Genomic DNA, 56,753 nt, shown 5'->3' with positions numbered 1-56,753 from the left:
ACGTTCAGGGTCCATTTCATTGACGGCCTGCTGGAACTCGATCGCCGCCGACAACGCATCGCATGCGCTTGCAAATTCCACGAGCGCCCCATCGCCCATCAGCTTGATCAGCCGGCCCCCGTATCGCGCGAGCGTTGGTTCGAGGCGCTTCTTTCGATGCTCGCGCAGCCGCACCAATGTTCCGCTCTCGTCACGCCCCATCAGCCGGGAGTAGCCGACAACGTCGGCCGCGAGAACCGCCGCTAGTTTGCGCTGCATTGCGGGCCCCCTCACCAAAAGGTCGAATTCGTTCGCCTCACTTCGCCAATGGGATCGTCAGTTCGGTCTCGTTCGTCTCCACGACGAACACCGCGAGGACCTTGGCGGGCTGCGTCTCGCTGGCATTGGCGCTGATGCCGTGGCGGTCACCGGGCATCTCGGAGAAGCTCTGTCCGGCCTTGTAAACGGTCACCGGCCCGTCGTTCACCTGACTGCGGATCGCCCCCTCGAGCACGGTCGCGTAAATGAAGGCGGACTTGGCATGCGTGTGACCGGGCGAGTAGCCGCCCGGGCCGTACTCGACGAGCACGCCCTTGATGCTCTCGCCGGGGACGTTCGGCAGGTCGTGCTTATAGACGAGCGTCACCTTGGCATTCTTCTGCTTTGGAGAATCCGCCAGAGCACCGCCGAACGGCAGGGTGGCGACAACAGCGAACAGAAAATGCACCTCATGGTACCCTCGATGTACCGTCAATCGGCTGCGGGATGCGGATCAGGCTGCTGCCCGTGAGCGGCGAATCCATTCGTCGAAACCGATGCCGCCAAGGCGTGCTTCGCCCAACGGCACGAGCGAACGCTCCTCGACACGGCCGCCCCAGTATCGGGCCTCAGGGTCGCGCACGACCTCTCGGGGATCGCCGATCGCCTTCAGATAGCGGGCGATGATCTCATTGAACGGCGCTCGTTCCGGGCCGGCGATCTCAACGATGCCGTTTTGCGGGGCGCCGAGCGCCACATCGGCAACAATGGCGGCAACGTCGTCCGCGGCGATGGGCTGGAACAGGCCGGGCGAAAGCCTGACCAGATTTCCGTCCGCACTTGAAGCGGCGATCGTGCCAAGGAATTCCAGAAACTGGGTCGCGCGGATGATGGTATAGGGTATGCCCGAAGCTTTGATCAGTTTCTCCTGGGCGACCTTGGCGCGAAAGTAGCCGTTATCGACGGTTCGATCGATTCCGACAATCGAGAGTGCGACATGGTGGGGGACGCCCGCGGCGGTCTCGGCCGGCAGGAGGTTGCGGCCGGACGTCTCGAAGAATTGCAGCACCGCCTTGTCTTCAAATGAGGGCGAATTGGCGAGGTCGATCACCACCTGCGCACCCGCCACAGCCTCTTTGAGGCCCTCGCCGGTGATGGTGTTGACGCCGCTATTGGGCGAGGCCGCCACGACCTCGTGGCCACCCTGGCGCAGAATGGCGACGGTCTTCGACCCGATCAGGCCCGTGCCACCGATGACGACGATCTTCATGATCCACCCTCCCTTGTCAAAGCCACAAGCCCGACGCGTCGGTTCTTCGCGCGCCTGCAGCGTTGCTGTGATCGGCCCTTGCCGCCCCGGGATGTAGAGAATGCAGAATATCGTGGACCAGAGACCGCCACCTTGAGCCGCGATTGTTATCAAGAAACCAAGTGGCGCGCCGGTTTGGATACCTGAGATCCGCTGCTTGGCGAGAGTCGCAGGAACAGCCAGCCGTCGTGTGGAGTGGAATCATCCCCCACACTCCTCGGTCTGCTGGATCACGATGCTTCCCGGTTGCGCTGAAAAGTAGACGCCCGGGAATGCCATCGAACCATGCGATGCGGTGCCGCAGGCCGAAGAGCTGCGGGCGTCGACAAGATCAAGACGCCCCATACTCAGCACAGTTTGGACGGTAGGACTCGCCCCAGTCGGCCGGATGCAAGATATGCAGAACCTTGGCAGTCCACCTGAGCGCACGATCCGCGAGAAGGCCACACGCGTTCGCCTCGGTTCCTACGAATTCAAGAAGAAGGGTGTCCCGCGTTTCGATTTTCGCGACCCTTATCATTTTGCCGTCGCGCTGAGTTGGCCCCAATTCCTGTGGGCCCTGCTTGCACTCTATCTTGCCGTCAATCTTCTGTTTGCCGCTCTGTTCTGGCTCGCCCCTGGTTCGGTCGCGAATGCGCAACCCAACAGCTTCGCCGATGCTCTCTTCTTCAGCATCGAAACGCTGGGAACCGTGGGATATGGCGAGATGTATCCAGCGACGGCGTACGCGCGAGTTGTTGCGGCGGCCGAGATCCTCTCCGGGCTGGCAGTCACGGCCATCCTGACCGGACTGACTTTTGTCCGGTTCTCCCGCCCGCGGGCCAGGCTCGTTTTTGCGCCCCATCCGGTGGTGGCGATGCATCTCGCCAAGCCGACGCTGATGCTGCGAGTCGGCAACGGGCGAACCTCCATCCTGATGGATGCGACAGCCAAGCTGAACGTCCTCCTCACGGAAGAGAATGCTATGGGCAAGCCGATTCGCCGCGCCCGGGAGCTACGGCTTGAAAGGGCGCATCTGCCTCTCTTTCCTCTCACCTGGACGCTGATGCATGTGCTGGACGAGCGAAGCCCGTTGCGCGGCTATGACACAGCGCGCGCGATCGAGGCGCAGATGCACATTTTTGTGACGCTCGAGGCAAGGGACCCGACGCTCTCCACGATGGTACATGACATCCGCAGCTACGGACCGCAGGATTTTCGATTCGGCATGCGATATGCGAACGTGATCGCGGTGGAGGGGAGCACGGTGGCTGCGGACCTGGGCAGGATCGGCGAGATTGAGCCGGATGTCGGCGACAGTCAGGAGTCGGGCTGGTCCGAGCATGAGGAAAAGCCGCAATAGGCCGTTCCGCCATTGTCCGCGATCGACAGAGACCGATCGGCGGCGTGGAACTGACGGGCGTCTTGCAGCCGACGGCTTGTAGAGGCGATCGCTTCCAGCAACCCGGAGGTCACGGGCCGATCCCGGTGTCGAAACCACACTCTTTCCGAGCCGAAACTAATCGCGGTGTTAGGAAATTGTATGCTGGGCAAAATTGACAAGTGTTGAAAATACACTGACTTTGTTCCCGCAGGAGGAACGATGGCATCCAGACACGCGACGGCGGCAGTGATCGGCGCGGGCGATTTCATCGGCGCCGCGATCGCCAGGAAATTCGCGGCCGAGGGCTTCACGGTCTTCGCCGGCCGGCGCAACGGTGACAGGCTCGCGCCGCTGGTGGCCGACATCGAGAAGGCCGGCGGCAAGGTCTCGGCTCGAGGGCTCGATGCGCGCAAGGAAGAGGACATCTCGTCCTTCCTGCGGGAGGCGGACCGGCACGCCCCGCTCGAGGTCTGCATCTTCAATGTCGGCGCCAACGTGAATTTCCCCCTCCTCGACACGACCGAGCGCGTGTTCCGCAAGGTTTGGGAGATGGCCTGCTATTCCGGTTTCCTCGCCGGTCGTGAAGCCGCCCGCCTGATGCTGCCGCGCGGCAAGGGCAGCATCTTCTTCACCGGAGCGACCGCAAGCCTGCGCGGCGGTATCGGCTACGCCGCCTTCGCGTCGGCGAAGGCGGGCCTGCGCGCGGTGGCACAAGCCGCGGCACGCGAGCTCGGGCCACAAAACATCCATGTCGCCCATCTCGTGATCGACTCGGGCGTCGACACCGCGTGGGTGCGCGAGCGCATCAAGGAGCGCGAGGGCGCCGAGGCGCTGGCGAAGCTTCCCGCGGACCGGCTGATGCGTCCGGAGGCCGTGGCCGACGCCTACTGGTCGCTCCATCAGCAGCCGCGCGACGCATGGAGCTCGGAGCTCGAGATCCGTCCCTTCGGAGAGAAATGGTGAGCCCCCATGTCCAACGTGCCCCAGGTTGAATTCCAGTTCGATTTCGGCAGCCCGAATGCCTATCTCAGTCATCTCGTGATCCCGGAAATCGAGAAGCGGCAGAGCGTGAAGTTCGATTACGTGCCGGTGTTGCTGGGCGGCGTCTTCAAGCTCACCAACAACCGCTCGCCGGTCGAGAGCAATGCCGGCATCAGGAACAAGCCGGAGTACCAGCAGCTCGAAACCGAGCGCTTCATCCGCCAGCACAAGATCACGCGGTTCAAAATGAACCCGCACTTTCCCGTCAACACGCTGGCGATCATGCGCGGTGCCGTCGCCGCGAGAAAGCTCGACCTCTTCGAACGCTACGTCGACGAGGTCTATCGCCATATGTGGGCCGAGCCGAAGAAGCTCGACGATCCTGCCGTCCTGCGCGCGGCACTGATCGAATCGAAGCTGCCGGCGGATCACCTGTTCGAGCTGGTGCAGACGCAGGAGGTGAAGGACGAGTTGATGGCCGGAACGCAGCGCGCGGTCGAGCGCGGCACCTTCGGCTCGCCTACCTTCTTCGTCGACGGCGAGATCTATTTCGGCAAGGACCGGCTGCGCGACGTCGAGGAAGCCATCGCCGCCGCGAAGTGAAAGACGGTCGATGCGCTGGAGCAACCTCGAGGACGAAGCCTGCTCGGTGGCCCGCACGGTATCCGTGATCGGCGATCGCTGGACCCTGTTGATCCTGCGCGACTGCTTCCTGCGGGTACGGCGCTTCGAGGACTTCCAGGCGCGGCTCGGCATCACGCGACCGATCCTGGCGAGCCGCCTGCGCAAGCTCGTGAAGGATTTCGTGCTCACCAGGGTGCCCTACCAGCAGCGACCGCTGCGCTATGAGTATCGCCTGACCCAGAAGGGCCGCGATCTCTATCCCATCGTCATGGCGATCGTTCACTGGGGCGACGTCCACATGGCCGGCAGGAAAGGTCGCCCCCTGCTCCACCGGCACCTGAGCTGCGGCAAGACCTTCGATCCCGTGATGGTCTGCTCGGGCTGCGGCGAGCCGCTCGACCCGCGACAGGTCCACGTCCATCGCGGCCCCGGCGCGGCCGGCACGCGCAATCTGCCGCCCGACCTGCCGGCCGATGACAAGAAGCGACCGCGCCTGCCCCATCAACGCTAAAGGAGAATGACCGTGCCCGACGCAGCGTCCACCGGTTCGGTCCGGACGGAGATCGACGGCCGCATCTTCAAGATCACTGTCGACAATGTCGCGAAAAAGAACGCCTTCACCCCCGACATGATGCAGCAACTGTCGGAGGCCCTTACCGCCTTCGACGACAACGACGAGCAGTGGGTCGCCGTCCTCTGCTTTGCGGGAGACCACACGACGGCAGGCCTCGACATGCCGAAATTCTTCGGCCCCAACCGCGAGCGTCGCGACAGCCCGGCCGGCAATATCGATCCCTTTGCGCTCCGGCACCGGACGTTGAAGCCGGTTGTCGCGGCCGTGCAAGGCCTCTGTCTCACGGTCGGCATCGAGATGATGCTCGCGGCCGACATCGTGATCGCAGCGGACAGCTCGCGCTTCTGCCAGATGGAGTCCAGGCGCGGGATCGCGCCGCTGGGCGGCGCGCATTTCCGCTTCCTCACGCGCACCGGCTGGGGCAATGCGATGTATCACCTGATGCTGTGCGACGAGTTCGACGCCGCCCGCGCGCTGCAAATCGGGCTCGTGCAGGAAGTCGTGCCGGCGGGTCAGCAGATCGAGCGCGCGGTCGAGATCGCCCGGCGCATCGCGCGCAATGCACCTCTCGGCCTCCGCGCCATGAAGGAGGCGGCGCTGAAATACATCGAGTCAGGGGAAAGCATGGCGATTGCCGCAATCCCTGCCATCCACGCCAAGGTCATGGGTACGGAAGACGCAAAGGAAGGAATCCGGTCGTTTGTCGAGCGCCGGGAAGCACGGTTCCAGGGTCGCTGAGGCTGCCCTATAACGGAGATCAACGGAGGGGTGGCAGATGAAGACCAGGATCACGGAGCTGCTGGGGATCGAGCATCCGATCATCCAGGGCGGCATGCACTATGTCGGCTTTGCGGAGCTGGCGGCGGCGGTTTCCGATGCCGGCGGACTCGGCATCATCACGGGGCTCACGCAGCGTACGCCGGAGGCGCTGGCCAACGAGATCCGGCGATGCCGCGAGATGACTTCCAGGCCGTTCGGCGTGAACCTCACCTTCCTGCCGGCGGTCACGCCGCCCGACTACCCCGGCTACATCCGCGCCATCGTCGAAGGCGGCGTGAAGATCGTCGAGACCGCGGGCAACAATCCACAGAAGTGGCTGCCGGCGCTGAAGGAGGCCGGCATCAAGATCATCCACAAATGCACCTCGGTGCGGCACTCGCTAAAGGCCGAATCGATCGGCTGCGATGCGGTGAGCGTCGACGGCTTCGAATGCGGCGGCCATCCGGGCGAGGACGACGTGCCGAACTTCATTCTCCTGCCTCGGGCGGCGGAGGAGCTCAAGATCCCCTTCGTCGCCTCCGGGGGCATGGCCGACGGCCGCTCGCTGGTCGCGGCACTGTCGCTGGGCGCGGACGGCATGAACATGGGCACGCGATTCATGGCTACGAAGGAAGCGCCGATCCACGAACATGTGAAGCAGGCCCTCGTCGCGGCCAGCGAACTCGATACCCGTCTCGTCATGCGGCCATTGCGCAACACCGAGCGCGTGCTCAGGAACGCCGCCGTCGATCGGCTTCTCGAGAAGGAGAAGGCGCTGGGGCTCAAGATCAAGTTCGAGGACATCCTGCCGGAGGTCGCGGGCGTCTACCCCCGCATCATGAAGGAGGGCGACATGGACGCGGGTGCCTGGTCGTGCGGTATGGTCGCGGGCCTCATCCGCGACATCCCGACGGTCAAGGAACTGGTCGACCGCACGATGCGCGAGGCGGATGCCATCATCAATCAGCGGCTCGCCACATATTCCGGCCGCAAAGCCGCCTGACTCGTTCGCCGATGGGAAAAATCGCTCGATTGCGCCCGGGACGACACCGGTAAGGGTGTCGTCCCGAGGTGAGGCCGGGGGATTTTTTCCTCTGGACACAGCGCGGTGGCAATGATGGACAGATCAGACCACTGACCTTCAAGGCGCGCCAACGAAAGGGCGAGAAGCATGAAAATCGGATCGCAGGAACATCGCGATACCTTCTGCGGGCATTTCGTACAGACCTACACCGACTACGATCCGCACAGCCTGCCGTGGCCCGAGCTCGATGACGCGGCGCTGCATCGCCTGCGCTCCGTGCCCTTCTGGGAAGAGGTCTTCTACACCGAGCGGCGTGCCGGGGCGATCGTCGCCGCCTTCACGCAGACCGTCTCCGATCCGGTCCTGCGCGACGCACTCGCCTTGCAGGGCGAGGAGGAGACGCGGCATGCCAAGCTGATCCGCGTCATGATCGACAAGTACGGCCTCGATGCGCCGGAGCGTCCGCTCGAGGATGTCAGCGACAACATCGAGCGGCGCTTCAAGGATTTCGGCTTTGGCGAATGTCTCGATTCGTTTCTGGGCTTCGGCCTGTTCAAGATCGCCTCGCAGGCGGAATTCCTGCCCAAGGAGATGCTGCGGATCTTCGAAACCCTGATGTACGAGGAAACCCGCCACATCGTCTTCTTCGTCAACTGGATGGCTTATGCGGAGGCGCAGCGGGGGTGGTTCGCACGCAGGATGCTGCCGCTGACGAGCCTGCACTACTATCTGCGTGCTCTCGTGCGCATGCTCAGTCTGGCCAAGCGCGGCAAGGAACTGAACGACGGCCAGAATTTCGCCGCCACCCAGGTCAGCATGTTCCTCGACGGTTTCAATTTCCGGAAATTTCTCGAGGACTGCTATTCCGAGAACAGCCGGCGCATGGGCAGTTTCGAGCCGGAGCTGTTGCGGCCCGGCTTTCTGCCGCAACTGGCCGAAATGGCGTTGAGGGCGCTGAGGCTCTGGAATGCGCGGTCGAAGCTCGAGCCCAACCAGGCGCTCTCGCGCTAGCAGCGGTCACTCAGAACCAGAGCTTGCTGTACGGCGAGCGTGCCAGCAGGGCCGGCCGGAACAGCAGGGTGACGAGAAGCTCCCAGCCCAGCGAGATCATCAGCAGCCGGCCCATGCTCGCGGTCCCGGGATGGGTCGACAGCCAGAGCGCGCCGAATGCATTGGCGGTGGTCAAGGCGCTGAAGACGACGGCGCGCATCAGGCTCGATTTCAGCATCGCCGTTTCACCGGCGCGCCATGCCGCGACGAAGTAGATGTTGAAGGCAACACCCACGCCGAAAAGCAACGGCAGGGCGATGATGTTGGTAAAATTGAGCGGCAGATCGAGCGCGCCGCAGGTCGCGAACGTCAGCAGTCCGCTCAGCAGCACCGGCAGCATGGTGAGCACCACGTCACGGGCCCGCCGCAGCACCACGGCGAGCAGCAGGACGATGGCGACGATGGAATAGAGACCGGCCTGCATGAACGCTTCGACAACGCTGTCGCCCGAAGCGCTGGTCGAGATCGGTCGGCCGGTCGCATCCGGCGCAACGGTCTGGATCACCGTCGCGAAGCGTCTGAGCGACTCGTTGTCGTCGCGATCACCCTGCGGCAGCACTTGTATGCGGGCGCGCCCATCCTTCGTGATCCAGTCGGCGACGAGGTCGGACGGCAGGCTCTCGATCGTCACCGGTCTTGCCTTCAGCTCGGTGCTGACGTGCCCGAGCATGATGTGGAGTGGCACGGTGACGGCGGCAGCGGCCCTGGCGCGAACCTCCGGCGTCGCCGCCACCAGCCGGTCGATGGCCTCTGCCAGTCGCCGCGCCGAGGCCGATGCTGAATCGCCTTTCGCATCGGCCGCGGCGGTCCGCAATGCCGCCGCGGTGCTCGTCAGCTCCTGGATCAGCTCCGCGTCGGACGGCGGGGAGCGCGGGGTGGCTCCTTCGAGCGCCGGTTCGACGAGCGCCGCTGCCCCGCGAATGAGCGCGAGCTTCTCGTCCTGCTGCGCGGGAACGAAGCTTTGCAAGGTGACCGTGCGCGAAACTTCGGGCAGCGCTTCGAGAAGTTGCGCAAGTCCCTGCGATCTCGCCAGCGATGGCGCCAGCACGTTGATCGCGTTCGGCGTCCAATCGGGATCGGAGGCGAGGGCCTGCAGAGTTGTCATCGACTCGGCCTTCGGGCTCTTGAGGTTCAACGGATTGAAATCGAAGCGCACCAGCGGCAGCAGCGCCGCCGAGGCGACGGCCGCCACGAGCGCCAGGACAAGCACGCCGCGACGATGCCGGGTTACGAAGCCGTCCACGGGGGCCAGCATGGTGAAGCCGACCTCGGCCATTCGCGCGGGCGGAAACCGCAGCAGGGCCAGGAGCGCGGGCAGCAAGACGATGCTGAGGCCAAACGCCACGATCATGCCGAGGCCGGCAATGGTTCCGAGTTCGGCAACGCCGATATAGCTGGTCGGCAGGAAGGCGAAGAAGCCGACGCCGATCGCCGCGGCCGACAGCGCCAGTGCTCGTCCGATGCTCTCGCCCGCCTCGATCAATGCGGTCACGATGTCAGGTTGAACGAGCCGCTCGGCCAGGCTGCGCACGCTGAACTGGATGCTGAAATCGACGCCGAGGCCGACGAAGAGCGGAATGAAGGCGACTGAGATGAGATTGAAGCGGCCGGTAGCGAGCAGTCCGATGGCCGCCGTCATGACGAGGCCGACGATCGTGGTCACCACGATCGCGATGACGACGCGCACCGAGCGAACCGCCAGCCACAGGATGCCCAGCAAGGCCGCGACCATCGCTCCGAGGACGAGATGTGCATCCTCCGCCAGCGAGGCAAACTCCTCGTCTGCCAGCGGCACCGGGCCGGTCAGCCGGAGGGTCACGCCATGCGTGCCGTCGAGGCCGAGGGATTCGGCGGTCCGGCGGATGGCATCGCTTGCGGCCGCGCCCGGCTCCAGGGCGGTGTAATCCATTACCGGCTGCACCAGCACGATATGGCGTGTCTCCCGGGGCTCCGCCGGCGATCCGCGGATCACCGTTTGCCAGGAGAAGAAGGCGGGCTGTCCGGCCGCCGTCTTCTCGAACGTTTCGGCGAGTGCACTCGTCATCGGCTCGATGCCACGCAGCGAGCCCTGGCCATGTCTGATGCCCTCGAGCAAATTGGACAAAGTGGCGAGGACGCCGCGCAAACTCGGATCGGTTGCCAACGCGCCCAGAAGAGGCCTCGCCTGCACCAGCCCGGTCGTGACCGCCCGCACGTCGTCCAGCGGCAGGAGCAGCAGTCCGTTGTGGTCGAAGAAGGGTCCACCGTCGGGACGGCGCACGGTTCGGAAAAGGTCCGGCCTTTCGCGCAGGGCTGCCGCAAGACGCTTGGCTGCATCGTCGGCGAGTTCCGGCGTCGCTCCATCGACCACGACCATGGTCAGCTTGTCGAGTTGAGGAAATGCTGCCTCGAAGGCCAGCTCCCTTTGCCGCCACTTTAGCTTGGTCGAAATCAGTTGAGCGGTGTCGGCGGTCATGGCGAAGTGCTGGGCGGTGAAGACCAGCGCCGCCAGAGTGAGGCCGGCGGCAAGCAGCAGAACAAGCAACGGATATCGAGTGCTGATCGCGACGATGCGGCCGGTCAACGAAGGCCGAGTCGACATGGCGCCTCTCGATGCCAACAATGGTGCAAAGTCAAGCTCGGGCGCCCTTGTTCCCTATCGCGAATGAGGTTATTCGCGATTGCGGGCAGTAAATCGACACCTGGTCCCAGACTGTCAAGTTGTGTCGGTCGGCGCGCATCGACACGCTGCTTCCGGTCAAAGTGCGCGACATGTTGACGCCACGATGTCGGATAACGCACATTGCAAACCGCTTGAGCAGCGCTCGCCCCGCAGCTGAACGGCGATTCATGCGGTTGCGATTCTGGCAAAGCAGCCAGCAATTGCCAATTTATGGTTGCAGCAAGCCCCGCGATGGAGGAGTTGATCTGAATGCGCGTTCTACTCGCTCAACCACGGGGTTTTTGCGCAGGCGTCGTGCGCGCGATCGAGATCGTCGAACGGTCGCTCAAGAGGTTCGGCGCACCGGTCTATGTCCGCCATGAAATCGTGCACAACCGGCATGTGGTCGAGAAGCTCGAACGCATGGGAGCGGTTTTCGTCGAGACATTGGACGAGATTCCCGACGGCGCGATGACGATCTTCAGTGCCCACGGTGTCGCCCAGTCGATCATCGACGAGGCGAAGGCGCGCGGCCTTCCGGTTCTGGATGCGACCTGCCCGCTGGTCTCCAAGGTCCATCTCCAGGGCAAGCGATACGTCGCACGCGGCCGGGCCCTGGTCCTGATCGGCCATGCGGGGCATCCCGAGGTCGAGGGAACCATGGGTCAGGTCGACGCCCCGGTGCATCTCGTCTCGACGATCGAGGATGTCACGCGACTCGACCTGCCCGACGATTCGCCCGTCGCCTATGTCACCCAGACCACGCTCAGCGTCGACGATACCCGTGGAGTGATCTCGGCGCTGCGGGCCCGGTTCAGCGACCTCGAAGGGCCGGACGTGGCGGACATCTGCTACGCGACCCAGCACCGCCAGTCGGCGGTGCGCGAGTTGTGCGAGCTGGTCGATCTCCTGCTGGTGGTGGGCAGCCGCAACAGCTCCAACTCGAACCGGCTGCGCGAGATCGGAGTCGAAAAGGGTCTGCCGAGCTACCTGATCGCCGATGGCAGCGAGCTGGACCCGGCATGGCTGGCCGGCGTCAAGGCCGTCGGCCTGACAGCGGGGGCGTCGGCCCCGGAGGAGCTCGTCCTCGACGTCATCGAAGCCCTGCGCCGGCACGGCGATGTCGCGGTCGAGCAGATGACCGGGGTCCAGGAAGACATCGAGTTCCGCCTGCCCAATGAGCTGAGGGCGACACCGTCCGGCGGAACGACAGCCTCGTCGGTCGCATAGAGGAGCGCGTTTTGGGAATTCCCTTGCAGCAGGCGGCCCGGATCGGGACCTACATCCTCCGTCAGCATCTCGCCGGGCGCGAACGCTACCCGCTCGTGCTGATGCTGGAGCCTCTGTTCCGCTGCAACCTCGCCTGCGCGGGCTGCGGCAAGATCGATTATCCGGGCGAAATCCTCGACCAGCGGCTGTCGTACGACGACTGCATGACGGCGATCGACGAGTGCGGCGCGCCGGTCGTCTCGATCGCCGGCGGCGAGCCGCTCCTGCACCGCGCGATGCCGCGGATCGTCCAGGGCTTCCTGGCCAGGCGGAAGTTCGTGATCCTGTGCACCAACGCGCTACTGCTGGCCAAGAAGATCGACGACTACGAGCCGCATCCTTCCTTCACCTGGTCGATCCATCTCGATGGCAACCGTGCGATGCACGACAAGTCGGTATGCCAGCGCGGCACTTACGACAAAGCCGTCGACGCGATCAAGCTCGCCAAGGCAAAAGGCTTCCGGGTCAGCATCAACTGCACGCTGTTCAACGACGCCGATCCCGCCGCGGTCGCCGACTTTTTCGACGAGATGAAGGCACTGGGACTGGACGGCATCACCGTATCACCAGGCTACGCCTACGAACGTGCCCCCGACCAGCAGCACTTCCTCAACCGCACCAAGACGAAGGAGCTGTTCCGCGGGATCCTGTCGCGCGGCAACGGCGGCAAGAAATGGCCGTTCAGCCAATCGATCAACTTTCTCAACTTCCTTGCCGGTAACGAGAGCTATCGCTGCACGCCGTGGGGCAACCCGACGCGCACCGTGTTCGGCTGGCAGAAGCCCTGCTACCTGCTGGGCGAAGGCTACGCCAAGACGTTCCAGGAATTGATGGATGACACCGAATGGGACAAGTACGGCGTCGGCAACTACGAAAAGTGCGCCAACTGCATGGTCCATTCGGGCTTCGAGGCGTCGGCGGTCAAGGACATGATCCGTCGGCCCCTGAAGGCCGCGACGGTCGCGATGCGCGGCGTGCGTACCGACGGCCCGATGGCCGAGGATATTCCGCTCGATAAGCAGCGTCGTGCCGAGTACGTCTTCTCGGACCACGTCCAGCAGAAGCTAGGCGAGATCCGGACCGGCAAGACCGGCCAGAATCCGGTGCCCGCGGAGTAGCTTAAGGGCACGCTCCGCATCGAAGGCGGTGCGGATCAAGTCCGGCACTTGCCCCGGCGCCGAAACCAACGAACGCAACACGGCCGCCACGTCGACGCGGCCATCGGCACGCATGCCGACGCGCGCAGCCGGTGGCAGGGTGCGATGCGCCGGATCGCAGATCACGCGGGCGGCGGCGAAGGGTAGTCGATGGCGGGCCGCAACTCGCGCCGCCACATGCGATTCCATATCGACCGCGATCGCCTTGGTGGCGCGATGCAGGGCCGCCTTTTCGGCCGTCTCCGCGATCATCGCATCGGTGCCCAGGAACACACCTTCGATCGCGCCAGGGAGCTGTGCCTTCAGGCGCTGCATCCAGGCCGCGTCCGTCGGCAACGCATCGCCATGATCGAGGACAGCGTTCGCCACCACCCACTGGCCGGCTCGGAGACTGGGCGCGAGGCCGCCTGCGATACCCATGCTGATGATACCGGTCACGTCCGCGACACGTTCCTCGATCATCGCCTCGAGGTGCCGATGATCGCCGCCGCCGACAACGACCTCGATGCCGGGCCCGGCGAGCAGGCGCGCCTCGCGCCGCAGTCCGGTGACCGTGAGCGTCGTCACATGCCGTACGCCACGTGCCGGTCGTTGGCGCGTCGCAAGTTGCGGTAACGCGCCAGCGCCCAGAGCGGGAAGAACTTCGGGTAGCCGTGGTAGCGAAGGTAGAAGACGCGCGGGAAGCCGCCGCCGACATAGGCATCCTGCCGCCACAGTCCGGTCTCGTCCTGCGTTCGGCGCAAATAGGCGATCCCTCGCGCCACTGCCGGATGATCGACCTCGCCGGCGGCCATCAGGCCGAGCAGCGCCCACGCTGTCTGCGACGCGTTGGACGGCGCGGGATCGTGGCCGCGATAGTCGAGCCTGTAGCTCGTGCAATCCTCGCCCCATCCGCCATCCTTGTTCTGGATCGAAACCAGCCAGTCTGCCGCCTTTCGCACGCTCACTCGCGTCGCATCGAAGCCGGCTGCGTTCAGAGCGCAAAGGACCGACCAGGTGCCGTAGATGTAATTCACACCCCAGCGGCCGAACCAGCTTCCATCCGCCATCTGCTCGCGCTCGAGAAAGTCGAGCGCCCTGCGCACGGCCGCCGTTTCCGGGCCGTGCCCAAGCTGGGCGAGCATGCTGATGCAGCGCGCGCCGACGTCGGCGGTCGGCGGATCGAGCAGGGCGCCGTGGTCGGCGAAGGGAATGTTGTTGAGATAGTGATCGACATTGTCGGCATCGAAAGCGGCCCAGCCGCCGTTGCGGCTCTGCAGGCCGACGGTCCATTCGACGGCGCGCGCGATCGCCTGGTCGAAGGCATCGCCCGCCCCAAGCTCGCGCCGCGCGCGATGCATCGCCATCACGACGACGGCCGTGTCGTCGAGATCGGGATAGTGCGCGTTGCGATACTGGAAGGCCCAGCCGCCGGGCCGCACATCCGGCCGTCGCTCGGCCCAGTCGCCCTTCACCTCGAGTTCCTGCAGCGGCTGGAGCCATCCGAGCCCGAGTCGCGCTGCAGCGGCGGCCTCCTCGCCACCCGCCTCGATCATGGCGTGAACCGCAAGAGCCGTGTCCCAGATCGGTGATACGCAGGGCTGGCAGTAGGCCTCGTCCTCGCGGATCACCAGCAGCTTCTCGATCGAGCGCCGCGCGACCATCCGATCCGGGTGATCCGGCGGATAGCCCAGGGCATCGAACATCATCAGGCTGTTGGCCATGGCCGGATAGATCGCGCCCAGGCCATCCTCGCCATTCAGCCGCTCGGTCACGAAGGCGAGGCAGCGCTCGATGGCGCGTCGCCGCAGCGGCTCGGGCCACAGCGGCTCGACTGCCTTCAGTACCAGGTCGAGACCATTGAAGAACAACGCCCAGCCCGGATGCCGATGCGTCGGCGCCCGTTGCTTCCTTGTCTGCTTCGCGCGGAACAATTCCCGGATTCGCACTCCGCGCGGATTGCGCGCCCGACGGCGCAGAACGCCCAGCACCAGCAACGGCACGATCACCGTGCGCGCCCAGTAGGACATGCGTGAGAGATGAATCGGGAACCAGCGCGGCAGCAGGATCAACTCCACCGGCATGGTCGGCACACGGTGCCACGGCAGTTCGCCAAATTGGGCAAGCAGGATGCGCGTGAACACATTGGCCTGGCGCGCACCGCCGTGCGCCAGGATGGCCTCTCGTGCCCGTGTCATGTGAGGCGCCTCGCGATCGTCGCCGATCATCTTCAGGCAGAAATACGCCTTCACGGATGCGCTGATATCGAAGGTGCCACCGTGGAACAGCGGCCAGCCGCCATGGTCGCCCTGGATGCGGCGGAGATAGACACCGATCTTGCGCTCCAGCTCGAGATCGTCCGGCTCGCCGAGATAGTGACGCAGCAGGATGTACTCGGCCGGAATCGTCGCATCGGCCTCGAGCTCGAAGATCCAGTGCCCGTCGCTTCTCTGCAGACGTCGCAAAGCAACCGAGGCGCGCCCGATATCGGCGTCCAGCCCGGCCATGTCGCCCGCACCGACGTCGTTCATGACGATTCCGCCATCGCGAGCGCTGCCGCCTTTTCTCCCGACCGCAGCGCCCCCTCGATCGTCGCGGGCAGTCCAGTGTCGGTCCAGTCGCCCGCGAGAAAGGCATTGGTGAGACGCGTGCGCGCCGCAGGGCGGCGAGCATCCTGCGCCGGCGTAGCGGCGAAAGTGGCGCGCTTCTCCTTCACGATGCGGCAAGGAGGAACGGGAGCCGCAAGATCGTGAACCACAGCCACGTCATGCCACAGTATGTCGGTCAAGGTCGCGGTATCCATGTCGAGCAACCGGTCGGCAGCGCTGACGGTGACGGAGAGACGATCGCGAAAGGCGAACACCCATTCCGCCGTACCGCCGATCAGCCCGACCATCAATGGTGCGCCGGCCGGCGGCGCGACTCGAAAATGCGCGTTGACGATCGCGCGAAAATCGTCGGGCACCTTCAGGTCGGGAAGCAGGCTCGTGGCCGTCCAGGGCGGCACGGCAAGAATTACCTGGTCCAGCGGGCCCAGCCGCTGCTCGCCGTCGTCGAAAAGCAGGGCGCTCAGCCGGTCGCGCTCGGTCGTCACCGCGCGCAGCGGACGGCCGAGCCTGATCTGCGCTCCGTCCCGGCGCAGCCGGTCGAGCGCGGGATCGACGAGGGCCGCGGCCAGACTGGGCGTCGCAATGCGCGGCCAGCTCCGGCGCCCGCCCCTCGCCAGCGTCTCGCGAAAGACCGCGCCCGCGAGGTCGGCGGAGGCTTCTTCGGGTATGGTGTTGAGAATGGAGACCAGCAGAGGCCGCAGGAGCCTCTCCCAGGCGACGCCATGGCAGGAGACGACTTCATCGATGCGCCGTCCGGGATGCGGCCTCATCAAGGTGATCAGTGCAAGGTAGTCCGCGACGCGCGTTTCCGGCACGCGACGCCGGGACGACATGATCCACCATGGAACGGGGCCATCGTTGGGCCGGAGAATCCAGCGCCGGCGGCGCTGGAGATCGAAGAACGGAAATGCAGCTTCCTCCGGGCCGGTCAGCCGGTCCTGCGCACCGATCGCGCGCAGATAGCGAGCGACAGCCGGATTGCCCGAGAGCACGAGGTGGTTGCCGTTGTCGATCACCATGTCCAGCACGGCGTCATGATAGGACCGGCAGCGGCCACCCGCCTGCCTCGTCGCTTCCGACAGGACGACCGGCACGCCGCGACCCGCCAGGATCACGGCGGCATGCAACCCGGCGAGTCCCGCGCCGACGACGTGAACTCGCGCCACGGCAGGAGGCCGCGTCATCCCAGCACGGCGCAGCGCGCGACAAGGGCCAGCAATCGCAGCTTGCCGATCCGCACACGCCGACGAGGCGGTATCCATCCTTGAGCCAGCATGTCCTGAAGCAACGCCCGGTACACAGCCGCCATCAGGCGCGGTGCCAGGAGCTTGCCGCGCGGCCTGGAGCGCAGCAGGCGCTCGGCAGCGGCAAAGCGATCTTGCGCCTGCGTGGCCAGTTGGCGGCACGCGGCGTCGACGCGCGGATCGCCGATCGCAGCCGCGGGATCGATCGTCTCGATTCCTGCCCGAACGAGCAACTCGCGCGGCAGATAGAGCCGGCCCATGTCGGCATCCTCGTCGATGTCGCGCAGGATGTTCGTGAGTTGCAGCGCACGGCCGAGCTGGTGAGCGAGCTCCAGGCCGGATTTGTGCTCCATGCCGAAGATGCGGACCGAAAGCCGCCCGACGGCGGCCGCGACACGCTCGCAATAGAGATCGAGCGTCTTCTGATCGGGTGCCCGGAGATCGGCCGCAACATCCATTCCCATACCATCGATGACGGCGAGGAAATCCGCCTCCTGCAGGCCGAAATCGCGCACGGCGGAGTCGAGGAAGGCGGCTTGTCCCGAAGGCCGGCCGGCATAGAGCTCCGCGATATCGGCGCGCCATCGATCGAGCTCCTTGGCCCGCTCGGGGCGCGGCCTGCTGCCGTCGTCGGCGATGTCGTCGACCAGCCGGCAGAAGCGATAGACGGCAAACATGGCCGCCCGTTCCCGCTTGGGCATGAGGAGCATGGCGGCATAGAACGAGCTGCCGGAGATGCGCGCCTCGATCTCCGTCGAACCGGCCTCGGCCTGCGAAGGTCCGCTCATCCCCGGCTGCCGTGCAGATCGGGCTGCTTGCTGCCCCTCATCCGCCTGCGACGTCCCACCGCGACGCGAAGACCGCCGCGTACCGCCAGGCCGACCACCTCGAGCGGATGGTGATGGACGCGTTCCGAGAGCGGATCGCGACGCAGAAGTCGCGACGCAAGGCTTTCCGCCAGCGCTTGGATGACGCCGACCTCCAGTGCCAACCGACGATCCGCGATCCCGCTGGCAAAGACCCGCGACCGATCGAGCAGCGTACCGGTACGTCGGGCCAGCCCGGCAAGTACATTGCGCAGCGGCAATGAGGCCTGATCCTCGCCAAGCGCCTCGACCCCGATGCCCTGACTGGCAAGCGCATCGAGTGGAACGTAGACGCGGTCGAGCGCCCGATAGTCTTTCGCGCAGTCCTGCAGATGGTTGATCACCTGCAGGGCAGTGCAAAGTGCGTCATTGGCCGGCCAGATCGACTGCGACTCGCCGTGCAGATCGAGCACGAACCGCCCGACCGGCGACGCCGAATAGCGGCAGTAGTCCATGAGCTCGGCCCAGTCGGCATAGCGGTGCTTGGTGACATCACGACGAAAGGCTTCGAGCAGATCGAGCGCATGCTGGTCGGTGACGCCGCGTTCCCGCAGGACCGCGTTCAGCGCTTCTCCGTGGCAGCTCGCCCCTTGTTCGCCGCGCAGCCCCGCCTCCATGCGCGCGAGCTGCGCGAGCTTCTCCTCGGCGCTCGCCGTAGCATGGTCTGCCACATCGTCGGCGGCCCGCGCGAAGCGGTAGAAGGCGAGCATGGGCGCACGCAAGGCTGGCTTGATCAGCCGCGAGGCGACGGGGAAATTCTCGTCGCGATGGCCCTTGCCGGAGGCAAAGTGGGCCGCGTCGGTCACGTGCCGCCCGTCATTGCCTGGGCCCGTCCCTTCCACATGCCTCCCCGGCCGCGCCACATCTGCAGCGCAGAGTTGATCGTGAATGCCCCATAGGCCATGGCAATGGCCGGCATGGCGAGCCCCCAGAGCGGCGAGACCCGATAGAAGCGGAGCATCGGCTGCAACGCCAGTGCCATGGCAACCCAGGCACCCAACCCCATCCACCGGGCCGGGCCCGCCGCAATAATCGTCAGTATCGGCGGCACCAGATAGATCCATGCCAGGCCCGCGATCGTGCCGGCCAGCAGGAGCGGTGAATAGCCAAGCTGCGCATAGGCCGAACGCGAAATCATGCGGCCGATCTCCTGGAGCCCACCATAGGGCCGCAAGCTCCTGGCACGGCGTGTCAGACCAAGCCAGATTGGGCCCTGGGCTTTGAGACGGCGCGCCAAGGCACAGTCGTCGATGATCTCGGATTGGATCGAGGCGATGCCGCCGGCTCGTTGCAGCGCGGCGCGGTGGACCAACATGCAACCCCCGGCCGCAGCGGCAGCGGCACGCTCCTTTCGCGCAACCCACGCAAAGGGATAGAGCATCTGGAAAAAGAACACGAAGGCCGGGATCAGGAAGCGCTCTGCCAGGCTCGTGCAGGACAGTTCTGCCATCAACGAGACGAGCACGCGGCCCTCGACCTCGGCGCGCGTCACCAGCGACCGCACATTGTCGGGCGTATGCCCGATATCGGCGTCGGTCAGCAGGAGATAGTCGGGCTGCACGCTCGCCTGGGTCACGTGATGGACGCCTTGCTGAAGCGCCCAAAGCTTGCCTGTCCAACCCGCAGGCACCGCGCTTCCCATCACGACATCAAGACGATCGCGTACTCCCAGGGATTCGGCAGCCCGCGCCGCGCTCTCCGCCGTGCCGTCGGCACTGCCATCATCCACCAGCACGATGCGCAAGGCGCCCGTGTAGTCCTGCCGCAGCAGGCTCTGGATCGATTGGTCGATCACATCGGCTTCGTCGCGTGCCGGAACGATGGCCACGACACTTGGCCAACCGTCGGGCCGGAACATGGGTTCCCGGTCGTCACGCTGGCGCGCCAACCAGAATCGGCCGCGGCCGATCAGGAGATAGAGCCAGATCGCCAGGGCCGACGCACCAAGGACCGCATCCGGGGTCATGTCAGATAACCCGTCTCCCGAAACCAGGCCAGCGCATCGACAATACCTTCCACGCACGGGCGGCTGCGATAGCCAAGCTCGCGTTCGGCTTTCGCCGAGGTGAAGAACATCCGGTAGCGGGACATATGGAGCCCATCCACCGTGAGCAACGGTTCCCTCCCCGTGAGCCGCGCCACCGCTTCCGCGCCGAAAGCCAATGGAAAGAGCGGCCGGCGTGGAAGCTTGAGCCACGGCGCGCGACGGCCGCACACGCTCGCGACGGCGGTCAGCAGTTCCTGCAGCGACAGGTTCTGTCCACCCAGAATGTAACGTTCGCCGATGCGACCGCGCTCGAACGCTAGAAGATGTCCTTCGGCGATGTCGTCGACATGGGCGAAGTTCAGGCCGGTGTCCACGAACGCCGGAATCCGGCCGCGCGCTGCCTCTAGCACAATGCGGCCGGTCGGAGTCGGCCGGATGTCTCGCGGCCCGAGGGGCGTCGTGGGGTTGACGATGATCGCCGGCAGCCCCGCCTGCCGGATCATGTCCTCCACCGCTCGCTCGGCGAGGGTCTTGCTCCGCTTGTAGGCGCCGATCGCCTCGTGCGGTGCGAGCAGTGCCGTCTCGTCGACCGGAGCGGTTGCGCCGGCGACCCTGAGAGCGGCAACACTGCTCGTATAGACGATCCGCTCCACGCCGGCCTTCAGCGCCTCGCGCATCAGCCCGGTCGTGCCCTCGACATTGACGCGCAGAATGACCGACGGATCGCGTGCCCAGAAGCGATAGTCGGCGGCGACATGGAACAGGTATCGGACGTCCCGCAGCGCAGCCTTCAGGGAGTCGCGGTCGGTGAGGTCCCCGATGAAGACCTCACAGGCCAATCCCTCTACGTTGCAGCGCGGGCTGGTCGACCGGACGAGCGCGCGCACCCGCGCCCCTCGAGCGATCAAGGCACGTACCACCGCCGACCCGAGAAAGCCCGAGCCGCCGGTAACGAGAACCAGATCGCTCGATTGCAGGGATGCACTCATCGAAGACTCGAGTTCAGCCGCCGGTTCGAGTTCAATCCGCGGGCTGCAACTGACGCCCCACGCGTTTCCTTGCCCATCGCTTGGAGACGAACAGCGCAAGCCTGATCAGTGTCGGTATCGTCGTTGGCCGAAGCAGTCGAGCATCATATCCCGCGAAACGGCGATCGTTCTCCTGAAGGCAGAGTTGCATGAGATCACGAGCCCCGAACTCGACCGGACTGAGGGCGCTCGCGCCCTTCACGGTGAAGTTGCTATTGTCGTGGGGCGCGCTTCCTTTCGCTTCCAGGCCGCGTGCCATCCCGATCCGATCACGGACGATGGCCATCCAGACCGCCGCGACCCGGAACTCAAAAAGAAGGCGGCGCCACCACGGCAAGTTGGCGCGATGCCAGGCCAGCCAGTTGGCGAAGAGAAGGATGTGACGACACTCCTCCTGCATCACCGGCTCGAACGTCTCCACAAGCTCCTGCGGAAAGAAGCCCGACTGGTGTGCCAGTTTGAACAGCCCGAAGGCGAAGAAGCTGTCGATGCACTCCGAATAGCCGGTGAACAGATAGGCCCATTGGACATTGCGCGGCGCGTCATAGACGGGCTCGGGCGCCAACTCGATGCCATACGCCTCGACGAGTTTCGACAGGACCTCCTTGTGGCGGTTCTCCTCCCACGCGTTCAGCATGATAGCCTCGCGCATCTCCTCATCGGCGATCGACCGAGCGTAAGCGGCGAAACGAAGGCGTGCCCGGCCTTCCGTGTGCACGGCGATGTCCCAGATCGGGAGCGACGCAAGGCGGTGCCGCTCCTCCGGACTGAGCTTCGGCCAGCTGAGAACCGAGGGTCGATAGGGATTGAAGGTCTCGCGGAACATGCGGCAGACCTCACGCTTGTGCTCTTCGGAGCCAGGCCGAAGGCGGCCGGCATGGCGGCTGGTCCAGGAGCGTGAAATCCGATCGGCACTTTCGAGGAGGGCAGGTGTCACGGTGTCCGTCGCAGGGCCGGGAAGCGGGCAATCGGAGACAGGGGCATCGGTGGCAGCAAGATCGTCGCGTTCCATCATCGCCTTCGTTTTCCCTCCGCCGGGCGTGTCGACTTCGATCGCGCCCATACATAGCCCCTTTGCGGCAGTTTTGCGTCACCGAGCGTCTTCAACAAGACGATTGAAGCGGGATGGAATTCCTTACGCCCCGAGTGGCAATGTCTCCGCCCCAAATGGTATGCGAGAAGAAACCGAAGGGGCATCGTCGTGACTCTACCGCTCGAAGGAATACGGGTGATCGAGGTTGGGCAGGCGCTCGCAGGGCCGCTGGCCGGCGTGCTGCTCGCCGACATGGGTGCCGACGTGATCAAGGTGGAGAAGCCCGACGGCGGCGACGATGCCCGCATCTGGGGGCCGCCCTACGGACCAGATGGTGTGACTTCGCTCTATTTCTATGGCCAGAATCGCAACAAGCGCTCGGTCACGCTGGATCTCAAAGCGGCAAACGACGTCGAGACCCTGCACAGGCTTTGCGAGGCGGCGGACATCCTGATCCAGAATCTGCGGCCCGGGGTCGTCGAGGAGATCGGCATCGGTCCGGAGGCGATGCTCAAGCGCCATCCGCGCCTCATCTATTGTTCGATCTGGGCATTCGGCTACGAGGGCCCGCTCAGGATGAAGCCCGGCTTCGATCCGCTGCTGCAGGCCTACGGCGGGATGATGAGCGTCACCGGCCGTCCGGAGGATCCGCCGACCTTTTGCGGCGCCTCGATCAACGACAAGGCGACCGGCATGTTCTGCACCATCGGAGCGCTCGCAGCCCTGCGTATGCGCGACCGCACCGGCAAGGGCTGCCTGGTCGATACCTCGCTGTTCGACGCGGCGGTGCACTGGGTCGAGGGTCAGCTCAACGGCTATCTGGAGACGGGCACCCTGCCCAAGCGCCATGGCACCGGCGGTGCAGTGATCGTGCCGTACCAGACCTTCGACACGGCCGACCGACCGGTCTGCCTTGCGCCCGGCAACGATCGGCTGTGGGCGCGCTGCGCCGAGGTTCTTGGCCATCCGGAATGGGCCAACGAGCCGCGATTCGCCAAGAGCGCCGCGCGCGTGCAGAACAAGGCCGAGCTCATTCCTCTGATCGCGGCGGCCATGCGCGCCCGTCCCCGCGCCTACTGGCTCGATGCGTTCGACCAGGCGGGCGTGCCATGCAGCCCGGTGAACGATATCGGCGAGCTGGCCGCGACCGAGCAGCTCGCGGCATCAGGCCTGGTGCAGCAGCTGCCTCCCCGGCCAGGAGAGGACAGGGGACCGCGCGTGATCGGCCTGCCGATCTCGTTCGACCGCCGGCGGCCACGGTCGCCACGCTCGGCGCCCAGGCTCGGCGAACACAATGATGAGGTGCTGGGCAGACCCTCGCCGTCAGGTCGGCGTGCGACGGATCATTGACTCGTTCGCAAACCGCGCACGACCAAGGCATTCAGCCGTCGTGCGAAAGCGGCCGGGTCGGCCGGCACCTCGCCGTCGAGAATGTGTGCCTGGTCGAGCAGAAGGCTGGCGATGTCGGCCACCTCCTCCCGGCGTCCGCCGAGGCGTGCTGCGTCGAGCACCTTCACGAGCTCGTGCTGCATGTTCAGCTCCAGGATCGGCTTGGCGCTGCCCCCACGGTTCTGGCGGGCAAGCAGCCGCTCCAGCTCGCGGTCGCGGCCTTGCGCGCTCGCCACCAGACAAGCTGCGCTGTCAGTCAACCGTTGCGAGGCGCGCACCTCCGAGACCATATCGCCAAGCGCTTCCTTGACCGCCTTGACGATTGAGGCCTCGTCCGCGGAGCCGCTCTTTTCGCCGCCTTGCGCCTTGTCCAGGAGAGGGATGATGCCGAAATCGACGTCGCCCTGGCTCAGCGACTTGAGCGGCTTGCCCTCGAATTCCTGAGGCAACATGGTCCAGAACGCGTCGATCGGATCGGTGAGCAGCAGCACTTCGATGCCGCGCGCCCGGGCTGCCTCCAGCTTCGGGTTGGAGCGCAGCCGCTCGATGCTCTCGCCCACCAGGTAATAGATCTCGGTCTGGTTGGGCTTCAGGTCGCCCACATACTCCTTGAGCGAACGCGGCTTGTCGCCGGCCGTCGTGGCGAAACGAGCCAATCCCAGCAACTGGCCGCGGCGCTCTTGATCCTCGTAGATCCCCTCCTTCAGGACCGCGCCGAAGGCGTTCCAGAGTCTGAGATAGGTCTCGGGCTCCTTGCCGGCCGTGTTCTCGAGCTCGCCGATCACGCGACTGGCGAGCCCGTTGCGGATCTGCTTCACCTGCGGATTGTTCTGCAACATCTCGCGCGAGATGTTGAGCGGCAGATCCTCGCTGTCCACCACGCCGCGTACGAAGCGGAGATAAGCGGGCAGCAGATCGGCGTCGTCGGTGATAAAGACGCGGCGCACATAAAGCCTTACCCGTCCCTTGCGGCCGGGGTCGGCGAGATCGAACGGTGGTGTCGTGGGCACGAACAGCAGCACGGCGTAGGACTGCCGGCCTTCCACCTTGTAGTGCAGCGTGAGCGCGGGCTCGTCGAACGCCATCGCGATCGAGCGATAGGCTTGGGTATAGTCCTCGGCTTTCACTTCCGACTTCGCGCGTTGCCAGAGCGCACTGGCGGCGTTGACCTGCCGGGTCTCGCCCTTGTCGTCGACCAGCTCGATCGGAAACAGGATATGGTCGGAATAGGTGCGGACGACGCGTTCGAGCTCGAACGGCTGGAGGTACCGCGACGCCTCCCCCTTGAGGTGAAGCACGATCTCGGTGCCGCGGTGCACGCGGCTCGCCTGTTCATCGCTTGGCGGCGCGACTTCGAAACCGCCGCCGCCCGCCGAGCGCCAGACCCAGGTCTCGCCGGTGCCGGCGCGCCGGCTCGTCACCTCGATCCGGTCTGCCACCATGAAAGCGGAATAGAAGCCGACGCCGAACTGACCGATCAGGCCCAGGCCGTCCTTTGCCTCCTTCAGGCCCTTCAGGAAGGACTTGGTGCCCGAGCGCGCGAGGGTGCCGAGATTGTCGATCAGCTCCTGGCGGTCCATGCCGATCCCGTTGTCCGAGATCGTAAGCGTCCTGGCGGCACTGTCGGGCTTGATGCGGATGGCGAGCCTGTCGTCGCCGGCCAGCAGGTCGGGACGCGCGATCGCCTCGTAGCGCAGCTTGTCGCAGGCGTCGGAGCCGTTCGAGATCAGCTCGCGGAGAAAGACGTCGGTCTCGGAATAGACCGAGTGAACCATCAGGTTCAGGAGTTCGGCGACCTCCGCCTGGAAATGATGCGACTGCGTGCTCCCGGCTTCTCCGTTCATCGTCTTCCAGCCCATGTGAAATGCCGGCGGTGGATATAGGATATTCGCCGCAAGGGGCAAGTGGCTGCAGCGGTGTCTATTTCCGCCTGCGGCCGGCGCGCGGCGGACGTGCGAGTGCGCCCTGCAGGATGAGCCCGGTGATGTTCGCGGCGGCGGCAGCGAAGTCGCCTTCGGTCAGCCGGCGCCGCCCCAGCACGGCCCGTACCTGGACCTCGAAATCGGCGTAATGCTGGGTGACCGCCCAAAGCTGGAAGACGAAGTGCTTGGGGTCGAGCGGCCGCATCTTTCCCTGGCCGATCCAATGTCGGACGACCGCGGCCTTGTCCTCGACGCGCCGCCGCAGGTCGCGCGCGAGGTAGGACTTCACGAACGGCGCTCCATGCAGGATCTCGTTGGCGAAGACCTTGGATGCATTCGGACGAACCCGCGACCAATTCAGCTTCGCTGCAATGTACTCGGCGACCGCGTCCGAGGGATCGCGCTCCGGCGTGAAGCGGTCGAGCTCGTCCAGCCAGAGCTCGAGCACATTGGCCAGCACTGCGCGATAGAGCTCGGCCTTGGTCCGGAAATAGTAGTGCAGGTTGGCCTTCGGCAGCCTGGCGCGGGCCGCGATCTCGGCCGTAGTGGCGCCGCTGAAGCCGCGCTCGGCGAAGACCGTCTCCGCGGCCTGCAGGAGCCGCATCTCGTTGCTTTCTCGGATGTGACCGCGGCCGTTGGCAGCCAATTTGCGAAGGCTCGCCCGCCGCCGCGTCACCAATGCCTTGTCGCCGGAGGTGCTCTTTTTTTGGGCGTCGCGCTGCCTGGACATATGGCTTGATGCTACAGGATCGGCCGCCTTCTCTCCAGTGTGCGAACGCGACGCCGAACTTGACCATTTGGTCAGATCGTCGGTACCGTACCGGCACAGCAAGGGGGTCGCTCCCGGGCAACGGGCGTCGGCAAAATCGGAGGGGTTGCTGATGAGTGACGCAGGCAGAATTGCCGCTCGACGCCTGGGCGCCGAGGAGCTGGCCCGCAACTTCGCCGACATCCACGTGCCGCTCGACCGTGAGCGGGCGCTGATCGAAGCCAGCCGCTGCTACTTCTGCTACGACGCGCCCTGCATACAGGCCTGCCCGACCGGCATCGACATACCGGGCTTCATCCGCAAGATCGCGACCGACAACGTCAAGGGCGCCGCCGTCACCATCCTCGGCGAGAACATCATGGGCGGCGCCTGTGCCCGCGTTTGCCCGGTGGAAATCCTCTGCGAGTCGGCCTGCGTGCGCGAGACGCAGGAGAGCCGGCCGATCCAGATCGGCGCCCTGCAGCGCTACGCCACGGACTGGCTCTTCGAGCGCAAGCTCCAGCCCTTCATCCGCGCCCCCTCGACCGGCAAGCGCGTCGCCGTGGTGGGCGCCGGTCCGGCCGGCCTCGCCTGCGCTCATCGCCTCGCGCTGCGCGGCCACGAGGTCACGATCTTCGAAGCCAGGCCCAAGGCCGGCGGGCTGAACGAGTACGGTATCGCAGCCTATAAGGTGCCCGCCGATTTCGTGCAGGCGGAGGTCGCCTTCATCCTCGGCATCGGCGGCCTCAAGATCGAGTTCGGCAAGGCATTGGGCCGGGACATTTCGCTTTCAGACCTGCGCCGCGATTTCGACGCGGTGTTCCTGGGCATGGGTCTTGCCGGCACCAATGCACTCGCGCTCGAAGGCGAGCACTTGCCCGGCGTGATGGATGCAGTCGCCTATATCGAGCGGCTGCGGCAGGAACCGGACAAAGGCGCGCTCGAGATCGGCCGCCGCGTCGTCGTGATCGGAGGCGGCAACACGGCGATCGACATCGCGGTCCAGAGCAAGCGACTGGGCGCCGAGGACGTGACGATCGTCTATCGCCGCGGGCCGGACCATATGGGCGCGACATGGCATGAGCAGGAGCTGGCCCAGACCAATGGTGTCACCATCAAGCACTGGGCGCGGCCGCTGCGGCTCGTCGCCCATCAGGGCCGGCTGAAGGAGGTCGAGTTCGAATACACGCAGCTCGACGAGCGGGGCCGGCTGACTTCGACGGGTGATCGTTTCACCCTCTTGGCCGACATGCTGTTCAAGGCGATCGGCCAGAACTTTGTCTCCGCCCCGCTGGGCAACGGCGGCGCCGAGCCGCTCGAGTTCGTGGGCGGCCGCATCCAGGTGAATGCCGACCGCAAGACCTCGCTGACCGGTGTATGGGCCGGCGGCGATTGCGTACCGGGCGATGACCTGACGGTGAGCGCAGTGCAGGATGGCAAGCTCGCCGCCGAGGCCATCGACCGTACCTTGCGTTCCGCTTGAGGGAGGACGCCGTGGCCGATCTCCGCACCACCTTCGCCGGCATCAAGTCGCCCAACCCCTTCTGGCTCGCGTCGGCACCGCCGACCGACAAGGCCTACAACGTCGTCCGTGCTTTCAAGGCGGGCTGGGGTGGCGTGGTGTGGAAGACGCTGGGCGAGGATGGACCGCCGATCGTCAATACCGCCTCGCGCTATGGCGCACTCGAAGTCGGCGGCCAGCACATGGTGGGCTTCACCAACATAGAGCTGATCACCGACCGACCGCTGCAGGTCAATCTCGACGAGATCAAGGAAGTGAAACGCGACTGGCCCGACCGCGCGCTGGTCGTGTCGCTGATGGTGCCCTGCGTCGAGGAGAGCTGGAAACAGATCCTCAGACGCGTCGAGGAGACCAGCGCCGACGGCGTCGAGCTCAATTTCGGCTGTCCGCACGGCATGTCCGAGCGTGGCATGGGCGCCGCCGTCGGCCAGGTGCCGGACTATGTCGAGATGGTCACGCGCTGGTGCAAGCAGAACACGCGTATGCCAGTGCTGGTGAAGCTGACGCCCAATGTCACGAACATCCTGGGTTCGGCGCGCGCGGCCAAGCGCGGCGGCGCCGACGGCGTGTCGCTGATCAACACCGTCAATTCGATCATCGGTGTCGATCTCGACCGCATGGCGCCCTATCCGGTCGTCGGCGGCAAGGGCACGCACGGCGGCTATTGCGGGCCGGCGGTGAAGCCGATCGCGCTGCACATGATCTCGGAGATCGGCCGCGATCCGGAATGCACCGGGTTGCCGATCTCCGGCATCGGCGGCATCGCGACCTGGCGCGACGCGGCGGAGTTCCATTCGCTCGGCGCCGGCACGGTGCAGGTCTGCACGGCCGCCATGCACTACGGCTTCAAGATTATCGACGACATGGTGGACGGCCTCGGCAACTGGCTCGATGCCAAGGGCCACGGCCGGCTCGACGCGATCGTCGGCCGCGCGCTGCCCAACGTAACGGACTGGCAGCACCTCGACCTCAACTACAAGATCGTCGCCCGCATCGACCAGGATACCTGCATCAAGTGCGGCCTGTGCCATATCGCCTGCGAGGACACCTCTCACCAGTCGATCGCCGCTCTCAAGACCAATGGCGAGCGGCGCTACGAGGTGATCGACAAGGAGTGCGTGGGCTGCAACCTTTGCATGTACGCCTGCCCCGTGACGGGCTGCATCAGCATGATTGAGGTGCCCAACGGCCAGAAACCGATCACCTGGCTCGAGCATCCCAACAATCCGCTGCGGCAGGCTGCCGAATAGTCGGAACCTTCGAGAGGAATCATGAGCGACGCGACGACCGGCAAGAACCTGCGCATCAACGGCGAACGCCTGTGGCAAAGCCTGATGGAGATGGCGAAGATCGGCGCCACCGAGAAAGGCGGTGTCTGCCGGTTGGCGCTGACCGATCTCGATCGCGAGGGCCGCGACCTTTTCGTGGGATGGTGCAAGGAGGCAGGCTGCACGGTCTCGGTCGACCGCATGGGCAACATCTTCGCCCGTCGGCCGGGACGCGACAACTCATTGCCGCCGGTCGGCACCGGCAGCCACCTCGACAGCCAGCCGACGGGAGGAAAATTCGACGGTGTCTATGGCGTCCTGGCCGGCCTCGAGGTGATCCGCACGCTGAACGATCTCAACTATGAAACCACCGCCCCCATCGAAGTGGTGGTCTGGACCAACGAAGAGGGCTCGCGCTTCGCGCCGGCCATGGTCGCCTCCGGCGTGTTCGCGGGCGTGTTCGACGAGGAATACGGCCTTACCCGCAAGGACCTCGACGGCAAGACCATGGGCGAGGAGCTGAAGCGCATCGGCTATGCTGGCGATTTGCCCGTGGGCGGCCGCAAGTTCGGCGCTTTCTTCGAGACGCATATCGAGCAGGGCCCGATCCTCGAAGCCGAGAAGAAGACGATCGGCATCGTGCAGGGCGCACAGGGTCAGCGGTGGTACGAGATCACGCTGGTCGGTCAGGAGGCGCATGCCGGTCCCACGCCGATGCGTCGCCGCAAGGATGCCCTGCTCGGCGCCTCGCGGCTCGTGCACGAAGTCAATCGCATCGGCCTTGCCAACCAGCCCTATGCCTGCGCCACGGTCGGGCTGATGCAGGTGAGCCCCAACTCGCGCAACACCATCCCCGGCAAGGTCTTCTTCACCGTCGACTTCCGCCATCCCGACGATGCGACGCTTTCCAGGATGGATGCCGAACTGCGTACGACCGCACAGCGCATCGCGGGCGAGATCGGCCTGCAGCTTCAACTCGAGCAGATCTGGTATTCGCCACCGGTCGCTTTCGACAAGAAGTGCGTGGCCGCGGTGCAGGATGGCGCCCAAACACTGGGCTACGAGAACATGCCGATCATCTCCGGCGCCGGACACGATTCCTGCTACATCGCGCGCGTGGCGCCGACCGCGATGGTGTTCGTGCCTTGCGAGGACGGCATCTCCCACAACGAAGTGGAGAACGCCGCGCCCGGCGACATCGCCGCCGGCTGCAACGTGCTGTTGCAGGCGATGCTTTCCCGGGCCAACGCACCGTGATGCGGTTTGACAGATTGAAGGCGGTGCTGCGACCATCCGGTCGGGGGAGCCATTGACGTGCAAACGCTGCGCGCGGCGACGCCCATGAATGCCGAGACTCCGCGGCCGGCCGCCCAGCTCGGGACAGGGCCGGTCGCCATCGACATGCACGACCTGTCGCTCACTTTCGAGACGGCGGATGCGCCGGTCGCGGCGCTGTCGAAAGTCAATCTCCAGGTCAAGGCGGGCGAGTTCGTTTCGCTGATCGGGCCGTCGGGCTGCGGGAAGACCACGCTGATGCGGGTGATGGCCGACCTCGAGCGGCCGACCGCCGGCCGGATCACGGTGAACGGCATGTCGCCCGAGCAGGCGCGGCTCGCGCGCGCCTACGGCTACGTCTTCCAGGCGCCGGCGCTCTACCCTTGGCGCAGCGTGCGGCGCAATCTCATGCTGCCGCTCGAGATCATGGGTGTGCCGCGCGCCGAGCGCGAGGCACGGGCCACGCGCTATCTCGACATGGTCGGGCTCAACGACTTCGCCACCAAGTTCCCGTGGCAGCTTTCGGGCGGCATGCAGCAGCGTGTCTCGATCGCACGGGCGCTCAGCTTCGAGCCAAAGCTCCTGCTGATGGACGAGCCGTTCGGCGCACTCGACGAGATCACGCGCGATCACCTGAACGAGCAGCTTCTGCGGCTCTGGGAGCAGACCCGGAAGACAGTGATCTTCGTCACTCACTCGATTCCCGAAGCGGTGTTCCTGTCCAACCGCATCGTGGTGATGTCGCCGCGGCCTGGCCGCATCCTCGAGGTGATCGACTGCACCCTGCCGGCCGAGCGCACGCTCGACGTGCGCGAGACGCCGGCGTTCCTGGACATCGCCCACCGTGTCCGGCTCGCGCTGCGCGCCGGCCATTCCTATGACGACTGAGGCCCTCGCCCGGCCACTCGGCCTCTCGGCTGCCCTCGGCCGTCTGCGCGAAGGCACGGCGCTGCCGGTCACGGTCGTGCTCGGGATCATCGTTGTCGTGTGGTATCTCGGCGCCATCTGGCTCAATGCGGGACTGGTCGAGCAGCGGCTCGAGCAGGCCGAGAAGCCGGCGACGGCGGCCGAGTTCGTGTGTACCGCGTGGTCGCTCGACCGGCCCGTCCTGCCGGCGCCGCATCAGGTCGCGATCGAGTTCTGTGACAGCGTCTTTGCCCGCGACGTCACTTCGCCGCGCAGCCTCGTCTACCACGCCTACGTCACGGGCTCTGCCGCCTTCGTGGGCTTCGCCTTCGGCACGTTGCTCGGCATCCTGCTGGCCGTCGGCATCGTGAGCTGGCGCGCGCTCGACCGCAGCCTGCTGCCCTGGATCATCGCTTCGCAGACCGTCCCGATCCTGGCCATCGCCCCCATGATCATTGTCGTGCTGGGCAACGTGGGCCTGACCGGACTTATGCCGAAAGCGGTGATCTCGATGTATCTCTGCTTCTTCCCGGTGACCATCGGCATGGTGAAGGGGTTGCGCTCGCCCGACCCCCTGCAGCTCGACCTGATGCGCACCTATTCGGCGACGCCGCCACAGGTGTTCTGGAAGTTGCGCTGGCCGGCCTCGGTCGCGTTCCTGTTCACCTCGCTCAAGGTGGCGATCGCCATCAGCCTGGTCGGCGCCATCGTGGGCGAGCTGCCGACCGGCGCGCAGGAAGGTCTGGGCGCACGTCTCCTGAGCGGCTCCTACTATGGTCAGACGGTGCAGATCTGGTCGGCGCTCTTCATGGCCGCTCTGCTGGGCATGGTCTTCGTCGCGGCGATCGGCGCCGTTGAACGGCTGACGCTCCGCCGCATGGGCGGCACAACATGAAGACGGGGGTGCTCGCGATTGCGCTGGCGCTCGCGGGTGCAGTCGCATCGCTGCTCCTGCTCGAAAGCATGTCGCCAACGCTCGTCTTCTGGATGCTGGTCGGCGCTGTCGCCGTCGTCTCGTGGATCGGGTTGGAGCGCCTCGCGTGCATCGACAAGCCGCGCTGGATCGCGGCACTGCTCGTACCCGGCCTGTTCGGCCTGCTGCTGCTCTATCTCTGGCAGGTGCTGACCGTGGGCTTCGAGGTGCCGGCCATCCTGCTGCCGAGTCCGGCCCGCATCGGCCATCAGCTCGCCAACAACCTCGACCTCGAATGGCAGGACTTCCGCCAGACGTTCCTGAAGTCGGTGCTGGCAGGCTTCACGCTGGGTTCCGGCCTGGGCTTCCTCGTCGCCATCCTCGTCGACCGCAGCCCCTTCCTGCAGCGCGGTCTGCTGCCGCTCGGCGCTTTGGTCAGCGCGATTCCCGTCGTCGGCATCGCGCCGATCATGGTCATGTGGTTCGGCTTCGACTGGCAGTCGAAGGCCGCGGTGATCGTGGTGATGACCTTCTTCCCCATGCTGGTGAACACGCTGGCGGGACTCGCTGCGGCGTCCGCGATCGAGCGCGACCTGATGCACTCCTACGCCGCGGGGTATGGCCAGACGCTGGCCAAGCTCCGTCTGCCGATCGCGCTGCCGTTCGTGTTCAACGCGCTCAAGATCAACTCCACGCTGGCGCTGATCGGCGGCATCGTCGCCGAATTCTTCGGCACGCCGGTGGTCGGCATGGGCTTTCGCATTTCCGTCGAGATCGGCCGCATGAACGTCGACATGGTATGGGCGACGATCGCGGTGGCGGCCCTCGCCGGATCCGTCTTCTACGGCATCCTCGCGCTCATCGAGCGGGGGTTCACCTTCTGGCACCCGTCCTATCGCCAGGAGCGGAATTGAGCGGAGCAACGGACAGCGACAAACAAGGAGCAACGTATGAAGAGACTTCCCATCCTGGCTGGCGCCGCCGTCCTGGCGTTGTCCGGCCTGAGCGCGCAGGCGGCGGACAAGCTCACCCTGCAGCTCAAATGGGTCACCCAGGCCCAGTTCGCGGGGTACTACGTGGCCAAGGACAAGGGCTTCTACAAGGACGAGAACCTCGACGTCACCATCAAGGCCGGCGGCCCTGATGTCGCCCCGCCGCAAGTGATCGCCGGCGGCGGCGCCGACGTGGTCATCGACTGGATGCCCTCGGCGCTGGCGACGCGCGAGAAGGGCATCCCGCTCGTCAATATCGCCCAGGTGTTCAAGCGCTCGGGCATGGAGCTCACTTGCCGCAAGGATTCGGGCATCAAGACGCCGGCCGACTTCAAGGGCAAGACGCTGGGTGTCTGGTTCGGCGGCAACGAATATCCCTTCCTGTCCTGGATGGACAAGCTTCACTACAAGACCTCCGGCCCCAACGCCGACATCAAGGTCCTGAAGCAGGGCTTCAATGTCGATCCCCTCCTGCAGAAGCAGGCGGCCTGCATCTCGACCATGACCTACAACGAGTACTGGCAGGTGATCGACGCCGGCGTTAAGCCCGCCGACCTCGTCGTGTTCAAGTACGAGGATCAGGGCGTGGCTACCCTCGAGGACGGGCTCTACACCGTCGAGGCCAAGCTCAAGGATCCGGCGATGGTCGACAAGCTCGCCCGCTTCGTGCGCGCCTCGATGAAGGGCTGGGACTACGCGATCAAGAACCAGCCCGAGGCGGTCAAGATCGTGCTCAAGAACGACACGACGGGCGCCCAGACCGAACACCACCAGACCCAGATGATGGGCGAAATCGCCAAGCTCGTCGCCGATCAGCCCAAGGGCCTCGGCTATCTCGAGGAGGCCGACTACCAGCGCACGGTCGACGTGCTGCTGAAGGGCAGCTCCGATCCGGTCATCACCAAGAAGCCGGCCGGCGCCTGGACCCACGAGGTGTGGGACAAGGCAATGAAGAAGTAGGCGTAGACCACGCCGCTAACCGACAAGAGGGAGGCCGATGGCCTCTCTCTTTTTCCTTTGGACCGCGAGCGTCTCGCTCGCTCATGCATTTAGCGAGCCAGAGGCTCGCGGTCCGGAAGACTCTATTCTGCCGCCACGCGCGGCACGGCCCGCGGCGCCCTGAGTTCGGACTGCCGGCGAACCGCCTCGAAGACGGGGGCGAAGGTCGGGCGCGGGATATAGCGGCCGGCGCCTTTCTTCGCGTCGAGCTTGCCGTCGGCCCATACCACGTTGCCTTGGCTGATCGTGTGCGTCGCCACGCCCTGCACCGTAAGGCCCTCGAAGATGTTGTAGTCGACCTTCTGATGATGGGTCTTGGCCGAGATGGTACGCGTAGCCTTTGGATCCCACACCACGAGATCGGCATCGGCGCCCACGCTCACCGAACCCTTGCGCGGATAGATGTTGAAGATCTGCGCCGCGTTGGTGGAAGTGACGCGGACGAACTCGCTGGGCGTCAATCGCCCCGTGCCCACGCCGTAATGCCAGAGGATCGACATGCGATCCTCGACGCCGCCGGTGCCGTTGGGGATCCGCGTGAAGTCGGTGCGGCCCATCGCCTTCTGCGGCGCGCAGAAGCAGCAATGATCGGTCGCGGTGGTCTGCAGGTTGCCCGACTGCAAGCCGCGCCACAGCACCTCCTGATGTTCCCTGGGCCGGAACGGCGGGCTCATCACATGGGCGGCCGCCACGTTCCAGTCGGGATGGCGATAGACCGAATCGTCGACCACGAGATGGCCCGCGAGGACCTCGCCGAACACGCGCTGGCCCTCGTTGCGGGCTCGCGTGATCGCCTCGAGCGCCTCGCGGCAGGAGTTGTGCACAATGTAGAGTGGCACGCCGATCACCTGGGCGATGCGGATCGCGCGGTTGGCGGCCTCGCCCTCGACTTCCGGCGGCCGTGACAGCGGATGGGCCTCGGGACCGGTGATGCCGGCCTTGAGCAGCTCCTGCTGGAGATGGAAAACCAGTTCGCCATTCTCGGCGTGCACGGTGCAGATGGCACCAAGTTCGCGGGCACGGGTGAAGGAATTCACCATGACCTCGTCGTCTGCCATGATGGCGCCTTTGTAGGCCATGAAATGCTTGAAGGAGTTGACGCCGTGCTCCTTCGTGAGTGTGCCCATGTCGCGATGCACCGACTCGTCCCACCAGGTGACGGCGACATGGAAGGAATAGTCGCCCGCGGCCTTCTCCGCCCAGCCGCGCCACTTCTTGTAGGCGGCGAGCAGCGGCTCTTTCGGATCGGGAATGACGAAGTCGATGATCATCGTCGTGCCGCCGGCGAAGCCCGCCGCGGTGCCGGAGAAGAAGTCCTCCGAGGCGGTGGTGCCCATGAAGGGCAGCTCCATGTGGGTGTGCGGATCGATGCCGCCCGGGATGACCAGCTGACCACCGGCCTCGATCACCCGCGCCCCGGCAGGCGCTTCGATCCGGGGCGCGATCTCCCCGATCACGCCGCCCTCGCACAGAACGTCCGCGCGGTAGCTTTGGTCGGCGGTCACGACGGTACCGCCGCGGATCAACGTTGCCATGCCTGCCTCCAGAACCTGACCAATTGATCAGAAAACACTAGCCCAATCGTCCAGGACCCGCGACAGGCAAAAAGATCGGTCCCTCGCGCGGCCGCGACGGCCCGACCATTTTCAAAAAGTAACGCCCGCCTTCGGGGAAGAAGGCGGGCGTCGCCAACGCTCAAATTGTCGGTGCTCGTCCCGACCAGACAATCATAGGTTGATCAACTCCGGATATCAATCGGAATCAGAGCATGTGAAACTGCAAATCCTTGCCGGCAGAACGGCTGTTGCAGTTTCAACACAACCACATCGAAATGCACACGCAACAGGCTTAAAAGCGTGTCCGCCCGACCGGCTTTCGATTACACTATGGATGAAGCGCCAGGAAATGCAACCTGTCGTACTCCGTGTATTGGGAGATCAGAGTCAGATGAAGAAGATGTTGATCGCGGCCGCGCTTGTCGGTGCGCTTCCGCTCGCAGCTCAGGCGCAATCCCTCCAGTACCCCGGCTTCTATATCGGTGCCGAGGGCGGTCTGAACTGGCTGCTGAACAATTCCTTCACTGGGACCGGCAGCATTACCGGCTTGGGCACGCTCAGCGGGACAGCGAATGCCTCTTTCGATACCGGCTGGGCGGCCGGTGGCGTGATCGGCTACGACTTTGTCGGGCCGCGCGTCGAGTTGGAAGGGATCTATCGCGACAATACGGGTTCGCTGGCTGTCTCCGGTTTCACGGCGGGCGTAGACTGGCACCAGGCGTCGGTCATGGCCAATGTGTACTATGACTTCTTCGCCGGTCAGACCATTGTGCCCTACATCGGCGCAGGTCTGGGCGTCGCCTTCATCGATGCCTCGGCGCTCAACAGCACTGTCAGCAGCACCCAATTCGCCTATCAGGGCATCATCGGCATCGGCTGGAACATCAATGAGCAGTTCCGCCTGAACCTCGAGGGGCGGTACTACGGCACGACCAGCCCGACCTTGGGTTGGTTCAGCGGGCCCGTCAGCCTCAGTGGCACGCCGAGCGACAACAACTTCAACCTGATGGTCGGCCTGCAGTACAAGTTCGGCGCACCCGCGATGGCGGCGCCTCCTCCACCGCCGCCGCCGGTGGCTGCGCCGTCGTTCATGGTGTTCTTCGACTGGGATCGCTCGAACCTGTCGGCCCAGGCCCTGAACACGATCAAGCAGGCGGCCGACGCCTACAAGACCAAAGGCAGTGCGCGCATCACCGCGACCGGGCACACCGATACCTCCGGCCCGGCGAACTACAACATGGCGCTGTCGCTGCGTCGTGCCAACGCGGTCAAGGACGCGCTGGTGCGCGACGGTGTGCCGGCCACGGCGATCTCCGTCGTCGGCAAGGGCGAGGCCGACCTGCTCGTCCCGACCGGCGACGGCGTACGCGAGCCGCAGAATCGCCGCGTCGTGATCGTGCTCCAGTAGCCGACACTCGAAAGAATGAAAGAGAACGAAGGAGGCGGCCCATCGGCCGCCTCTTTTTTCGACTTCTTCAGTTTCAGTCCACGATCCGCGTCGAGACGAACACCGGCAGTCACTCGCAGCGCGCCTTGCGCGGTTCGTCAAGCCATGGCTCGGTTTTCCTCAGATGAATACAAATGTAACCAAATCGATCGCGATCATCCTTGCTGCTGTGAGTCAACGCGATCACATTGGACTGGCCTTTCAGGAGCGCACCGATCGTGACCAAAATGCTGCCGGCCGTCGTGGCTGCAGGAACCGCGCTGATCACCACGGCGATGGTCCAGGTGATCTACGGGCTCGTCTGGCTCGGGCAATACCTCCTTGATGCAATGGCGCCCTCCTATGACTGGGCAGGCGCGCTCACCGTCTCCTGCATCGTCACCTCGATGGTTCTCCTGGCCAGCATGATCGCACTGCGGCTTATGGCCGACCGGCCGGCGGACGATGTCTTCACGACCGGCGACCTGACGGGCTCCGGCGAGCAGGCGGCGGCTGCCTTCCGCATCGCCGGCACGCCGGAATAACCTCCATCCCGGCCGACGGACACCGTCCTCGGCACTCAGCGCTTCGACCGCGGTGGCCGCTCGACGCTTCTGGCATGCCGCGCCAGCCGGTCGGTCGAAAGCCGGCGCGGCTTGTCGACGATGGTCGGCAGGCCGAAGGCGCCGCAGGCGACGCAGCGGAAGCGGGCACCGGACACGCGCCGGGCGGCAAGGGCAGCGCTATCGCCATCAAGCGTCTCGAGATGACCGCAACGCTGACATTCGACCCGTACCGCCCGTCCGGCCCGATCGAGATCGGCAAACGTAGTGGTCGAGGAAGCCAGGCGCATGGCCGTCACTCGGCGGCCGACCACACCGCCGCCTGCCGCGCGCCCGCAAGGCGCAGCACGAGGAAGCCGACGACGGCAAGGTTCAGGAGATTGAAGACCACGCTCACGCCGAAAGCCGGAGCGTAGTAACCGAAGTGATCATACAGGGCGCCCGCGAACCAGCTCCCGAAGGCCATGCCGCTCATGGCGGTGAAGAGCGTAAGTGGAATGCGCCAGGAGGCCTCGGCGGCGGGAAAGAGGTCGCGGATCGCCACTGCATAGGAAGGGATGATGCCGCTGAAGCCCAGGCCGAAGGCGGCAGCGATGGCGAACAGCCCCGCCTCGTCTTGCGTCAGCAGAAAACACCCGATGGCGACGGCTTGGCAGGCCGAACCGGCCATCACCGTGCGCAAGCCGCCGATGCGGTCGGCCAGCGCACCCCAAGCTTGTCGGGCGAGGAAGGCCGCGCCCAGCATCACCGAAAGCATCGCCGCGCCGTGAGTCGGCTTGATGCCGATGTCGCCGCAGAAGGCCACGAGGTGTGAGGAGGGCAGCGACATCGGGATGCAGCAGAAGAAGCCGGCGAGGCACAGCAGCGCTTGCGCGACGTTGGGATGAAGGCCCCCGACACGACGCGTCCGAAGCCGCCCCTCCGCCTGTGTTCGCGCACCCGACGAAGGCCGGAGGGAAAGAGGTATGGGCTGACCCGGCGCAGGTTTCAGCATCAGCGTCGCAGGCAGAATGAGAACCAGCACGGCTGCGGAGAAAGCGAGCATCGCCATCTGCCAGCCGATGCCGTCGATCGCGCGCTCGAATAGCGACGGCCAGGCGACGCCCGCGACGTACTGGCCCGAGGAGATCAGCGCGATCGCCGCGCCGCGTCGCCGCTCGAACCAGCGACTGACATAGACCAGCAACGGCGGGTAGACGCCGCCATTGCCGAACAAGCCGATCATCAGGCCGTGCCCGACGTAAAGCGCCCAGATCGTGCCGGTAGAGGAAAGTGCGAGACCGCCGGCGATCATGCAGGCACCGATCGTGACGGTGCAGCGCACCCCGATGCGATCGGCCAGCCACCCCATCAGGATGCCGCCCGCGCCGGTGCCGACCCAGACCAGCGCGCCCGCGAGCGCCAGCACCGACCGCTCGGTCCCGAGCTCGGCCTGCATGGTCTTCATGCCGACCACGATCAAGAGCGGTGATCCGTAGGACACCGACAAGATGGCGAGCGTCAGCCAGGCAGCTTTCCAGGAGGCTCGGCTGTCGAGGCCACCGGAAACCGTCGCGCGAGCCTCGATGGCCGCCGCGCTCGTGCCGTCCTTCACCATGCCCACCCATTCCAGGACCCGGACAAGGGTCCCTCTCGGCGTCATTATGCCTGTCGATAGGGCAAGCGTGCGGTCTATTTCACATACAAGGCATGCAAATGCCCGGAGACGCGGTGACGCCTCGACGGTTTTTCAGTGGTCCCGTCAACGAAAGCGGCTTTGCACTCGCAAGGGTTCGCGCGGTGGCCAGCGAACGAGCGTCGCCTGGCGGCCTTCTTCGCGCAGCGCTACCGCATCGGCCCGGCGTTCGATCCATCCGGATTCGATGCCCAAAGCCAGCGCCGGCTCGAGTTCGCGCAGGCCCACCCGAAGCCGGCTCGCCAGGATGTCGAGCAACACGCTCGAACTGGCATTGCCCGTCAAGGCCTGCAGTTCGACGCAAAGCTGGCGCGACAGCGCGGCGGCTCTGGAATGGGAATGTGCCGAATTTTGTTCAACGCCTGCAGCGGCCTGCGGATACAGTCTTCGAGCACTGCCTGGCGAGATCGTCATCGAACCTCCTTGGAGCGCCGGAAAGGCGACCAACCCACAAAGGATCTGCGCGGTGCTCGCGTTGCTATCGGCCGCGAAAGTTGCGGACATGTGGCTTGGCTGCAACACGAACAATGTGACGGAGAGCTGGTCTGAGGTGGTCCCGCCTTTGGCAGCCTATGCGCCTTCGAGCCGGGAAATGGCGTTACCGGTGCGTACGCGGCCGGCCGAAGGTTCACCCAAGGCTTGTGCTTTCGCTTTTTCGGCGGGACCGGCTTCGCTGCCAAGGTCGGGCGAGACATTCTGCTTGAGGAACAAGCCTAGCGACGCCTTGCGACGCTGGACGGCGAGAAGCCGTAGCGTTTCCACCTCGGCATCGACGCCGTGCGCCAAGCCCCGGCCTGCGGTGACCTTCTGCATATAGACCTAACTCCGCCGCCCCGACGAAGGTTGCAGATTTGTCACTTCTCGCAGGGAACCTTTTCGTCGGACGGCCGAGCGAGAGGCCGCTCCGCCTGGGCGAAGCGGCGCGCCCAACTCAGTTGCGCATGTAACCTTCGAGCTCGCTTTCCGCCCAAGCCAGCGTCTTTTCCATCGCCTCGCCGCGGAAGTAGCGCACGGCCATCTGGGTTTGCGTCGCCTGGGTGTAGATCCGCTCGCCGATGCTGTGCGGTGCCGGCGCGCCGGCGGCCGCGAGAATCTGGTGGTGGTACGGATCGGGATAGTGGAAGAGCGTGCCCTTGGGCGGCTCCGCCTCGGCCCAGACCTTGAACTTGGTGAGATTCTCGAAGGAAGGCAGATCGTAGCCGCCGCTCGCCTCGACCATCTTTTCGGCCGACGAGGCCTGCGACAGATGCCTCAGCAGGCTCTTGGCCGCCGGCACGTTCTTGCTGAAGCTCCAGATGCCCCAGAAATACGGCGTGAAGGGAGCAAACCGGCCCTTGGGGCCCTTTGCGAAGCCGTGCGTCCAGCACTGCTCGGCCACCTTGGGCGCATCGCGCTTGGCCACCGCCCAGGCGCTCGGCGGGTTCATGATCATCGACGCTTGGCCCGACACCAGGAACTTGTTGTTCGAGGCGTCGTCCCAGGCGGGCACGTCGGGCGGCAGGAACGCCATCAGCTTCTTGTAGAAGTCGAGTGCCTGGCGGACGGCATCGCTCTTCACCGTAATGTTGCCCTTGTCGTCGACCAGCTCTGCCCCGAAGCCGTGGAAAATGGCCCCTGCGGTGTCGACGTTGTCGGCCGTGGTGCCGAGCCCGATGCCGAAGGGATGGCCGCCCTTGTGGCATGCTTCCGCAGCCTTCAGAAAGGCGTCGAACGTCCAGTCGTCGGCCTTGGGCGGCGCTCCCGCGGGATACATCGCCTGTACGTCGATGCCGGCATACTGCTTCATATAGTCGATGCGCGAGCACGGGCCCTTGATCTGGCTGCCCACCGTGGCCGGCACGGCGATCCACTTGCCCTTGATGTTGCCGAGATACTCGACGGTGGCATTCACCTTGCCGTTCGCCTTGATCAGATCGTCCATCACGTCGTTCACGGGCGCGAGCAGTTCGCTGTAGCGGGACGGCAGCCAGGTCGAGAGCGCCAGGATGTCGTGGCCGGACTTGGCCTGCGACTCGGCGGCGCCGGTGAGCAGCAGTTTGTTGCCCTGCGACGTGATGAAATCGATCTGGACCTCGACTTTCTCCTTCTCGGCCCACTCCTTGACCAGCTTCTCCGTCGCGCCGTTGGCGCCCGGTACCCAATGATCCCAAAAGCCCATGGACAGCTTGCCGGCCGCATGGGCGCCGCGCACGAAGGGAGCCGCGATGAGCGCGGTCGAGAGCGCGGCTGTGCCGGCGGCAAAACGACGACGACGAATCTTCATTGAAGCCATGTGTTTCCTCCTCTGTCTGGCCTTCAGGCGAGACCTTGCGCTGACGCTAGGCGTCCAGAGGCCAGGCGGCAACGAGATTCACACGGTGAGCAATGGCCGGCGCACCGGGCCTACGGCCCGGCGCTCATCCAAAATGGCGGTAAACGAAGGGCTCGGGCAGGCGCTCGGCGTCGCGTAGCGCTGCTTCGACCAGGCCGTGGTCGGGTGACAGCGCACAGACGGGATCGGTGCGGGCAGCATCGCCAGCCAGGTGGAACGCCTGGCAGCGACAACCACCCCAGTCGACAGTCCGCCGCTCGCAGCTCCGGCACGGTTCGGCCATCCAGTCGGTTCCGCGGAAGCGATTGAAGGCCTCGGACCGGTACCAGATCTCGGCCAGGCCAGCCTCCCGCACCGAAGGAAAGGCGAGACCGGGCAGGCTCTCGGCGGCATGGCAGGGCAATGCCCTGCCGGCCGGCGAAATGTTGATGAAGCGCCGGCCCCAGCCATTCATGCAGCTCTTTGGCCGCACGCCGTGATAGTCGGGCACGACATAGTCGATCGCAAGGATACCCTTGAGCCTCTCGCGCGCCGCCTCGACGGTCCGTGTCGCCTCGTCGAGTTGGGCGCGGCCCGGCAGGAGGGCGGCCCGATTGGCAAGCGCCCAGGCGTAGTATTGAACGTGCGCAATCTCGAGGCGCCGCGCGCCCAGGCGCAGCGCCATGTCGATCATCGCGGAAAGACGATCGAGATTCTGTCGATGGACCACCACGTTGAGTGTAAGCGGCAGGCCGGCCGTCCGGACGGCAGCGGCGAACCGGGTCTTCCTGTCATACGCGCCGGCGAGGCCGGCGATGCGATCGTTGTTCGCGGACTCGGCATCCTGGAAGCTCAGTTGCACGTGCTTCAGGCCCACGGCCGCAAAGGCCCGGAGTTCGGGTTCGCCACCCAGCGCACCGGACGTGATCAGATTGCTGTAGAGGCCGCGCCCGCTCGCTTCGGCGACCAGTGCCGCGAGGTCGCGCCGCGCCATCGGCTCGCCGCCGGAGAAATGCACCTGCAGGACCCCGAGTGCCGCCGCCTCGCCGAGCACGCGGCGCCATTCCGCTTCGGTCAGTTCGTCCGAGGCGCGCTCCAACTTCAGCGGATTGGAGCAATAGGGGCAGCGCAGCGGACAGCGATGCGTGAGCTCGGCGAGCAACGCCAGCGGCGGGTCGACACGAACGTCATTCAGCGGCGGCATCGGGCGAGCCATTGACGAGACAACCCTTGTCCGCCAGATCCTGCAGCATGGCGGTGACATCCTTGGCGATGACGTCGCGCGGCGCCTGCGTGTAGCGGGCGGCAAGCCCGTCGACGATGGCGCCGACCCTCGTCTTGCCGTCGACGAGCTGCAGGATCTCGACCGCCTGCTCGTCCGGAAGCATCAGCCGTTCGGGCGCCATCATGATCCAGCGCTGCCGCGTCTCGTCGAAGCGGAAGACGACGTGGGGCGCGAGGCACAGGACCGTGGCCGCCGACACGACGAGGCGATCCCTGGCCGGAGCCACCGGTCACTCCGGCACGAACGCGCCCGGCGCAATCATGCCGGGCTCGACATAGGCGAGATAGAGCGCATCGAGCTGCGCCCAAAGCACGTCGCACTTGAAGCGCAGAGCCGACATTACCGCTTCCTGCTCGGCCGGCGTACGCGCCTCGGCCTTGACATAGCCAAGCGCAAAGTTCACGTCCTGCGGCGCTTGCGTTAGCCGGGGCGTGAAATAGGCCAATGTCTCCTCGGTGACGAAGGAATAACCTTCCAGCATGCCGCGAACGCGATCAGCGATGATGCCGGGCGAAAACATCTCGGTCAGCGAAGAAGCGATGCCTTCGAGGACCGGCCGGTCGCGCACGAAGTTGACATAGGCTTCGACGGCGAAGCGCGTGCCCGGGAGGATACCCCTCGTCGACTGCACATAGGCGCGATCCAGGCCGACGCCCTCGGCGAGTTTCAGCCAGCGCTCGATGCCACCGGCTCCGGGTGCATCGCCATCATGATCGATGATCCGCCGGCGCCATTCGCGGCGCAGCTCCGAGGTCGGCAACTTGGACAGGGCATGCGCGTCCTTGATCGGGATCATCGCCTGATAGTAGTAGCGATTCAGCGCCCACGCCTGCACCTGCGCCCGCGTGAGCTTGCCGCCATGCAGCAGGCGGTGGAACGGATGCAGATGATGGTAACGTTCGGCACCGATGGCACGCAGTTTCTCCTCGAGCTCGTCCGGCGTCAGCAGACGATCGCGTGCGGCATCAACGACCTGAACGTTCATGGGTTCACCTCCATGCCGTCGTAGGCCACCTCCCAACCCTCTTCCTTGAGCTTCCTGCGCTCGATCGAATCGTCGAGCAGGATCGGATTTGAGTTGTTGATGTGGACCAGGATCTTGCGCCCCACAGGCACGTCGCGGAAGGCGTCGATGGTGCCGCCGGGACCACTGACGCTCATGTGCCCCATGCGTCGCCCGGTCTTGGGACCGAGGCCGAGCCGGATCATCTCGTCGTCCTGCCACAGCGTCCCGTCGAACAGCACGACAGAGGCGCCGGCAAGGCGTTGCTTCAGGCCATCGGTCATCCGCGCACAGCCGGGAATGTAGAGCAGCCGCCGGCCGCCCGCGCGCACCTCGACGCCGACCGTGTCGCCCGGTCGGCCTGCGAGCTCCCCCGGTGTGTCACCCGCTTCAAGATAGAGCGCGACCTTGCCCGGAACCTCGAACAGCTCGGCGTCGAGCCCGCTGCCGCTGCCATCGACATGGCGCAACTCGACCGGCAAGCCGAGCGGAACTGCCTGACGCCGCACGCAGCTCTCCGCGAGCACGCCGAAAATCGGATTGGCCTTCAGCACATCGAGCACCTGGGCGCTGGCATAGATGGTGAGAGCCTGCCGTTCCCGGAGATGGAGGAGTCCTGCGATCGCGTCGACGTCCGCGCCCGTCAGCAACACCCCTTCGATCGGCGACGAACGCAGGCCGCGACGAGGATGAAGGAACGGACGGGCCTCGATTTGCTGGCGAAGGTCGGGCGACGCATTGATCAGGAACCAACGCTCGCCATCGCCGCTAAGAGCGAGCGACGCCTGCGTTCTGGGCGACGCCTTGACGTCGCCAGCCCGAGCCCGACGGCAGGCTTCTGCGTTGGAGTTCCATTGGGGGAAGCCACCGCCGGCAGCTGCACCCAGAACGACGGCCTTCATGGCGACCGTCATTCATTATATCGCGGCGAGGATGCCGCGAAGGTTGCAGAAACTACAGATCGGCGCAGGCGTAGGAGTTGATTTCCATGCCGACGGCGATTTCGACAATGCGCGGCGTTTTCCAAGCCATGGATTCGCTCCCTTGAAATGGACGTGGGATGATGCGGAGGATTCAAACAGGGTGTCAAGGCTTGCTCGCCAGGTAGGCAGCGATCATCTGGATATCGGGGTCTTGCAGAGTCACTGAGACTTCCATCATGGTGCCCATGCCGCGGCCGCGCCTGACTCCGGCACGGAAATCCGACAGGGCCTTGATCAGATAGTCCGGCCGCTGTCCGGCAAGACGGGCGGTTTCACCTTGGCCCGAGAAATCCGATTTGTGACAGCTGTCGCAGTGACGCTGCGTGATGATCGCGGCGACCTTGGCGACATCGACCGCCGGCGCATCGGCCAGGGCGGGCGGCGGAGGCAGCGCCGAGTAGTAGGCGCCAAGATCGCGGATATTCTCGTCGGTCAGAGCCTTGGCCATCTCCTGCATGACCTCGACCTTGCGCGTGCCATCGCGGATGAAGACGAGCTGGTACTGGATGAAGATGTCGGGCTGGCCAGCCAGCGAAGGCGTGTTCACGATTGCCGATACGCCGTCCTGACCGTGACACGAGGCACAGGTCTCGACGATTTCCTTCAAAGCGGGCGGCGGCTCGCCGGCATGCCCTGTCGTGGCCGGAAGCATCAACAGCAAACCAATCGCCATCAGGACGGAAAGCGTGAAACTCGATTTCGCGGACATCGCCCCTCGGCAACCGGTCGCCTCGTCGGAAACAAAGAAGCGCCTCCCCGGCCGCCGGGTTGCGGACGGGGAGAACGGAGTCGGCCCAGCTACTTGTGATAGCTGATCTGATAGATGGCGCTGGTCTGATCGTCGGCGACCAGCAACGAACCATCGGGCGCCTGGAGGATATCGGCCGGACGGCCGAGGATCTTCTGGTCGTCCAGCCACGTGCCGGCGAAGACGGTTTCCTTGGGATTCTTGCCGTCGGCTCCGACCGAGATGAAGACGATCCGATAGCCGTTCTTCTTGTGCCGGTTCCACGAGCCGTGCTCGGCGATGAAGATGCCGTTCTTGTATTCGGCGGGGAACTGGTTGCCCGTGTAGAACTTCATGCCGAGCGGCGCCACATGCGGGCCGAGCTTCACGACGGGCGGCGTGAACTCGGAACACTTGTGGCCCATGCCGAACTTCGGATCGACCATGTCGCCTTCATGACAGTAGGGATAGCCGAAGTGCTGGCCGAGCCTGGACACATGATTGAGCTTGTCGCTCGGCTTGTCGTCGCTAATCCAGTCGCGGGCATTTTCGCTGAACCAGAGATCGCCGGTGCGCGGATCGACTGCGCCGCCGACGCTGTTGCGTATGCCGAGCGCCACCAGCTCCGCCGTGCCGTTCGCCGGATTGACGCGCCGATATTGCGACACGCTGGTCGGCGGCAGGCAGATGTTACAGGGCGGCCCGAAGGGAATGTAGAACCAGCCCTTGCCGTCCGGGACGAGGTACTTCCAGCCGTGCGGGATGTAAGGCGGCATGTCGTCGTAGACGACCTTGGGAGTCGGCGCCTTCTCGAGATCCGCTTCCGGATTGTCGTACTTGTAGAGCTTGTCGATGTCGATCACGTAGAGGGCGTGATCCATGAACGCGACCCCGGTGGGCATGCGCAGGCCGGTGATGAAGGGCTTGGCGACCCTCTTGCCGTTCACCTCGCTGACCGCGGACACCGTCCCCTTGTCGAAGGTTCCGACGAAGAGAGTGCCCTTGTCTCCCCACGCCATCTGTCGCGCCTGGGGAACGTTGCTCGCCCATACACTGATCTTGAATCCCTGAGGCAGCTTGATCTTCGCGAGGATCTTCTCGAGGTCGGCCTCGGGCGTCGGCAATGGCTGGCCGGCATTCGGCGTGAGCCCCTTCTGGTCCTTGGTCTCGTCGCCGAGGAACCAGTCATCGGGCGGATGGAGCCAGAAGTCCTTGCTGTTGGACTCATAGTGCTTCAGCCCACTCGACTCCGCAGTGGTCTGAGCCTGGACCGATAGGGCACCGCAGCCAAAAAAGGCCGCGACCGCACCGACAAGGCACACTTTGGACAAAGCTGTCTCTTGCCGTTTCATCTGGGTGTCTCCTCTCACTTGTTTGCGCAGGAGACGCGTCGGTTGAGCGAGAGAGTGGGCGTCTACTGGCAATCGGGAAGGCTATGCCCCCCTTTGCCGCCGTTCAAGCAGCCGCGCTTCAGGACGCCTATGCGGGTACGACGGACTCGTTGCCGACGATCGTTGTGCGGTGCATCACGCGACGTTCCTCCGGATCGTGCGGCGTGACCGCATGAACTGTGCAACGGTTGTCCCACATCAGAACGTCGTGCGGCTGCCACACATGACGGTACATGTATCTGGGTTGGGCCGAGAAGGTCGAGAGTTCCTCGATCAGGCGGCGCGCGGCGCTATCGTCCATGCCTTCGATCGCGTCGTTGTAGATCGAGCTGATATAGAGCGACTTCTTCCCGCTGACTGGATGGCGCCGCACCATCGGATGCCAGACCGGCGGCATCGCCGCCTGCTCCTGCGCCGTCGGCGGCGGCGCGCCGGTGAGTCGGTGCAGCATGCTGAAGTCGTGCCGCGCGCGCCGGCCTTCCACCTGGCGGCGCAGCGTCTCCGGCAGCTCGTCGTACACCATGTACATGTTTATGAACTGAGTGATGCCTCCGGTGCGGCTGATCTCGATGCCATGCAGCAACGAGCCGATACTGGGCATCGGCCGGTAGCTCGAGTCGGTGTGCCACTGGCGGGACGAGGAAAGCTGCTTCTGGGACGGCTCCGACGGCTGCATGAGCCGGTCATGCTCGTCGACGTTGGAGACCAGGAAGATCTCTTTCACCCGGTCCGAGCGCAGGCTGAGCGAGGTCTGATGGAAGATCTCCGGCTCGCCGAAATTGCGCGTGAAAGCAACATGCTCCGGGTCACTGATGCGCTGGTCGGGGAAGACGAGGACGAGATGCCTGGTCCAGGCGTCACGGATCGCCTGCACCGTTTGGGCTTCTACCGGATGGCGCATATCGACGCCGCGGACCTCGGCGCCCAAGGCAGGATGTCGTGGCGTGACGGTGATGGTCATGCCGGCTCCTCGCGACTGCAACGGCCCGGCGATGGTAGACTTCCCGTATCGTTGGGCAAGAGGGCACGCATCATGGATTTCACCGGCAAGGTCGCGCTGATCACCGGCGGCGGCAATGGCATCGGCCGCGCTGTCTCGATGGGCTTCGCCGAGCGCGGCGCGAAGGTCGTGGTCGTCGACCGCGACGGAGCGGCGGCAGAGGCGACCGCCGGCATCATCCGGCAGAAAGGCGGCGAGACGCTTGCTGTCACCGCCGATGTCGCAAGATCCGAGGACGTCCGCGCCTACGTGAACGCTGCCGTCGATCGATTCGGCCGGATCGACTGCTTCTTCAACAATGCCGGCATCGAAGGCAAGGTGATGCCGACGGCGGAGTACGACGAGGCGGTGTTCGACGCGGTGATCGGCGTGAACGTGAAAGGCGTGTTCCTGGGCTTGCGCCATGTGCTGCCGCAGATGATCCGCCAGAAGAGCGGGGCGATCGTCAACACGGCTTCGGTCGCGGGGCTGGTGGCAACACCGGGCATGCCGGCCTACGTCGCCTCCAAGCATGCCGTGATCGGGCTCACCAAGACGGCGGCCGGCGAGGTCGCGCGTCAGGGTATCCGCGTGAACGCGGTCTGCCCGGGTCCGGTCGACACGCGCATGATCCACGCGCTCGAGGAACAGCTCTCGCCGGGCAATCCGGCGACGATCAACGCGCGCTACCAAGCCGCCCAGCCGACCGGGCGCTACACCACGGCGGAAGAGATCGCCAACATGGTTCTCTTCCTCTGCTCGGACCTCGCCTCGAATACGACCGGCGGCCAGTTCGTAGTCGACGGCGGCCGGACCGCGACCGGTGGAGCGGTGACCAGCCTCGTCGCGCGCTGACCTCGCGTTCTACATCTTCTTCCAGTCTCCCGACTGCTCGAAGGCGAAGGCCGCCTTGTAGATCGCCGGCTCGTCGAAGTGCTTGCCGACCAGCATCAGCGAGACCGGCAAGCCGCCCGACATGCCGCACGGCACCGCCATGGCCGGGTGGTGCGTGATGTCGAACGGGGCGGTGTTGGAGATCATGTTCAGCGCCCGCTCTACATAGAGCTCGCGCGGCGCATCAGGCGGCGGCAGCGGCGTCGCCTTGATCGGCGTGGTCGGCATCATCAGGAGATCGTATTCGTCGAGCGCCGCATCGTAGGCCGCGGTGAGCAGCCGGGTCACGTTCATCGCCTTGCCGTAGTAGCGGCTGCCGTAATAGCGGCGGATATAGGTGCCGAACATGGTGAAGAGCTTGGTGGTCTCCGACATCTCGTTGGCGCGGCTGCGCCAGTTGCGATGGAAGTCCATCAGGCTGGTGACGTAGAGATCGGGCCGGCTGACGCCATAGCCGTCACCCCACATCATGGTCTGCGTCAGGCCCTCCGTGCCGATCGGCATCCAGAGCGCCGGCGCGGCAAGATGCATGGGAATGGAGACCTCGCCGACCGTGGCGCCCAGCGCCTGGAGCTTCTTGCCCGCCGCCTTGACCTTCTCGTTCACGTCCTTCTCGGCATTGGCCTGCGCGAAGCCTTCGGTCACGAGGCCGATCTTCATGCCCTTGATGTCGCCTTTGAGCGCATCGGTGTAGCGGTGCGTCTTGACGTTGATCTGGCGCGAGTCGTAGCCGTCGGGTCCCGCGAGCACCTCCAGCAGCAAGGCGTTGTCGCTGACATTTGCCGTCATCGGACCGGTATGATCGACATAGATCTCGATCGGCATGATGCCCGTGTAGGGCACCAGCCCGTGGGTCGGCTTCATGCCGTAGGTGCCGCAGAAGGACGACGGCATGCGGATCGAGCCGCCCTGGTCGCCGCCCAGCGCCATGTCGACTTCGCCGAGGGCGACGAGCACCGCGCTGCCCGACGAGGAGCCGCCGGCCGAGTAGCCGAGCTTGTAGGGATTGTGAACGGCGCCCGTCGCGTTGGTGTGGCTGCCGCCGGACAGGCAGAAATTCTCGCAATGCGCCTTGCCGACGATCGTGCCGCCGGCATCGAGGATGCGCGTCACCACCGTCGCGTCGATGTCGGGCACGTAGCCTTCGAGCGTGGCCGCGCCGTTCATCATCGGCACGCCCGCCAGCATGATGTTGTCCTTCAGAACCACGGTCTTGCCCTTGAGCTTGCCGCGCGACGCGCCTTCGACCTTGGTCCTGACGTACCATGCATTGTGCTTGTTCTCGCTGGCCGACGGCCGGTAGCCCGGTGTGCGCGGATATTTCACGCGCGGAAGGTTGTCGGGCATGGCGTCAACCACGTTGTAGGCGGCCACGCTCGGCCGCATGAGATCGATGAACGACTTCACGTCGGCGTCGGTCAGCGACAGGCCGACCTCGGCCGCCACCAGTCGCAATTGCTCTTCAGTCGGGACTTGAACGGCCATGGTCTCCTCCTCTTGCCGTGAATCGACATGTCAGGGCGCCAGATGGCGCATCAATTGCGGATCATTCTTCACCGACACGCTGGGCCCCTCGAGGGCGACTTGGCCGCGGTCGATCACATAGGCGTGCTGCGCCACCTCGAGCGCGAGCTCGATGTGCTGCTCGACCAGGATCAACGCCATTTCCTTCGACAGCTGCTTCAGGCGATCGGCGATCTCCTCGATCACGCCGACCCACACGCCCTCGGTCGGCTCGTCGAGCATGAGAAGCCGCGGACGGCCCAGCACGGCGCGGCCGATCGCCAGCATCTTGCGCTCGCCGCCGGACAGGGTACCCGCAGTTTGCGCCAGTCGCTGCGCCAGCTTGGGGAAGAAATCGAGCACGTAGTCCATGCCCGAGCGATCGGGCTGGCGCACGCAGCCCAGCAGCAGGTTTTCGCGCACCGTCAGCTTGGCGAAGATGGCGTGCTCCTGCGGCACGTAGCCGATTCCCCGGCGCACGCGCCGCTCGGCCGACTCGTTCTCGATCGCCGCCCCGTCGAGGCGGATGGTGCCGGACATTGGCGCCAGCTCGCCGAACACGGTCTTGAGCAGCGTCGACTTGCCGGCGCCGTTGCGACCCAGCACTGCGATCGCGCCACGCCGCGCGGCCTTCAGGGAAACGCCGAACAAGGCCTGGCTGTGCCCGTAGCCCGCGCACAGGCCGTCGACCTGCAGGAGGGCCGCGTCAGACACGGGTCGTGAACACCTGCTGGACCTTGGGCGAGCGCTGGATCGTCTCGACATCGCCCTGATCCAGCACCTTGCCCTGGTCGAGCACCGTCAGGTAGTCGCAGATATCGCGGATGAAATGCAGGTCGTGCTCGACGATGACGAGGGCGCAATGCGCCCGAAGCGGTTCGAGGAGCTTGCCCGTCACCTGCCGTTCCTCCGGACTCATACCGCCGGTTGGTTCATCGAGCAGCAGGAGCTTGGGCTTCAGCGCCAGGGCCATGGCGATTTCCAGCCACTGCTGCTGGCCATGGCTCAGCTCGCCCGCGAGATCGTCGGCGCGATCGATCAGCCGGAAACGCTTGAGCAGGCTGACTACGTCTTCGCCAAGCGCATGACGCGACGACGATCGCAAAAGCCTCGGCAGGCTCTCGGCCGATTGGGTCGCGAGCAGGACGTTGTCGTAGACCGACAGTTCCGGCAGCACGGCGGTGATCTGGAACTTGAGGCTGAGGCCGGCGCGGGCGCGCTCGTAGGGCGTGGCGCGGGTGATGTCGGTTCCGTCGAAGACGATAGTGCCCGAATCGGCAAAATGTGCGCCGGCGATCGCCTTCAAAAGCGTGCTTTTGCCCGAGCCGTTCGGCCCAATCAATCCATGGAACCGCCCGGCCTCGACATCGATATCGACACCATCCAGCGCCCGCAGAGTGCGGAAGCTCTTGCTAACGCCGCGAATTTCGAGGAGCGCCATGATGCGTCAGCTGCTTGAACGGCGTCGGCCATAGGAGCCGATGCGCTCGCGATCCGACACGAACAGCCCGACGATTCCGCGCGGCTGGAACATCACCACAAGCAAGAGCACCAGACCCAGCACGACCGGCCATATGTGTCTGATGGCGTCGATGTCGGACAGTGCGTAGGACAGCACCTCCACCGTCGCCGTCCCGAAGACCGGACCGATCAACGTGCCGGAGCCGCCGAGCAGGCAATAGATGACCGCAGTGGTCGAGAGGCCAGGTCCCATGTTGCCTGGACCGATGAAGCCCTGATGGTAGCTGTAGAGCGCCCCCCCAAGGCCCGCGACCAGGCCCGCGAAGGAGAACAACAGCGCCTTGAAGAGCTGCACGCGGTACCCGAGGAACGCCAGCCGCTCCTCGTTCTGGCGCATGCCGGCCAGAACCAGACCGAGTTGCGACCGCTTGAAGTAGCGCGCCGCCAGGTAGACCAGCAGCAACAAACCGAGCGCCAGGAAATAGAAGGTGTCGCCCTCGACGAATTCGTAGGCGCCAAGCTTCAGGAGCTTGACCGAGGAAAGACCGTTGCCGGCGCCGACATATTGCCACCCTGAGACGAGGCGCTCGGCAGCGTAGGATCCGGTCAGCGTGCCGAAGGCCACGAAGATGATGCTGGGCGTCGTGCGGCCAAGCAGCAGGAAGGCGGCGAACAAGCCAGACAGGCAAAGCCCGACCAGCATGGCCAACGGCAACGTGCCCCAGATGTCGCTGAAATCAAGGTCGCGCCCGACCAGTGCGATGGCATAGCCCGCAACTCCGAAGAACAGCGCCTGGCCGAAGCTCATGATGCCCGCCAAGCCCCAGCAGAGATCGAAGCTGATGGCGAGCATCGACAGGATCAGGACATTGGTCGCGAGCGTCACGAGATCGGTACGGTCACCGAGAACGAACGGCAGGACCAGCGCCACGACCAGCGCGCCGACCTCGATGTAGGGCAGGACGCGGCGGAACCGCCGCGCACGTCCCGCCGCTCCCCGCCGCTTTTTCTCCGACGGAGACGAGATGGCTAGCTCGGACTCAGCTTCGCTCAGCATTCCTTCGGATCGACCATGTCGGATTTGCCGATGATGTCATAACGGGGCTTGCCCGCATCGACCTTGCATTGCGCGATATACATATTCATCTTGCAGTGCATGTGGGCCGGCACCATCTCGGCGCCACCGCCCGGGCCTTGGTCGATCTTGGCCTTGTCATAGGCCGCCGACACCACTTCCCGTTTCAGATCGCCATTGGTCGCCTTGACCGCAACTTCGTAGAGCTTGATCCCCCGATACATGCCGGTCGCAGCGGAGCCCGCAGTGAACAGGTACTTGGTGTCGGGAAACCTTTTGGCGTAGTCGGCCTGGAGCTGCTTGCTGAACGGATCGGCCACCGATTGGAAGTAGTCGAGGCAGCTATAGAGGCCGTCCATCTCCTCCGCCGGCAGGTAGTTCAAGAGGTTCTCGTCGAAGTAGACGCAAGCCAACGCCCCGCCTCTCTTCTGGAAGCCCGACTCGTAGAGCTGCTTGAAGAACGGTTGCAAGCCCGGCGGGATGACGGTGTTGAACACGCAGTCGACCTTGCCGTCGCGGATCTTGCCGATGGTCGCCGAATACTCCGCCTGGTCGAGCGGGTAATATTCCTCGAACACGACCTCGCCGCCGTTGGCCTCGATGACCTTGCGGGCATACTTGTTGAGGAGTTGCGGCCAGACATAGTTGGCCGACGGCATGGCAAACCGCTTCTTGCCCACCGTCTTGATGAGATAGGGAATGAGCTTGTCGCACTGCTGCGCCGGCGTCGGGCCGGTGCAGTAGAGATGCTTGGTGCACTCCTGGCCTTCGTAGAGTTGCGGATAGATGTAGAGCGTGCGGCCGCGATTTACGATCGGGTCCTTGATGGCCTGGCGCATCGCCGATGTGATGCCACCCAGCACGACATCGACCTTGCGCTCCTGGATCAGCTTGCGCACGTTGCCCACCGCGATCTTTGGATCCGACGCGGTATCCTCGAGATAGAGCTCGATCGGCCGGCCGAGGACGCCGCCGCCCTTGTTGATCTGCTCGACAGTGAACTGCGCAACCTGCCAGTCGGCATTGCCCGAAGGGGCGATGGCGCCGGTGATGTCGGTCGCGATACCCATCTTGATGGCATCCGCCGCATAGGCTCCCTTGGGCGCCAGCAACCAGCCGCCTCCACCTGCGATCCAGCCGGCCGCGCCAAGTGCGCCCGCGCCCATCAGGCGCCGGCGGCCGAGCCCCTGGCGCGAAAGATCGTCGCGAAATCGTTTGTCGGTCATGATTTAGATTCTCCCTTGCGTGATGAATCCCTGCGGACGGAACTTGACGATCGCGAGCGCGATCACGAACACCAGCGGATCGGCGAGTACCGGGATGACGATCCACGGCAATCCGGCGGCCATGCCGCCGACGGCGGCAGCGCCCAGCACCGGCCCCTCGAAGGTGCCGACGCCCCCCAGCATGACCGAGAGGAAGGCCTGCACCAGGAAGCGCGTGCCGATATCGGCGGAGAGCTGGTAGAGCGGCACGATCAGCGCCCCGGCGAGACCGGCCAGCGCCGCGCCGAACGCGAAGGTCGCAGCATAGAGCTTGCCGGTCGAGATGCCGCAGGCTCGCGCGAGGTTGGGATTCTCCAGCGCGCCACGGACCTGGAGGCCGGTCGACGTCCGTGACAGGAAGAGCCAGGTGCCGGCGATGACAAGGATCGTCGTCAGCACAATCACGGTGCGCCAGACCGAGAAGTTGAGGCCAAACACGGTGAAGGCGCCGGACAACGGCTCATTGATCGACTTGTACTGGCCGCCCAGAAGAGCACGGATGGTCTCGCGGATCATGAGACCGATCGCATAGGTGCCGAGCATGGCGACGATCGGCGCCGCGTAGAACCGCCGGATCACCAGGCGTTCGAGCACCAGGCCGACGATCGCCAGCACGACAGGCGCGGCGAGAATGCCGGCCCAGGCCGACCAGCCACTGCTTTCGAACAGGTAGACCGTATAGGCGCCGAGGAGGACGAACTCGCCGTGGGCAAAATTGAAGATGCCCATCATACTGGCGATGATGCCGAGTCCCAGCACGATCAGCACCATGACAGAGATGAACGCCAGCAGGTCGAACGCGAGCTTAACTTCGTCGCCCATGACCACCACGCCAGATCCAAGCGACCGCCGTCATGCGCGACGGCAGCGTGGAATTGCTCCAAACCGGATACTTAAAACAGAAATGTTTTAGTCTTCAACCAATTTCTGGCGAGCGGCGCAGTCAGAATCTTTCCCGCAGCCGGAAGTCGAAGCCGTCGGCCTCGGCGAAATAGATCGGCATCTCGACGCACTGGCGATGCATACCAAGCGCGCCTCGCCCGCCGCGGTACACGGCACCCTCCGCGGCCGCGCAAAGGCTGCGAAGGTCGAGCGTGCCTGCACGACGGGCAATCGCTTCGAGAAAGTACAGTCCTTCGTAGTTCGACTGTGCCGTGGATCCCGGCAGCGGTGCGAATGCGCCGAATGCATCGTGGTAGGCGGCGCGAAAAGCCTCGCCGTGCGCCGTCGCGACGCTCGCGAAGTAGCCCGAGGCAGCAAACAGATTGGTCGTGTTGTCCGCGCCGATACCGAGCAAGACCGTCTCGTCCACGCAATTGGCCAGACGCAGGATCCTCGAACCGAGGCCATGCTCGCCGAAAGATCGGTTGAAGACGATGCCGTCGAGGCCGATGAGCGAGATGAACACGACGTCGGGCCGGGTCGTGCGGATGCGCTCGAGATAGCGGCTGTGGTCGTGCTCGCCCACTCTGACGAAATCCTCGCCGACGATCTGGCCGCCGGCATCTGCGATGTAGCGTTTGACTGCGCGGTGCGAGAGCCACGGCCAGACATAGTCGCTGCCGATCAGATACCAGCGGCAGGCATGCCTGTGCTCCGCCAGCCAGCGAACCGCGGGACGCGCCTGGCGGGGCGGCGTCTCGCCGATCGCCAGGACGCCCGGCGTGCATTCGCCGCCTTCGTAGATCGGCGTGTAGATATACGGGAGACGTCCCTTGAAGGTTTGTCGAAGCGATACGCGGACTGCACTCATGTGCGAACCCAGGATGACGTCCGCATCTTCGCCGGTGACGAGGTCCTGGGCGGTGCGCGCCAGATCCTCCGGCGCATCTCCGGCGTCATGGATCACAAGCTCGATCTCGCGACCGAGGATCCCGCCGCGCTTGTTGATCTCGCTCGCGGCAAGGACAGCGCTATTGACGGATGAAGGCCCCCAGATGCCGGCCGATCCGGTGAGCGTCGTGAAGTGGGCGATGCGCAGCTTGCGACGGTCCCGCCGGCGGCGCTCGCGCGGAACGCCACCGCGCATGCCGCGCGACACCCTGGGCGGCAGTTCGGAACTCCAGGCCGAAGACGGGCTGTCCGCTAGCATCGGCCACCGTCAACCGGGCCCCTAGGAATGCCTCCCATATCGACCTCCGCGTGCGCATCCTGCGTCCATCGCGGAGCAAGCGAAACGGCCCTCTCTGGGCCCGCTTCGCCGGCAGGAACATTGAATTTTCAACCGTTGAAGTACATATAGATCGCAAACGTGCAGCATCGTTCGCCTCTCTAGAACTTCGGGATCTGATCGTGTCCGATTCGCCCTCCGCCGATTCGCCCATTACGGTCCACCTGGCCTATCTGCTCGCCCAGGCGAATCGCGAGATCAATCGCCAGCTCGAGACGCGCTTGCGGGTCGAAGGCGTTCCCGTCGAGCAGTGGCGGATCCTGAAAGTTCTGGCGGACGGCAATGGGCGTTCGATGGGCGACCTCGCCGAAGCGGCGCTGCTCAACCATCCCACGCTCACCAAGACGATCGACCGCATGGTCGCCGATTCGCTGGTGTATCGGATCTCCGACCCTCGCGACCGCCGCAAGGTGCTCATTTTCTGTTCCGACCGCGGCAAGGCGCTGGTCCGCCGTCTAGTTCCCCTGGCTCTCGGCCAGGAGGCATTCATCGCCGAGAACTACGGCGGCAAGGCCATGGCTCAGCTGAAACGCCTGCTCGAAACCCTGATCGAGCGCTCCGGGTGACGGAGGCCGCTTCGCGCGGGGCTGAAATTCGGCTCCAGCCCTAACTCTGGCGAACCCGGCGAGGATCGGTGCGTTACCAAAGACGCGCCGAATGCCACGCGGACGGGCCGGGACTTCCGGCCACTCGCTCAAGGCGACGGGTTGCCGCGCTCTCATGTCCCCCGACCGGAGGCGATATTGGCCGAGACCTCGCGCACTCGCGACATCGTCGTCATCGGCGGATCCGCCGGCGGCCTGGAAGCCTTGCAGTACGTGCTGGGGGGCCTGCCGCCG

Annotated in this window: 56 protein-coding genes (1 of these 56 running past the window's edge); 21 read left to right on the top strand and 35 right to left on the bottom strand. The window is 65.2% G+C overall.

Annotated features, from left to right (window positions below):
- The 3 genes in view from VH499_RS22230 to VH499_RS22220 are tightly spaced (at most 54 nt apart) and all read right to left on the bottom strand, a layout consistent with a single transcriptional unit that may run on beyond the window.
- On the bottom strand, positions 1–258 hold the start of the coding sequence (locus VH499_RS22230) for an adenylate/guanylate cyclase domain-containing protein (protein WP_332054945.1). 1,539 nt of this gene lie to the left of the window's left edge; only the first 258 of its 1,797 coding nucleotides appear in the window; the start codon lies at positions 256–258; the stop codon falls past the left edge of the window.
- A 37-nt stretch (positions 259–295) separates the two neighbouring features.
- Entirely contained in the window at positions 296–697 is a 402-nt protein-coding gene (locus tag VH499_RS22225) for a cupin domain-containing protein (RefSeq protein ID WP_414709828.1), read from the bottom strand.
- A gap of 54 nt (positions 698–751) precedes the next feature.
- Positions 752–1,507: an SDR family oxidoreductase gene (locus tag VH499_RS22220; RefSeq protein ID WP_332054944.1), complete on the bottom strand. Its 756-nt coding sequence runs from the start codon at positions 1,505–1,507 to the stop codon at positions 752–754.
- 436 nt (positions 1,508–1,943) lie between these two features.
- On the opposite strand from VH499_RS22220, the gene VH499_RS22215 reads away from it, so the two are divergent.
- From VH499_RS22215 to VH499_RS22185, 7 genes are all read left to right on the top strand, one after another.
- Positions 1,944–2,888 carry an ion channel gene (locus VH499_RS22215; protein ID WP_332054943.1) on the top strand — a complete coding sequence of 315 codons (945 nt, stop codon included), beginning with the start codon at positions 1,944–1,946 and terminating at the stop codon, positions 2,886–2,888.
- A gap of 240 nt (positions 2,889–3,128) precedes the next feature.
- Positions 3,129–3,872, top strand: coding sequence for an SDR family NAD(P)-dependent oxidoreductase (locus VH499_RS22210; RefSeq protein WP_332054942.1), 744 nt, complete (start codon positions 3,129–3,131; stop codon positions 3,870–3,872).
- A 6-nt stretch (positions 3,873–3,878) separates the two neighbouring features.
- Positions 3,879–4,493 carry a 2-hydroxychromene-2-carboxylate isomerase gene (locus VH499_RS22205; protein WP_332054941.1) on the top strand — a complete coding sequence of 205 codons (615 nt, stop codon included), beginning with the start codon at positions 3,879–3,881 and terminating at the stop codon, positions 4,491–4,493.
- A 10-nt stretch (positions 4,494–4,503) separates the two neighbouring features.
- Entirely contained in the window at positions 4,504–5,025 is a 522-nt protein-coding gene (locus tag VH499_RS22200) for a helix-turn-helix domain-containing protein (protein ID WP_332054940.1), read from the top strand.
- A gap of 12 nt (positions 5,026–5,037) precedes the next feature.
- Entirely contained in the window at positions 5,038–5,826 is a 789-nt protein-coding gene (locus VH499_RS22195) for a crotonase/enoyl-CoA hydratase family protein (RefSeq protein WP_332054939.1), read from the top strand.
- A gap of 37 nt (positions 5,827–5,863) precedes the next feature.
- Positions 5,864–6,850, top strand: coding sequence for a nitronate monooxygenase family protein (locus VH499_RS22190; protein ID WP_332054938.1), 987 nt, complete (start codon positions 5,864–5,866; stop codon positions 6,848–6,850).
- Between the two features lie 168 nt (positions 6,851–7,018).
- The gene (locus VH499_RS22185) at positions 7,019–7,882 is read left to right on the top strand and encodes a hypothetical protein (RefSeq protein WP_332054937.1); all 864 of its coding nucleotides are present in this window, start codon (positions 7,019–7,021) and stop codon (positions 7,880–7,882) included.
- A gap of 10 nt (positions 7,883–7,892) precedes the next feature.
- Here the strand turns inward: VH499_RS22185 and VH499_RS22180 are convergent, their stop codons facing one another.
- Positions 7,893–10,502 (bottom strand): MMPL family transporter, encoded by a 2,610-nt coding sequence (locus VH499_RS22180; protein ID WP_332054936.1) that lies wholly within the window; start codon positions 10,500–10,502, stop codon positions 7,893–7,895.
- Between the two features lie 330 nt (positions 10,503–10,832).
- Between VH499_RS22180 and ispH the strand changes: the two genes are divergently transcribed.
- Together ispH and hpnH are read left to right on the top strand one after the other, a co-directional pair.
- A complete protein-coding gene (gene ispH / locus VH499_RS22175; RefSeq protein ID WP_332054935.1) occupies positions 10,833–11,792 on the top strand; it encodes a 4-hydroxy-3-methylbut-2-enyl diphosphate reductase in 960 nt (319 codons plus the stop codon).
- A gap of 11 nt (positions 11,793–11,803) precedes the next feature.
- A complete protein-coding gene (gene hpnH, locus VH499_RS22170) occupies positions 11,804–12,949 on the top strand; it encodes an adenosyl-hopene transferase HpnH (RefSeq protein ID WP_332054934.1) in 1,146 nt (381 codons plus the stop codon).
- Here the strand turns inward: hpnH and VH499_RS22165 are convergent.
- The 8 genes from VH499_RS22165 to VH499_RS22130 are packed head-to-tail and all read right to left on the bottom strand — an operon-like array spanning position 12,896 to position 21,764.
- Positions 12,896–13,555, bottom strand: a complete 660-nt coding sequence (locus VH499_RS22165; protein ID WP_332054933.1) for a phosphorylase — start codon at positions 13,553–13,555, stop codon at positions 12,896–12,898. The genes hpnH and VH499_RS22165 overlap by 54 nt on opposite strands.
- Positions 13,552–15,498, bottom strand: a complete 1,947-nt coding sequence (gene shc, locus VH499_RS22160) for a squalene--hopene cyclase (RefSeq protein WP_332054932.1) — start codon at positions 15,496–15,498, stop codon at positions 13,552–13,554. The genes VH499_RS22165 and shc overlap by 4 nt, the downstream gene beginning before the upstream one ends.
- Positions 15,495–16,742 (bottom strand): hydroxysqualene dehydroxylase HpnE, encoded by a 1,248-nt coding sequence (gene hpnE / locus VH499_RS22155; protein ID WP_332054931.1) that lies wholly within the window; start codon positions 16,740–16,742, stop codon positions 15,495–15,497. The genes shc and hpnE overlap by 4 nt, the downstream gene beginning before the upstream one ends.
- 14 nt (positions 16,743–16,756) lie before the next feature.
- Positions 16,757–17,608, bottom strand: coding sequence for a presqualene diphosphate synthase HpnD (gene hpnD / locus VH499_RS22150; protein WP_332054930.1), 852 nt, complete (start codon positions 17,606–17,608; stop codon positions 16,757–16,759).
- Positions 17,605–18,492, bottom strand: coding sequence for a squalene synthase HpnC (gene hpnC, locus VH499_RS22145; RefSeq protein ID WP_332054929.1), 888 nt, complete (start codon positions 18,490–18,492; stop codon positions 17,605–17,607). The genes hpnD and hpnC overlap by 4 nt, the downstream gene beginning before the upstream one ends.
- Positions 18,489–19,652 (bottom strand): glycosyltransferase, encoded by a 1,164-nt coding sequence (locus VH499_RS22140; RefSeq protein ID WP_332054928.1) that lies wholly within the window; start codon positions 19,650–19,652, stop codon positions 18,489–18,491. The genes hpnC and VH499_RS22140 overlap by 4 nt, the downstream gene beginning before the upstream one ends.
- Positions 19,649–20,662 (bottom strand): hopanoid-associated sugar epimerase, encoded by a 1,014-nt coding sequence (hpnA, locus tag VH499_RS22135; RefSeq protein WP_332054927.1) that lies wholly within the window; start codon positions 20,660–20,662, stop codon positions 19,649–19,651. The genes VH499_RS22140 and hpnA overlap by 4 nt, the downstream gene beginning before the upstream one ends.
- Positions 20,663–20,693: 31 nt before the next feature.
- On the bottom strand, positions 20,694–21,764 hold the full coding sequence (locus VH499_RS22130) for a hypothetical protein (RefSeq protein WP_332054926.1): 1,071 nt from the start codon (positions 21,762–21,764) through the stop codon (positions 20,694–20,696).
- 138 nt (positions 21,765–21,902) lie between these two features.
- Here VH499_RS22130 and VH499_RS22125 point away from each other — a divergent pair, with 138 nt between their 5' ends.
- Positions 21,903–23,084 carry a CoA transferase gene (locus tag VH499_RS22125; protein WP_332054925.1) on the top strand — a complete coding sequence of 394 codons (1,182 nt, stop codon included), beginning with the start codon at positions 21,903–21,905 and terminating at the stop codon, positions 23,082–23,084.
- Here VH499_RS22125 and htpG read toward each other — a convergent pair.
- Together htpG and VH499_RS22115 are read right to left on the bottom strand one after the other, a co-directional pair.
- Entirely contained in the window at positions 23,078–24,967 is a 1,890-nt protein-coding gene (htpG, locus tag VH499_RS22120; protein WP_332055004.1) for a molecular chaperone HtpG, read from the bottom strand. The two genes, VH499_RS22125 and htpG, sit on opposite strands and share 7 nt — an antisense overlap.
- A gap of 76 nt (positions 24,968–25,043) precedes the next feature.
- Entirely contained in the window at positions 25,044–25,649 is a 606-nt protein-coding gene (locus VH499_RS22115) for a TetR/AcrR family transcriptional regulator (protein WP_332054924.1), read from the bottom strand.
- A gap of 277 nt (positions 25,650–25,926) precedes the next feature.
- On the opposite strand from VH499_RS22115, the gene VH499_RS22110 reads away from it, so the two are divergent.
- The 7 genes from VH499_RS22110 (at position 25,927) to VH499_RS22080 (ending at position 33,629) form a co-directional block, all read left to right on the top strand.
- On the top strand, positions 25,927–27,276 hold the full coding sequence (locus VH499_RS22110; RefSeq protein ID WP_332054923.1) for an NAD(P)-dependent oxidoreductase: 1,350 nt from the start codon (positions 25,927–25,929) through the stop codon (positions 27,274–27,276).
- Positions 27,277–27,287: 11 nt separating this feature from the next.
- Positions 27,288–28,565: an NAD-dependent dihydropyrimidine dehydrogenase subunit PreA gene (gene preA, locus VH499_RS22105; RefSeq protein ID WP_332054922.1), complete on the top strand. Its 1,278-nt coding sequence runs from the start codon at positions 27,288–27,290 to the stop codon at positions 28,563–28,565.
- Positions 28,566–28,586: 21 nt separating this feature from the next.
- The gene (locus VH499_RS22100) at positions 28,587–29,840 is read left to right on the top strand and encodes a Zn-dependent hydrolase (protein ID WP_332054921.1); all 1,254 of its coding nucleotides are present in this window, start codon (positions 28,587–28,589) and stop codon (positions 29,838–29,840) included.
- 144 nt (positions 29,841–29,984) lie between these two features.
- Positions 29,985–30,746: an ABC transporter ATP-binding protein gene (locus VH499_RS22095; RefSeq protein WP_332055003.1), complete on the top strand. Its 762-nt coding sequence runs from the start codon at positions 29,985–29,987 to the stop codon at positions 30,744–30,746.
- Positions 30,736–31,659, top strand: a complete 924-nt coding sequence (locus VH499_RS22090) for an ABC transporter permease (protein WP_332054920.1) — start codon at positions 30,736–30,738, stop codon at positions 31,657–31,659. The genes VH499_RS22095 and VH499_RS22090 overlap by 11 nt, the downstream gene beginning before the upstream one ends.
- Positions 31,656–32,591, top strand: a complete 936-nt coding sequence (locus VH499_RS22085; RefSeq protein ID WP_414709824.1) for an ABC transporter permease — start codon at positions 31,656–31,658, stop codon at positions 32,589–32,591. The genes VH499_RS22090 and VH499_RS22085 overlap by 4 nt, the downstream gene beginning before the upstream one ends.
- A gap of 36 nt (positions 32,592–32,627) precedes the next feature.
- The gene (locus VH499_RS22080) at positions 32,628–33,629 is read left to right on the top strand and encodes an ABC transporter substrate-binding protein (RefSeq protein WP_332054919.1); all 1,002 of its coding nucleotides are present in this window, start codon (positions 32,628–32,630) and stop codon (positions 33,627–33,629) included.
- A gap of 122 nt (positions 33,630–33,751) precedes the next feature.
- On the opposite strand, the gene hydA is transcribed toward VH499_RS22080, so the two are convergent.
- The gene (gene hydA / locus VH499_RS22075) at positions 33,752–35,203 is read right to left on the bottom strand and encodes a dihydropyrimidinase (protein ID WP_332054918.1); all 1,452 of its coding nucleotides are present in this window, start codon (positions 35,201–35,203) and stop codon (positions 33,752–33,754) included.
- 412 nt (positions 35,204–35,615) lie between these two features.
- Here hydA and VH499_RS22070 point away from each other — a divergent pair, with 412 nt between their 5' ends.
- A complete protein-coding gene (locus VH499_RS22070) occupies positions 35,616–36,632 on the top strand; it encodes an OmpA family protein (protein ID WP_332054917.1) in 1,017 nt (338 codons plus the stop codon).
- A 257-nt stretch (positions 36,633–36,889) separates the two neighbouring features.
- Entirely contained in the window at positions 36,890–37,195 is a 306-nt protein-coding gene (locus VH499_RS22065) for a hypothetical protein (RefSeq protein ID WP_332054916.1), read from the top strand.
- Between the two features lie 35 nt (positions 37,196–37,230).
- On the opposite strand, the gene VH499_RS22060 is transcribed toward VH499_RS22065, so the two are convergent.
- The 13 genes from VH499_RS22060 to VH499_RS22000 form a co-directional block, all read right to left on the bottom strand.
- Complete coding sequence (locus tag VH499_RS22060) at positions 37,231–37,503, bottom strand: hypothetical protein (RefSeq protein ID WP_332054915.1); 273 nt, start codon at positions 37,501–37,503, stop codon at positions 37,231–37,233.
- Between the two features lie 5 nt (positions 37,504–37,508).
- The gene (locus tag VH499_RS22055; protein ID WP_332054914.1) at positions 37,509–38,855 is read right to left on the bottom strand and encodes an MFS transporter; all 1,347 of its coding nucleotides are present in this window, start codon (positions 38,853–38,855) and stop codon (positions 37,509–37,511) included.
- A gap of 99 nt (positions 38,856–38,954) precedes the next feature.
- Positions 38,955–39,302 carry a hypothetical protein gene (locus tag VH499_RS22050; protein ID WP_332054913.1) on the bottom strand — a complete coding sequence of 116 codons (348 nt, stop codon included), beginning with the start codon at positions 39,300–39,302 and terminating at the stop codon, positions 38,955–38,957.
- A gap of 156 nt (positions 39,303–39,458) precedes the next feature.
- Positions 39,459–39,701: a hypothetical protein gene (locus VH499_RS22045; protein WP_332054912.1), complete on the bottom strand. Its 243-nt coding sequence runs from the start codon at positions 39,699–39,701 to the stop codon at positions 39,459–39,461.
- Positions 39,702–39,819: 118 nt separating this feature from the next.
- Positions 39,820–41,151 carry an ABC transporter substrate-binding protein gene (locus VH499_RS22040; RefSeq protein ID WP_414709827.1) on the bottom strand — a complete coding sequence of 444 codons (1,332 nt, stop codon included), beginning with the start codon at positions 41,149–41,151 and terminating at the stop codon, positions 39,820–39,822.
- A 133-nt stretch (positions 41,152–41,284) separates the two neighbouring features.
- The gene (pqqE, locus tag VH499_RS22035) at positions 41,285–42,382 is read right to left on the bottom strand and encodes a pyrroloquinoline quinone biosynthesis protein PqqE (RefSeq protein ID WP_332054910.1); all 1,098 of its coding nucleotides are present in this window, start codon (positions 42,380–42,382) and stop codon (positions 41,285–41,287) included.
- Positions 42,366–42,662, bottom strand: a complete 297-nt coding sequence (gene pqqD / locus VH499_RS22030; RefSeq protein ID WP_332055001.1) for a pyrroloquinoline quinone biosynthesis peptide chaperone PqqD — start codon at positions 42,660–42,662, stop codon at positions 42,366–42,368. The genes pqqE and pqqD overlap by 17 nt, the downstream gene beginning before the upstream one ends.
- Positions 42,663–42,692: 30 nt before the next feature.
- Entirely contained in the window at positions 42,693–43,448 is a 756-nt protein-coding gene (gene pqqC, locus VH499_RS22025) for a pyrroloquinoline-quinone synthase PqqC (protein ID WP_332054909.1), read from the bottom strand.
- Positions 43,445–44,368, bottom strand: a complete 924-nt coding sequence (gene pqqB / locus VH499_RS22020; protein WP_332055000.1) for a pyrroloquinoline quinone biosynthesis protein PqqB — start codon at positions 44,366–44,368, stop codon at positions 43,445–43,447. Before pqqB ends, pqqC begins: the two co-directional genes overlap by 4 nt.
- A gap of 52 nt (positions 44,369–44,420) precedes the next feature.
- Entirely contained in the window at positions 44,421–44,498 is a 78-nt protein-coding gene (gene pqqA, locus VH499_RS22015; RefSeq protein WP_085934747.1) for a pyrroloquinoline quinone precursor peptide PqqA, read from the bottom strand.
- 54 nt (positions 44,499–44,552) lie between these two features.
- Complete coding sequence (locus tag VH499_RS22010; RefSeq protein ID WP_332054908.1) at positions 44,553–45,158, bottom strand: c-type cytochrome; 606 nt, start codon at positions 45,156–45,158, stop codon at positions 44,553–44,555.
- A gap of 89 nt (positions 45,159–45,247) precedes the next feature.
- Positions 45,248–46,528 carry a PQQ-dependent sugar dehydrogenase gene (locus VH499_RS22005; protein WP_332054907.1) on the bottom strand — a complete coding sequence of 427 codons (1,281 nt, stop codon included), beginning with the start codon at positions 46,526–46,528 and terminating at the stop codon, positions 45,248–45,250.
- Between the two features lie 127 nt (positions 46,529–46,655).
- Positions 46,656–47,528, bottom strand: a complete 873-nt coding sequence (locus VH499_RS22000; RefSeq protein ID WP_332054906.1) for a TauD/TfdA family dioxygenase — start codon at positions 47,526–47,528, stop codon at positions 46,656–46,658.
- 51 nt (positions 47,529–47,579) lie between these two features.
- On the opposite strand from VH499_RS22000, the gene VH499_RS21995 reads away from it, so the two are divergent.
- Positions 47,580–48,401 (top strand): glucose 1-dehydrogenase, encoded by an 822-nt coding sequence (locus tag VH499_RS21995; protein WP_332054905.1) that lies wholly within the window; start codon positions 47,580–47,582, stop codon positions 48,399–48,401.
- A 9-nt stretch (positions 48,402–48,410) separates the two neighbouring features.
- Here VH499_RS21995 and VH499_RS21990 read toward each other — a convergent pair whose 3' ends face one another.
- The 7 genes from VH499_RS21990 to VH499_RS21960 form a co-directional block, all read right to left on the bottom strand.
- Positions 48,411–49,925: an amidase gene (locus tag VH499_RS21990; protein WP_332054904.1), complete on the bottom strand. Its 1,515-nt coding sequence runs from the start codon at positions 49,923–49,925 to the stop codon at positions 48,411–48,413.
- Between the two features lie 30 nt (positions 49,926–49,955).
- The gene (locus VH499_RS21985; RefSeq protein ID WP_332054903.1) at positions 49,956–50,657 is read right to left on the bottom strand and encodes an ABC transporter ATP-binding protein; all 702 of its coding nucleotides are present in this window, start codon (positions 50,655–50,657) and stop codon (positions 49,956–49,958) included.
- Positions 50,650–51,384, bottom strand: coding sequence for an ABC transporter ATP-binding protein (locus VH499_RS21980; protein ID WP_332054902.1), 735 nt, complete (start codon positions 51,382–51,384; stop codon positions 50,650–50,652). The genes VH499_RS21985 and VH499_RS21980 overlap by 8 nt, the downstream gene beginning before the upstream one ends.
- A 6-nt stretch (positions 51,385–51,390) precedes the next feature.
- A complete protein-coding gene (locus VH499_RS21975; RefSeq protein WP_332054901.1) occupies positions 51,391–52,461 on the bottom strand; it encodes a branched-chain amino acid ABC transporter permease in 1,071 nt (356 codons plus the stop codon).
- On the bottom strand, positions 52,455–53,705 hold the full coding sequence (locus VH499_RS21970; RefSeq protein WP_332054900.1) for a substrate-binding protein: 1,251 nt from the start codon (positions 53,703–53,705) through the stop codon (positions 52,455–52,457). The genes VH499_RS21975 and VH499_RS21970 overlap by 7 nt, the downstream gene beginning before the upstream one ends.
- Positions 53,706–53,708: 3 nt before the next feature.
- Positions 53,709–54,566, bottom strand: a complete 858-nt coding sequence (locus tag VH499_RS21965) for a branched-chain amino acid ABC transporter permease (RefSeq protein ID WP_332054899.1) — start codon at positions 54,564–54,566, stop codon at positions 53,709–53,711.
- Positions 54,567–54,687: 121 nt separating this feature from the next.
- Entirely contained in the window at positions 54,688–55,836 is a 1,149-nt protein-coding gene (locus VH499_RS21960) for a substrate-binding domain-containing protein (RefSeq protein ID WP_414709823.1), read from the bottom strand.
- Between the two features lie 200 nt (positions 55,837–56,036).
- Between VH499_RS21960 and VH499_RS21955 the strand changes: the two genes are divergently transcribed.
- A complete protein-coding gene (locus VH499_RS21955; RefSeq protein WP_332054998.1) occupies positions 56,037–56,480 on the top strand; it encodes a MarR family winged helix-turn-helix transcriptional regulator in 444 nt (147 codons plus the stop codon).
- Positions 56,481–56,753 lie beyond the last annotated feature (273 nt).

This window comes from Reyranella sp. (assembly GCF_036558665.1).
In the GTDB taxonomy this organism is placed as follows: domain Bacteria; phylum Pseudomonadota; class Alphaproteobacteria; order Reyranellales; family Reyranellaceae; genus Reyranella.
This window is presented reverse-complemented; position numbering and strand designations above follow the sequence as displayed.

Coding starts and splice junctions, on each gene's coding strand:
- VH499_RS22045 (WP_332054912.1), bottom strand. CDS start 39,701: ATGCAGAAGGTCACCGCAGGCCGGGGCTTGGCGCACGGCGTCGATGCC.
- VH499_RS21970 (WP_332054900.1), bottom strand. CDS start 53,705: ATGACCGACAAACGATTTCGCGACGATCTTTCGCGCCAGGGGCTCGGC.
- htpG (WP_332055004.1), bottom strand. CDS start 24,967: ATGAACGGAGAAGCCGGGAGCACGCAGTCGCATCATTTCCAGGCGGAG.
- VH499_RS22100 (WP_332054921.1), top strand. CDS start 28,587: ATGAGCGACGCGACGACCGGCAAGAACCTGCGCATCAACGGCGAACGC.
- pqqB (WP_332055000.1), bottom strand. CDS start 44,368: ATGAAGGCCGTCGTTCTGGGTGCAGCTGCCGGCGGTGGCTTCCCCCAA.
- ispH (WP_332054935.1), top strand. CDS start 10,833: ATGCGCGTTCTACTCGCTCAACCACGGGGTTTTTGCGCAGGCGTCGTG.
- VH499_RS22200 (WP_332054940.1), top strand. CDS start 4,504: ATGCGCTGGAGCAACCTCGAGGACGAAGCCTGCTCGGTGGCCCGCACG.
- VH499_RS21965 (WP_332054899.1), bottom strand. CDS start 54,566: ATGGGCGACGAAGTTAAGCTCGCGTTCGACCTGCTGGCGTTCATCTCT.
- VH499_RS21980 (WP_332054902.1), bottom strand. CDS start 51,384: ATGGCGCTCCTCGAAATTCGCGGCGTTAGCAAGAGCTTCCGCACTCTG.
- VH499_RS22210 (WP_332054942.1), top strand. CDS start 3,129: ATGGCATCCAGACACGCGACGGCGGCAGTGATCGGCGCGGGCGATTTC.
- VH499_RS22205 (WP_332054941.1), top strand. CDS start 3,879: ATGTCCAACGTGCCCCAGGTTGAATTCCAGTTCGATTTCGGCAGCCCG.
- VH499_RS22095 (WP_332055003.1), top strand. CDS start 29,985: ATGCACGACCTGTCGCTCACTTTCGAGACGGCGGATGCGCCGGTCGCG.
- VH499_RS22050 (WP_332054913.1), bottom strand. CDS start 39,302: ATGACGATCTCGCCAGGCAGTGCTCGAAGACTGTATCCGCAGGCCGCT.
- VH499_RS22040 (WP_414709827.1), bottom strand. CDS start 41,151: ATGAAGATTCGTCGTCGTCGTTTTGCCGCCGGCACAGCCGCGCTCTCG.
- VH499_RS22090 (WP_332054920.1), top strand. CDS start 30,736: ATGACGACTGAGGCCCTCGCCCGGCCACTCGGCCTCTCGGCTGCCCTC.
- VH499_RS22085 (WP_414709824.1), top strand. CDS start 31,656: ATGAAGACGGGGGTGCTCGCGATTGCGCTGGCGCTCGCGGGTGCAGTC.
- shc (WP_332054932.1), bottom strand. CDS start 15,498: ATGAACGACGTCGGTGCGGGCGACATGGCCGGGCTGGACGCCGATATC.
- VH499_RS22140 (WP_332054928.1), bottom strand. CDS start 19,652: ATGACCCCGGATGCGGTCCTTGGTGCGTCGGCCCTGGCGATCTGGCTC.
- hpnA (WP_332054927.1), bottom strand. CDS start 20,662: ATGAGTGCATCCCTGCAATCGAGCGATCTGGTTCTCGTTACCGGCGGC.
- VH499_RS22185 (WP_332054937.1), top strand. CDS start 7,019: ATGAAAATCGGATCGCAGGAACATCGCGATACCTTCTGCGGGCATTTC.
- pqqA (WP_085934747.1), bottom strand. CDS start 44,498: ATGGCTTGGAAAACGCCGCGCATTGTCGAAATCGCCGTCGGCATGGAA.
- pqqC (WP_332054909.1), bottom strand. CDS start 43,448: ATGAACGTTCAGGTCGTTGATGCCGCACGCGATCGTCTGCTGACGCCG.
- VH499_RS22130 (WP_332054926.1), bottom strand. CDS start 21,764: ATGGGCGCGATCGAAGTCGACACGCCCGGCGGAGGGAAAACGAAGGCG.
- VH499_RS21975 (WP_332054901.1), bottom strand. CDS start 52,461: ATGCTGAGCGAAGCTGAGTCCGAGCTAGCCATCTCGTCTCCGTCGGAG.
- VH499_RS22110 (WP_332054923.1), top strand. CDS start 25,927: ATGAGTGACGCAGGCAGAATTGCCGCTCGACGCCTGGGCGCCGAGGAG.
- pqqE (WP_332054910.1), bottom strand. CDS start 42,382: ATGCCGCCGCTGAATGACGTTCGTGTCGACCCGCCGCTGGCGTTGCTC.
- hydA (WP_332054918.1), bottom strand. CDS start 35,203: ATGGCAACGTTGATCCGCGGCGGTACCGTCGTGACCGCCGACCAAAGC.
- VH499_RS22190 (WP_332054938.1), top strand. CDS start 5,864: ATGAAGACCAGGATCACGGAGCTGCTGGGGATCGAGCATCCGATCATC.
- VH499_RS22180 (WP_332054936.1), bottom strand. CDS start 10,502: ATGTCGACTCGGCCTTCGTTGACCGGCCGCATCGTCGCGATCAGCACT.
- VH499_RS22000 (WP_332054906.1), bottom strand. CDS start 47,528: ATGACCATCACCGTCACGCCACGACATCCTGCCTTGGGCGCCGAGGTC.
- hpnD (WP_332054930.1), bottom strand. CDS start 17,608: ATGAGCGGACCTTCGCAGGCCGAGGCCGGTTCGACGGAGATCGAGGCG.
- VH499_RS22070 (WP_332054917.1), top strand. CDS start 35,616: ATGAAGAAGATGTTGATCGCGGCCGCGCTTGTCGGTGCGCTTCCGCTC.
- VH499_RS22115 (WP_332054924.1), bottom strand. CDS start 25,649: ATGCGGCTCCTGCAGGCCGCGGAGACGGTCTTCGCCGAGCGCGGCTTC.
- VH499_RS22010 (WP_332054908.1), bottom strand. CDS start 45,158: ATGTCCGCGAAATCGAGTTTCACGCTTTCCGTCCTGATGGCGATTGGT.
- VH499_RS22005 (WP_332054907.1), bottom strand. CDS start 46,528: ATGAAACGGCAAGAGACAGCTTTGTCCAAAGTGTGCCTTGTCGGTGCG.
- VH499_RS21990 (WP_332054904.1), bottom strand. CDS start 49,925: ATGGCCGTTCAAGTCCCGACTGAAGAGCAATTGCGACTGGTGGCGGCC.
- VH499_RS22080 (WP_332054919.1), top strand. CDS start 32,628: ATGAAGAGACTTCCCATCCTGGCTGGCGCCGCCGTCCTGGCGTTGTCC.
- VH499_RS22215 (WP_332054943.1), top strand. CDS start 1,944: ATGCAGAACCTTGGCAGTCCACCTGAGCGCACGATCCGCGAGAAGGCC.
- VH499_RS21960 (WP_414709823.1), bottom strand. CDS start 55,836: ATGCTAGCGGACAGCCCGTCTTCGGCCTGGAGTTCCGAACTGCCGCCC.
- VH499_RS22060 (WP_332054915.1), bottom strand. CDS start 37,503: ATGCGCCTGGCTTCCTCGACCACTACGTTTGCCGATCTCGATCGGGCC.
- VH499_RS22055 (WP_332054914.1), bottom strand. CDS start 38,855: ATGACGCCGAGAGGGACCCTTGTCCGGGTCCTGGAATGGGTGGGCATG.
- VH499_RS22220 (WP_332054944.1), bottom strand. CDS start 1,507: ATGAAGATCGTCGTCATCGGTGGCACGGGCCTGATCGGGTCGAAGACC.